The sequence below is a fragment of the Neorhizobium turbinariae genome (assembly GCF_023223505.1).
Taxonomy (GTDB): Bacteria; Pseudomonadota; Alphaproteobacteria; order Rhizobiales; family Rhizobiaceae; genus Neorhizobium; species Neorhizobium turbinariae.
Genome location: NZ_JALPRY010000033.1, coordinates 1 through 42,363, shown reverse-complemented (window position 1 = coordinate 42,363; position 42,363 = coordinate 1). Strand labels below are relative to the sequence as shown.

The 42,363-nt window shown below is 59.0% G+C and carries 34 protein-coding genes and 3 pseudogenes; 21 read left to right on the top strand and 16 right to left on the bottom strand.

Features of this window, described 5'->3' with window-relative positions:
• Positions 1-259, top strand: a 259-nt coding sequence (locus M0654_RS21845; RefSeq protein WP_248684900.1) for an SH3 domain-containing protein, incomplete at its 5' end; no start/stop codon positions are given.
• Between the two features lie 375 nt (positions 260-634).
• On the opposite strand, the gene M0654_RS21840 is transcribed toward M0654_RS21845, so the two are convergent.
• From M0654_RS21840 to M0654_RS21825, 4 genes are all read right to left on the bottom strand, one after another.
• Entirely contained in the window at positions 635-1,051 is a 417-nt protein-coding gene (locus tag M0654_RS21840) for an organic hydroperoxide resistance protein (RefSeq protein WP_248684899.1), read from the bottom strand.
• Between the two features lie 153 nt (positions 1,052-1,204).
• On the bottom strand, positions 1,205-2,524 hold the full coding sequence (locus tag M0654_RS21835) for an ATP-binding protein (protein ID WP_248684898.1): 1,320 nt from the start codon (positions 2,522-2,524) through the stop codon (positions 1,205-1,207).
• Complete coding sequence (locus M0654_RS21830) at positions 2,521-3,261, bottom strand: response regulator (RefSeq protein WP_248684897.1); 741 nt, start codon at positions 3,259-3,261, stop codon at positions 2,521-2,523. The genes M0654_RS21835 and M0654_RS21830 overlap by 4 nt, the downstream gene beginning before the upstream one ends.
• 110 nt (positions 3,262-3,371) lie before the next feature.
• On the bottom strand, positions 3,372-4,418 hold the full coding sequence (locus tag M0654_RS21825; protein WP_248684896.1) for an alpha/beta fold hydrolase: 1,047 nt from the start codon (positions 4,416-4,418) through the stop codon (positions 3,372-3,374).
• A gap of 239 nt (positions 4,419-4,657) precedes the next feature.
• Here M0654_RS21825 and M0654_RS21820 point away from each other — a divergent pair, with 239 nt between their 5' ends.
• A complete protein-coding gene (locus M0654_RS21820; RefSeq protein WP_248684895.1) occupies positions 4,658-6,436 on the top strand; it encodes a cytochrome c biogenesis protein DipZ in 1,779 nt (592 codons plus the stop codon).
• A gap of 221 nt (positions 6,437-6,657) precedes the next feature.
• On the opposite strand, the gene M0654_RS21815 is transcribed toward M0654_RS21820, so the two are convergent.
• A complete protein-coding gene (locus M0654_RS21815; protein ID WP_248684894.1) occupies positions 6,658-7,233 on the bottom strand; it encodes a hypothetical protein in 576 nt (191 codons plus the stop codon).
• A gap of 347 nt (positions 7,234-7,580) precedes the next feature.
• Between M0654_RS21815 and M0654_RS21810 the strand changes: the two genes are divergently transcribed.
• From M0654_RS21810 to M0654_RS21775, 7 genes and pseudogenes are all read left to right on the top strand, one after another.
• Positions 7,581-9,872, top strand: coding sequence for an FdhF/YdeP family oxidoreductase (locus M0654_RS21810; RefSeq protein WP_248684906.1), 2,292 nt, complete (start codon positions 7,581-7,583; stop codon positions 9,870-9,872).
• A gap of 193 nt (positions 9,873-10,065) precedes the next feature.
• Positions 10,066-10,461: a tautomerase family protein gene (locus M0654_RS21805; protein ID WP_248684893.1), complete on the top strand. Its 396-nt coding sequence runs from the start codon at positions 10,066-10,068 to the stop codon at positions 10,459-10,461.
• A 112-nt stretch (positions 10,462-10,573) separates the two neighbouring features.
• A pseudogene (locus tag M0654_RS23005) lies at positions 10,574-11,721 on the top strand (efflux RND transporter periplasmic adaptor subunit).
• Positions 11,718-14,920: pseudogene (locus tag M0654_RS21790) on the top strand (efflux RND transporter permease subunit). The pseudogenes M0654_RS23005 and M0654_RS21790 overlap by 4 nt, the downstream one beginning before the upstream one ends.
• Before the next feature lie 570 nt (positions 14,921-15,490).
• Positions 15,491-15,685 (top strand): annotated as a pseudogene (locus M0654_RS21785) (transposase); the annotation flags it as partial.
• 209 nt (positions 15,686-15,894) lie between these two features.
• Positions 15,895-16,350 carry a hypothetical protein gene (locus tag M0654_RS21780; RefSeq protein WP_248684890.1) on the top strand — a complete coding sequence of 152 codons (456 nt, stop codon included), beginning with the start codon at positions 15,895-15,897 and terminating at the stop codon, positions 16,348-16,350.
• Between the two features lie 612 nt (positions 16,351-16,962).
• Complete coding sequence (locus M0654_RS21775) at positions 16,963-18,003, top strand: alpha/beta fold hydrolase (RefSeq protein ID WP_248684904.1); 1,041 nt, start codon at positions 16,963-16,965, stop codon at positions 18,001-18,003.
• A gap of 63 nt (positions 18,004-18,066) precedes the next feature.
• On the opposite strand, the gene M0654_RS21770 is transcribed toward M0654_RS21775, so the two are convergent.
• Both M0654_RS21770 and M0654_RS21765 read right to left on the bottom strand, forming a co-directional pair.
• A complete protein-coding gene (locus M0654_RS21770; RefSeq protein WP_248684889.1) occupies positions 18,067-18,528 on the bottom strand; it encodes a YybH family protein in 462 nt (153 codons plus the stop codon).
• A gap of 68 nt (positions 18,529-18,596) precedes the next feature.
• Positions 18,597-19,271 (bottom strand): type 1 glutamine amidotransferase domain-containing protein, encoded by a 675-nt coding sequence (locus tag M0654_RS21765; RefSeq protein WP_248684888.1) that lies wholly within the window; start codon positions 19,269-19,271, stop codon positions 18,597-18,599.
• A 344-nt stretch (positions 19,272-19,615) separates the two neighbouring features.
• On the opposite strand from M0654_RS21765, the gene M0654_RS21760 reads away from it, so the two are divergent.
• On the top strand, positions 19,616-20,293 hold the full coding sequence (locus M0654_RS21760) for a response regulator transcription factor (protein WP_248684887.1): 678 nt from the start codon (positions 19,616-19,618) through the stop codon (positions 20,291-20,293).
• Here M0654_RS21760 and M0654_RS21755 read toward each other — a convergent pair whose 3' ends face one another.
• Both M0654_RS21755 and M0654_RS21750 read right to left on the bottom strand, forming a co-directional pair.
• A complete protein-coding gene (locus tag M0654_RS21755; protein ID WP_248684886.1) occupies positions 20,294-21,517 on the bottom strand; it encodes a YbfB/YjiJ family MFS transporter in 1,224 nt (407 codons plus the stop codon).
• 148 nt (positions 21,518-21,665) lie between these two features.
• Positions 21,666-22,760, bottom strand: coding sequence for an NAD(P)H-dependent flavin oxidoreductase (locus M0654_RS21750; protein ID WP_248684885.1), 1,095 nt, complete (start codon positions 22,758-22,760; stop codon positions 21,666-21,668).
• A gap of 278 nt (positions 22,761-23,038) precedes the next feature.
• Here M0654_RS21750 and M0654_RS21745 point away from each other — a divergent pair, with 278 nt between their 5' ends.
• The 9 genes from M0654_RS21745 to M0654_RS21705 all read left to right on the top strand — a co-directional run bounded on the left by M0654_RS21745 (position 23,039) and on the right by M0654_RS21705 (position 33,454).
• Positions 23,039-23,764 carry an SDR family NAD(P)-dependent oxidoreductase gene (locus M0654_RS21745; RefSeq protein ID WP_248684884.1) on the top strand — a complete coding sequence of 242 codons (726 nt, stop codon included), beginning with the start codon at positions 23,039-23,041 and terminating at the stop codon, positions 23,762-23,764.
• Complete coding sequence (locus M0654_RS21740) at positions 23,758-24,228, top strand: RidA family protein (RefSeq protein WP_248684883.1); 471 nt, start codon at positions 23,758-23,760, stop codon at positions 24,226-24,228. Before M0654_RS21745 ends, M0654_RS21740 begins: the two co-directional genes overlap by 7 nt.
• A 32-nt stretch (positions 24,229-24,260) precedes the next feature.
• Positions 24,261-25,229 (top strand): enoyl-CoA hydratase/isomerase family protein, encoded by a 969-nt coding sequence (locus tag M0654_RS21735; protein WP_248684882.1) that lies wholly within the window; start codon positions 24,261-24,263, stop codon positions 25,227-25,229.
• 150 nt (positions 25,230-25,379) lie between these two features.
• Positions 25,380-25,931, top strand: a complete 552-nt coding sequence (locus tag M0654_RS21730) for a hypothetical protein (protein WP_248684903.1) — start codon at positions 25,380-25,382, stop codon at positions 25,929-25,931.
• A 20-nt stretch (positions 25,932-25,951) separates the two neighbouring features.
• Positions 25,952-26,587 carry an isochorismatase family cysteine hydrolase gene (locus M0654_RS21725; RefSeq protein WP_248684881.1) on the top strand — a complete coding sequence of 212 codons (636 nt, stop codon included), beginning with the start codon at positions 25,952-25,954 and terminating at the stop codon, positions 26,585-26,587.
• Between the two features lie 449 nt (positions 26,588-27,036).
• Positions 27,037-28,347 carry an MFS transporter gene (locus M0654_RS21720; protein WP_248684880.1) on the top strand — a complete coding sequence of 437 codons (1,311 nt, stop codon included), beginning with the start codon at positions 27,037-27,039 and terminating at the stop codon, positions 28,345-28,347.
• 141 nt (positions 28,348-28,488) lie between these two features.
• Entirely contained in the window at positions 28,489-30,867 is a 2,379-nt protein-coding gene (locus M0654_RS21715; RefSeq protein ID WP_248684902.1) for a PAS domain-containing protein, read from the top strand.
• A 241-nt stretch (positions 30,868-31,108) separates the two neighbouring features.
• Positions 31,109-33,040, top strand: coding sequence for a PAS domain-containing sensor histidine kinase (locus M0654_RS21710; RefSeq protein ID WP_248684879.1), 1,932 nt, complete (start codon positions 31,109-31,111; stop codon positions 33,038-33,040).
• Positions 33,041-33,064: 24 nt separating this feature from the next.
• On the top strand, positions 33,065-33,454 hold the full coding sequence (locus tag M0654_RS21705; RefSeq protein WP_248684878.1) for a response regulator: 390 nt from the start codon (positions 33,065-33,067) through the stop codon (positions 33,452-33,454).
• Positions 33,455-33,741: 287 nt separating this feature from the next.
• Here M0654_RS21705 and M0654_RS21700 read toward each other — a convergent pair whose 3' ends face one another.
• The 4 genes from M0654_RS21700 to M0654_RS21685 all read right to left on the bottom strand — a co-directional run bounded on the left by M0654_RS21700 (position 33,742) and on the right by M0654_RS21685 (position 37,664).
• The gene (locus M0654_RS21700) at positions 33,742-34,341 is read right to left on the bottom strand and encodes an NADPH-dependent FMN reductase (RefSeq protein ID WP_248684877.1); all 600 of its coding nucleotides are present in this window, start codon (positions 34,339-34,341) and stop codon (positions 33,742-33,744) included.
• A gap of 49 nt (positions 34,342-34,390) precedes the next feature.
• Positions 34,391-35,419, bottom strand: coding sequence for a D-cysteine desulfhydrase family protein (locus M0654_RS21695; RefSeq protein ID WP_248684876.1), 1,029 nt, complete (start codon positions 35,417-35,419; stop codon positions 34,391-34,393).
• Positions 35,420-35,517: 98 nt separating this feature from the next.
• A complete protein-coding gene (locus tag M0654_RS21690) occupies positions 35,518-36,333 on the bottom strand; it encodes an SDR family NAD(P)-dependent oxidoreductase (protein WP_313791101.1) in 816 nt (271 codons plus the stop codon).
• Between the two features lie 44 nt (positions 36,334-36,377).
• Positions 36,378-37,664: an epoxide hydrolase family protein gene (locus M0654_RS21685; RefSeq protein WP_248684875.1), complete on the bottom strand. Its 1,287-nt coding sequence runs from the start codon at positions 37,662-37,664 to the stop codon at positions 36,378-36,380.
• 214 nt (positions 37,665-37,878) lie between these two features.
• Between M0654_RS21685 and M0654_RS21680 the strand changes: the two genes are divergently transcribed.
• Entirely contained in the window at positions 37,879-38,547 is a 669-nt protein-coding gene (locus M0654_RS21680; RefSeq protein WP_248684874.1) for a VOC family protein, read from the top strand.
• 5 nt (positions 38,548-38,552) lie between these two features.
• Here the strand turns inward: M0654_RS21680 and M0654_RS21675 are convergent, their stop codons facing one another.
• The 3 genes from M0654_RS21675 to M0654_RS21665 form a co-directional block, all read right to left on the bottom strand.
• Entirely contained in the window at positions 38,553-38,810 is a 258-nt protein-coding gene (locus tag M0654_RS21675; protein WP_248684873.1) for a tautomerase family protein, read from the bottom strand.
• Between the two features lie 110 nt (positions 38,811-38,920).
• Positions 38,921-39,634 (bottom strand): SDR family NAD(P)-dependent oxidoreductase, encoded by a 714-nt coding sequence (locus M0654_RS21670; RefSeq protein WP_248684872.1) that lies wholly within the window; start codon positions 39,632-39,634, stop codon positions 38,921-38,923.
• A gap of 142 nt (positions 39,635-39,776) precedes the next feature.
• Positions 39,777-40,709 (bottom strand): LysR family transcriptional regulator, encoded by a 933-nt coding sequence (locus M0654_RS21665; protein ID WP_248684871.1) that lies wholly within the window; start codon positions 40,707-40,709, stop codon positions 39,777-39,779.
• Between the two features lie 167 nt (positions 40,710-40,876).
• Here M0654_RS21665 and M0654_RS21660 point away from each other — a divergent pair, with 167 nt between their 5' ends.
• On the top strand, positions 40,877-42,160 hold the full coding sequence (locus M0654_RS21660; RefSeq protein ID WP_248684870.1) for an epoxide hydrolase family protein: 1,284 nt from the start codon (positions 40,877-40,879) through the stop codon (positions 42,158-42,160).
• The last annotated feature ends 203 nt before the right edge of the window (positions 42,161-42,363 follow it).

Sequence of the window (42,363 nt, the reverse complement as noted above, 5' to 3'; positions counted from 1 at the left end):
TAATTTCCCGCAATCCCGGGTCAGCTCTCAGTGCAAATCAACACCAATCGAAAGCGACAACCCAGGACGGGCGGTAGTACGCTACACGCAGACGGCCGTGAATCTGCGCGAGGGGCCTGGGACCAAGCATGCGGTGATCACAGTTATCCAGAAGGGGATCGCCGTCTCGGTCATTGAATCCCACGGAGGCTGGAGCCGCGTTCAAGTGAACGGCAGCACGACTGGATGGATGGCGACTTCGACGCTTGCCGAACAATGATCGGCATTCAGGCAATAAGGATTCACTGAACCGGACCTTTTCCGATGCGAGCGAAGCTGGCGTCAGAAGCGTGACTTGACGCGGCCGCGGCCGATCTGACCGAAGTACTTAACTTGAACAGAACAGGATGGCGACTGTCGGAACGGCGTTCCCTTCGGCAAAAGTTCTCGTAGCAGGATCGGCCTTTCAGAGCCGATCCTGCTACGAGAGATTCCGCTGGGTTACTTCGCGAACAAGACCATTGCAACGAGACCGCCAAGTGGAGACGGCTCTGTGGAGAACGGATCATAGGCACAAGGCGCCGAAAAAACCGCAATCGCCAGCATGCCGGCAATGATAGTGCGCTTCGTCGTCTTCCCGGACGTGGAATGAAGGCTACGCGACATGCAGCGCGACCTGAATGTTGCCGCGCGTCGCCTTCGAATAAGGGCACGTCTGATGGGCTTCCTCGACGAGCGTACGGGCAAGCTCGGGATCGAGGCCCGGAAGGCTGACATTCAGGCGGGCTTGCAGGAAATAGGCACCGTCGGTGGTGCCGAGATCGACTTCCGCATCCACGGCCGTGTCGGCCGGCAGCCTAAGCTTGCGCTTGCCCGCGGCAAGCCCCATCGCGCCGATAAAGCAGGCCGACCAGCCGGCCGCGAAGAGCTGTTCCGGATTGGTGCCCGGCTGAAGGGTGCCTGGAGGAGACAGCTTGACGTCGAGTTCGGCATCGTCGCTGCGCGAAAAGCCGTCGCGTCCCCCGGTCGTGTGGGTCTTGCCTGTATAGAGAACCTTCTGGATCATCGTCATGAGACACTCCTTTGTTCTGTCGCTTAGGGCGACGTCAGTAGACGGGAGCGGTTTGAAGGACGGATGTGTCCGGGATGTTTTCCACAACATCCGAAGTGTATCAGAGCGTAGCTGCAGGGGGCGAGAAACGCTCCCGCACAGAAGCTACTTCAACTAGCCGAAAGTGACTTCCGCCGCGAGGCCTCCGCCAACACGATTGTAGAGCCGGATCGTGCCACCGATGGTGCCCGCAAGCTGCTGAGCTATCGCAAGGCCGAGCCCCGTGCCGCCGGTTTCGCGATTGCGGGATTGCTCCAGCCTGAAAAATGGTTGCGTGACCGCTTCCAGCTTCTCCTCAGGAATGCCCGGCCCGCGATCTAGCACGGTGATAACCGTGCCTCCATCCTGAAGTCGCCCGACCTCAATCTCAGCACTGCCAGCAAATTTGAGAGCATTATCGATAAGATTCGTGAGGATTCGGCGGAGCGCATGCGGCTTGGTCGACGCGATTCCCTGCACGATGCCGACAACCGTTACCGCATTCCCGGTATCTTGGTAATCGTAAGAGATGCTGTCGACAAAGGAGGCCAGATCAATGCGAGAGGTCTTTTCGCCGCTGCCATGCGAACTGCGGGCATAGGAGATGCCGTCCTGCACTAGACGTTCGAGTTCGCGCAGGTCGCTGATCAACTTGTCCTTGTCGGCTGAGTCGTCTGCCATGTCGACGCGCAACCGCATGCGGGTGATCGGCGTCTGGAGGTCGTGTGAGATTGCGGCAAGAATCTGCACACGTTCCTCGAGATAGTGGGCGATGCGCTCGCGCATGGCGTTGAAGGCACGCGCCGCGTTGGCTACTTCGGTGGGCCCCTCTTCGCTGAGAGCAGGTTCCGGTCGATTGGGGTCGAGCGCATCCGCGGCAGCGGCAAGCATCCCCAGCGGCCGGGTCGCCTGCCGGACGGCGAGCCAGGCGAACAGAACGAGCAGCACCATTTGCAAGCAGAAAACATAAGGCAGCCAATGTGCGACTGGCATGACGCCGCGTGGCGTAATATCGATAGTCAGTGGGCTGCCGTCACTAAGCGTCAGATGCGCCTGAAGCCGCATCACGTCACCGGGAATGGACTCGACTCTTATGGGAAAGCGATGGCCGACTGCCTCTTCTACCCGGGCGGCAATTTCGGTGCTTCGATCTGATCTGTCGGGCACACCCTTAATCCCGTGGCCTAGCACAAACCGATAGTTGCTCCGGCTCAGCCAATCGGTGAAATTTGCTCTCTCGTTCTCCGGCAAACGGTCGAGGATGGCGATGGAAGTGGCGACATCGCTTTCAAGCGTACCTAGCATCATGGCTTTCGCAGAAATGTAGCGTTCGCGGTAAAGCACGCTGAATGAGAGACCATAGGCGATTGCCAGCCCAGTGAACAGGATGACGAAGATCCGCGCGCGCAACGTACTTGGCCACGGCAGTGCACGTGCGAGGCCCTTGGCCGTCATGGACGTGGCTCCGATATCTCGACAGGAACGGAAAACACGTATCCTTCGCTGCGAACGGTCTTAATGTAAGTCGGTTCGCGCGCGTCATCGCCGAGCCGCTGGCGCAGCCGGCTGACCAGCAGGTCGATGGAACGATCGAACAGGTCGGCGTCCCGCCCTTGGGTAAGATTAAGAAGCTGGTCCCGGTTGAGGACACGCCGAGGATGATCGATGAAGACGCGGAGCAGGCGGTACTCGGCGCCGCTCAGCGTTACCTCTGTGCCCTGACGGTCGATGAGGTGGCGGCCGACGGTGTCGAGCCGCCAGTCGCCGAATGCCAGCACTTGCCCGGCTTCGCTGATCTGCAGGTTGGGCGGCAACATACGCGTCCGGCGCAGCACGGCCCTTACGCGTGCTAGTAGTTCGCGTGCGGCGAAGGGTTTGGCGAGATAGTCGTCGGCTCCCATCTCAAGGCCGATGATACGGTCCGTCTCGTCACTGCGGGCCGTCAGCATGAGGATTGGGATCGCCTTGTGCTTGCCAGCGCGCAGTTCGCGGCAGAGTACCAGGCCGTCGTCGCCCGGCATCATCAAGTCGAGGACGATCAGATCGACGGCGTTCGCTTCCAGGAAGCTGCGCATCTGGCGGCCATCGGCGGCCACGGAGGCCCGCAAGCCGTTCTTCTTCAAGTAGGACGACAACAGCTCGCGGATCTCGCGGTCGTCATCGACGATAAGGATATGGTCGACGTGCTCCATGGACTGCCTTTCAGATCCTTCCGGTCGATATGGCGGCTCGATCCGCTCTTCTTACCCGTGGAATCGACCTCCGCGAAGCGGAGAATTCTCCTGCGGCAACCGACGGCTTCCTAGAATTTGGCGACGTCGATAACCGCCTGGGCGAACGCTTGGGGCGCTTCCTGCGGTAGGTTGTGACAGATACCGCCGCCGATGTTGCGATGTTCGTACTTCCCGGAAAACTTCTTGGCATACACCGCCGGATCGGGATGCGGGGCGCCATTGGCATCGCCCTCCATCGTGATCGTGGGTAGGGTGATGACTGGTCCCATCGCGAGCTTTTCTTCATAGGCGTCATATTTCGCCTCCCCCTCCGCGAGCCCCAGCCGCCAGCGATAGTTATGGATCGAGATCGCGACATGATCCAGATTCTCAAACGCGGCGGCCGATCGCTCGAAGGTCGCATCGTCGAAATTCCAGGTCGGCGAGGCCGTCCGCCAGATCAGCTTGGCAAACTCGCGCGTGTTCGCTGCATAGCCGAGGCGGCCGCGTTCGGTGGCAAAATAGAACTGATACCACCAGGAAAGCTCCGCCGCCGGCGGCAGCGGCTTCCTGTTCGCCTCCCGGCTTCCGATCAGATAGCCGCTTACCGAGACCATCGCCGTGCAACGCTCCGGCCATAGCGCCGCCATGATATTGACCGTGCGCGCACCCCAGTCATAGCCGGCGACGATCGCCTCTCCGATAGCGAGCGCGTCCATCAGCGCGATCATGTCGGCGGCAAGCGGCGACTGCTGGCCATTGCGCGGCGTATCTTCCGACAGGAAGCGCGTCGTGCCGTAGCCGCGAAGGTAGGGAGTGATGACGCGATAGCCGGCAGATGCGAGGATCGGCGCGACCTCTACGAAACTATAGATGTCGTAAGGCCAGCCGTGCACCAGCAGGACGGCCGGACCGTCCGCCGGGCCCGCCTCCGCATAGCCGACCCTCAGCACGCCCGCGTCGATCTGTTTCAGCACCTCGAATGAGGTGTGTCCGTCGGACTTGGCTGCTCCCAGAGGCAGTCCCGCATTCGGCTGCGCGCTCGCCTTGGAAGTGACGCCGAATTCGACGGCGGCGACGATCATTGCGGCCATGCCGAAGAGACGGCGGCGGTGATGATTGATTTCGTTGCACATGGATTCTATCCGATCCGTGTTGATCACGATCGGTAGAAAGCTAGTGGCATGTATTCCTGATGGGTCCCGCCCTCCCCTCTATCGAAAGCGGATGTAGCATCCAGCCGTCAGGATACGTTTCAATACAATTCCGTCGAAATAGGACACATCCGGGATACGTCAGGTCGACCAGATGGCCCTGCTGTTGGCCGAGCCGCATCGCCGTCCAGAGGCCTAACCCGATTTTAAAGGAAACGATGATGACTCATCTTATCATTGCCTATCTCGGAGGTGCGCTGACGATTCTCAGCCCTTGCATCCTCCCGATCCTTCCTTTCGTCTTCGCCCGCGCCGGGCAGCCCTTTGTCCGCAGCACGCTGCCTATGCTCCTCGGCATAGCCGCCACGTTCGCGCTTGTCGCGACTCTTGCCGCTGTCGGCGGAAGCTGGGCCATTCACGCCAATGAATATGGTCGCCTTGCAGCGCTCCTTCTCCTCGCCATCTTCGGCGCCAGCATGCTTTCGCCCCATGTCGCGGCTATGATTACCCAGCCGATCGTCGACTTTGGCAATAGGTTGCTAACCGCTTCCGGCAGGACAAATGTAGCACCGACCGCGGCGAGTTCGCTTATCCTTGGCATCGCCACCGGCCTGCTCTGGGCGCCCTGCGCGGGGCCAATCCTCGGCCTCGTACTGACGGGAGCGGCCTTACAAGGTGTCAACCTCCAGACCACACTCCTGCTCACGGCCTATGCCTCGGGCGCCGCAACCTCGCTGGCAGTCGCCGTGGTCGTTGGCGGCAGGGTGTTTGCGGGCATGAAGCGATCACTTCGCGTCACCGAACGCATCCGTCAGGCTCTGGGCACGGCCGTCCTCTTTGGAGTCGCGGTCATCGCCCTGGGCCTGGATAGCGGCCTTTTGGCGGGGCTTTCCTATGCTAGCACCACATCCCTCGAACAGGCCGTGCTTGATCGGCTGCATACCGATCAGACAACCTCCGGCGTACCAAGCGAATTCGCCAGCAATGGCACGATGGCTGCTTCCGCCGACACCTCAGGGCCGTTCCGCAGCGATTTGTCGATCGAAGGCCCAGCGCCCTCTCTGAGCGGCGCGGTCGAATGGCTGAACTCGCCGCCGCTCGATATTAATCAGTTGCGAGGCAAAGTCGTGCTCGTCGATTTCTGGACCTATTCCTGCATCAACTGCATCCGCACGCTGCCTTATGTCCGTGCCTGGGCCGAAAAATACGAGGATCAGGGCCTCGTGGTGATCGGCGTACATGCCCCGGAATTCGCCTTCGAGAAGAATCTCGACAACGTCCGGAAAGCCGTTCGCGATTTCCAGATCGACTATCCGGTCGCGGTCGACAACGACTACAGAATCTGGCGCGCCTTCGAGAACAGCTACTGGCCGGCCCATTATCTCATTGATGCCAAGGGTCAGGTTCGCTACCACCACTTCGGCGAAGGCAACTACTACCAGACCGAGCGCGCAATCCAGGACCTGCTGCGCGAAGCCGGCGGCGAGATGGCCGCAAGCTCCACCGTGACGCCGGATGCTAAGGGTGCGGAAGCAGGCCCCGATCTGAAGAATATCCGTTCGGGCGAAACGTATCTCGGTTACAAGCGCGCCACCAACTTCACCTCGCGAGAAACCCTGCGCGCTGATGCGCCCCGCGAATACTCGGTGGAGGAACCTAGCCTCAACGAATGGGGCCTCTCGGGTACCTGGACCATCGGTGCCGAGCAGGCGACCCTCGACCAGCCGGAAGGCGGCATCGCCTATCGCTTCAGCGCCCGCGACCTGCATTTGGTCCTTGGGCCCGGGGCATCCGGGAAGCCCGTCCGCTTCCGCGTGACGATCGACGGCAAAGCGCCCGGAGCCGACCATGGCGCCGATGTCGATGCCGACGGCTACGGCACGGTAGCCGCGACCAGGCTATACCAACTCGTCCGCCAGTCCGGCGACGTGGAAGGAAGGACCTTCAACATCCGATTCATTGATTCCGGCGTCGAAGCTTACGCATTTACTTTCGGCTGAAGTACCCGCTCCACTCGCTGGCGAGAGACTAGTTATCAGATTATCATACTTCCAAGCTTTCTGCGACTGCCAAGCCCTCTGAGCGTGCCTTAACAGTGGGAGTACGACGTAAGGCGACAGTCGCACTCCCACCAAGATCATATCAGTGGTCGCAATGGAGGGTCGAGGTGACCACGGCTATGACCGCTTCTGCGTGATCGACAGGTCGCATCAGGCCCTGATCAGGGCGACAGGAGCGGGTCGTCGTTCCCATCCTGCCGGTTAGTGTTCGCAACGGGGCGGGTTGTTCCCGCTTGGCGATCGCCGGCCTGAGCATCCAACGCACCAGCACCAATGTTCATCCCGGCTTCCTGCCTCTGACCATTGACACCCATGGCTTCAAGAATCGCCTTGCGGATCTCGGCTTCGATCGCTTCGCGATCTTCTGGCGACATTGCCTTCAGGTCGTCTTCAGTCAGGCCGTGTGCATCGAGATACTGTTCCCGGATACGTTCGGCAAAGCTTTTGCTTGCCAGGTCCATGAACTCGTCCTCGGGTGTCGTGGAGGGCGCTTTACCAAGAAAGGCATCGTTGGCACTCTGGTCGATCTCGACACCTTGGCCCTCCATCGACCACAGCATGTCGGCAAGTTTGGCTCCAAACATCGGGTCGCTGCCCGTGAGTCCTCCGGACGACGGATGCCGCATCAGGCTGTTAGGATCGCCGCTCTCACTACCAGCCTTGTTGGTGCTCCTGTTGCCAAAAACGTTAGAAAGGGAAGATGCGTAATAGGTGTTGGTGCTGCCAATCGTCGTCATCGCGACTCTCCTCGTTCGTTGAGGCCTCAACTGACGAGTGGCATAGGTGTCGAAGCATGCATGGAACTTGTGAGAATTTCTCTATCTAGCCCGTCCACCTCAGTCCGGAATCGAAGCAGGCTGGGAGGATGCATGACGGGAGGGTTGAGGGTTTTGGCTTGTTTGTGTGGTGCACGTCAGCCCCTTTAGCTCGCCTGTTGGCCGATCATCGAGAGGCGGTCGGGCAGTCCGGCGTTGCGATGCAATTCCCGACGGCGACTTCTCGACCCGATACCCCAGTACAATGCCGTCAGTGGGATTCTGCTGTTACCATTCCTTAGCTTCGACCGAGGATGGTGTTGAAAAAGATGCTAGACAAGCGTCCAAAAGGTATTCGAGCCGATAAGGAGCCTGCCGGAGGATGGGGCGCACTGAAGGCCGTGGTACGAACCCTGAAGCGCCAGCAGATCGTCGGACAGGGTGCCACGACCCTGCTCAAGGCCAACCAGCCCGAAGGGTTTGACTGCCCCGGCTGCGCGTGGCCGGATCCGAAGCATACTTCGTCCTTCGAATTTTGCGAAAATGGTGCGAAAGCCATCGCATGGGAGTCGACCGCAAAGCGAGCGGACCCCGGCTTCTTTCAAGAAAACTCCGTTGCAGCTCTCTGGACCTGGACTGATCACGACCTCGAAAACCAGGGTCGCCTCACGCACCCGCTGATCTACAATCACGACACGGATCGATACGAGCCGATCGAATGGTCTGAGGCATTCTCAACCGTCGGCGCGGAACTGAACAGGATCCCGGACCCAAACCAAGCCGAGTTCTACACGTCCGGGCGGGCGTCGAACGAAGCCGCTTTCCTCTATCAGCTCTTCGTTCGGGCGTATGGCACGAACAACTTCCCCGACTGCTCCAACATGTGCCACGAGGCAACGAGCGTCGGCCTCCCGAAATCGATCGGCATAGGCAAGGGTACAGTGACCCTAGAGGACTTTGACCGCTGCGACGCTATCTTCAGCTTTGGTCATAATCCCGGGACCAACCATCCGCGGATGATGACGACGCTGCGCAACGCTTCACGACGCGGTGTGCCGATTGTCGTCTTCAATCCGCTCAGGGAGCGGGCGCTCGAGAGGTTCGCCGCCCCGCAGAACCCGATCGAAATGGCGACGTTCTCCTCGACCCCCATCGCTTCCCAATACTACCAGATCAGAATCGGGGGCGACTTTTCCGCTCTGAAGGGGCTGATGAAGCGTGTGTTCGAGCGCGATGCAGAAGATCTCGCGCGCGGCGGGGGCGGCGTCCTTGACCGGCAGTTCATCGCTGAACACACCCTCGGTATAGACGAACTGAGGATTGATCTCGAAAGCACGAGTTGGGAAGACATCGTCCGATGCTCAGGCTTGTCGAAGGAGGCCCTCTTTCGAGCAGCGGAGACCTATGTCCGGGCCAAGAGTGTAATCCTCTGCTATGGCATGGGTGTCACTCAGCAAAGCCGCGGAACACTCAACGTCCAACAGATCGCCAATCTCCTGATGCTTAGAGGCAACATCGGTCGAGAAGGCGCCGGCATCTGCCCTCTCCGTGGGCACTCGAACGTACAGGGAGACCGCACCGTCGGCATCACTGAGGCTCCAGACAAGACGCTGATCGAAGGCTTAGAGCGGGCGTTCGGATTTCGTGCTCCCACTTTGAAGGGACACAACGCTATCCAGGCCATCCAGGCAATCATCTCCGGAAAATCAAGGGCGCTCGTTTGTCTCGGTGGCAATCTCGCGGTCGCGATTTCCGACTTCGAGTTGGTTGCCGATGGGATGAGGAAGCTCGACCTGGCGGTCCACATCGCCACTAAACTGAACCGCTCCCATCTCCTGACCGCAAAGACGTCGATTGTCCTCCCCTGCCTCGGTCGCACCGACTTAGACATTCAGGCATCGGGACCGCAGTCGGTCACCGTCGAGGATTCGATGTCCGTAGTACATGCTTCTCGTGGATTCCTGCCCCCGCCGAGTCCACTTCTGAAGTCGGAGCCAGCCGTCATCGCTGGTATCGCCAAGGCGACGCTAGGTGCCAAGTACGGCATCGACTGGGGCGGAATGGTCGCCAACTATGACCGCATCCGGGACAAGATCGAGGAGGTCTTTCCGATCTTCTCCGACTTTAACAAGCGCGTCCGTTTCAAGGGTGGTTTCCGGCTCGACATTCCTCCATCGAACCGCAAATGGAACACCGCTAGTGGAAAGGCGACCTTCGTGGTTGCTTCTGGCCTTAGGGAGGATCCGCTACTAGACGATCCGGGCACATTGGTACTGACGACCCTACGAAGCCACGATCAGTACAACACCACCGTCTACGGCCTCGACGATCGATATCGTGGCGTATTCGGCCGCCGAGACGTGGTCTTCATGAACAGGGACGATTTAGCCGAACGAGGCTTATCCGACGGCGACAGGGTCGACGTCACCAGCATCAACGAAGATGTAGGGCGAACCCGGTCAGTAAGAGGATTTATCGCAGTCGCCTACGATCTCCCACGGGGATCGGTGGCTGGCTACTATCCTGAGATGAATGCTGTAATTCCCCTCAACCATTTCGATCGGTTGTCAGGAACGCCGGCTTTCAAGGGCATTCCAATCGCAGTCGCAGCAGCAGGCTGATGTCCGCCACATCTGCGGCCCGAAGTGCATCGCCGTTCTAGTCCGCGCACGACCCTCGGGATCGTATCAGGCCCAAAGGGGCGGACAGGCCTCGAACGGAGTGATGGTTTCTAAAAATACGCCGGGCGCCACCGCAGCTACGGTCCTCTGGTAAGAATTGGAGCGCTCGATACGTGTAGAACGGGAGCAAGAGATGCCAATCGTCAGACTAGATGTCGTCAGAGGACGTTCCCCGGAAGAATTGAATGAACTGCTGGACACCGTACATGAAGCGGTCGTGGACAGCCTTGGAGTTCCCATCTCCGACCGCTACGAGATCCTCACGGAGCACCTTCCGTCTCAGATCGTGGCACTGGACACGGGCCTCGGCTTCAAGCGCAGCGAGAGCATCGTCATCGTCCAGATCACGACCCGCCCTCGGTCCCTTGGAGAAAAGAAGAGCCTCTACAATCGACTAGCGGAGTTGCTCGCGGAACGCTGCGGCTTGCCATCGTCAGACCTTGTGGTGGCGCTCGTAGAGAACACTGACGCCGACTGGTCATTCGGCGGGGGCGAAGCGCAGTTTCTGACCGGTGCCCTTCCGACGTAACAACCGTCCGGCGTGGCAGCATAAGTCACAGTAGCTTCCCAACCAGATCGCTTGAGGAAATTCCATGCGTTTTCGCAACACCCCCTTGCACCGCCTCCTGCTCCTTTCCGTCATGTTCTCGGGCTCGCTTGCTCATGGCCAGGATGCGTCATCGACACCCCAAGTGTCAGTGGCACGACCGTTGGTCAGGAAGATCGTCGACAAGGACCATTTCATCGGCCGCTTTCAGGCGTCCGAAAAGGTTTCAGTCCGCTCGCGCGTTGGCGGTTATCTGGAGGCGATCGACTTCAAGGACGGCCAGAGGGTCACGAAGGGTGACCAGCTCTTCGTGATCGACCAGCGACCGTTTATCACCACGCTGAGTGAATCGAGTGCCAAGCTAGCGGTTGCTCAGTCGGTCCTCACCTATGCCCAGACTGAATTCGACCGCGTCCAAGCTCTGGTGAAATCGGGCAGCTCGACGGTCTCCGCCCTCGACGACCGTCGCAAAGAACTCGACTCCGCTCGAGCAGACCTGCAGGGGGCGGAGGCAAACGTCGAGCGCGCGCCAGGCTCGATCTCGCATACAGTAAAATCATGGCGCCTCTGAGCGGTCGGATCGGGCGTCACCTCGTCTCAGTCGGAAATCTCGTGCAACCCGATCAAACCGAACTTACGACCATCGTTGCCACGGATCCTATCCATTTCTACTTTGACATCGACGAGCGACGCCTGCTCGACTACGCGAATGCCGCGCACAAGAACGACACATACCTGCAGGAAGGAGCGGGTGGTCTGAAGGTGGTCGTTCGGCTGGCGGACGAGCGGTCGCCCACCTTTTCCGGGACGCTGGACTTCGCTGAGAACAGCATCGATCCTGAAACCGGCACACTGCGAGCCAGGGCTCGATTTGCCAATCCTTCCCACACGCTCCAACCGGGCCTGTTCGGTCACGTCGAGATCGAAGCCTCGAGCCCCTATGAGGCAATCCTGATACCTGACGAAGCTGTCGCGGCAGATCAGAACGAGCGCATTGTCTATGTGCTCGACGCTGACAGCACGATCAGAAGCGTGCCGGTCCAACTAGGGTCGAAGATCTACGGCTACAGGGTTGTCCAGGCTGGTCTCAAGGGCGATGAACGCGTTGTAGTCGGAGGCGTCGTCCGGGTTCGGCCCGGCGCAAAGGTGAACCCCGTCCACACGGAACTACCACTGGAAATCAGATCAGATGTTCCTGCAAGTTCAGCGGCAGCGACCGTGACAAATAAGGCCGTACGATGAGGTTCCCGCACTTCTTCGTCGACCGACCGATCTTCGCTTCGGTCATCTCCTTGGTCCTACTGATCGTTGGAGCGGTCTCCTATCTCGGCCTTGCGGTCGCGCAATACCCCGAGATCGCACCGCCTACGATCGTGGTAAGGACGTCGTATCCCGGCGCGGATCCGCAGACTATCGCCGACACCGTCGCGGCACCGATAGAGCAGCAGGTAAATGGTGTGGAGGACATGCTCTACATGTCCTCCTACTCGAGCGTCGATGGCAACATGGCGCTGACGGTCTCCTTCAAGCTTGGGACGGACCTCGACACGGCGCAGGTGCTCGTTCAGAACCGAGTGGCTGTCGCCCTGCCCCGTCTGCCTCAAGAGGTCCAGCGGCTCGGGGTCACCACCGCCAAGAGTTCGCCTGACCTAATGATGGTGATCCACATCCTGTCGCCGACTGGACGCTATGACCAGCTCTATGCCTCGAACTACGCCCGAAACCGCATCCGAGACGTGCTCGTACGTATTGACGGAGTCGGCGACGTGCAGATTTTTGGCGAACGCCAATTTTCCATGCGTGTCTGGCTCGATCCCCGGAGGCTGTCTGCTTACGACATGACGGCCGCCGACGCGGTAGGCGCGTTGCGCGATCAGAACGTGCAGGTATCCGGAGGTGCGATCGGAGCACCACCCGCGGGAAACAACAACGCGTTCCAGTATTCGGTTCGCGCCGACGGTCGGTTTTCAGATGAGCGACAATTCCGCTCGGTCATCGTGAAGGCTACCTCAGACGGGCGTCTCGTCAAGCTCGAAGATGTCGCTCGCGTGGAACTTGGTGCACAGGACTATGTGACCAACAGCTACCTGGACAACAACCCGGCGATAGGACTAGGAATCTTCGCCCGGCCGGGTACCAACGCCCTTCAAACTGCTGGGCAAATTAACGACATCATGGCGGACCTCTCGAAGGATTTCCCGCCGGGCCTCGAATATCGTGTCGTCTACGACACGACCCAATTCGTCTCCGAATCCATTTACGAAGTCAACAGGACGATCGCCGAAGCGGTGGTTCTAGTCGCGATAGTCGTCTTCGTTTTCTTACAGTCGTGGCGCACCTCGATCATTCCGATCGTGGCCATTCCGGTATCGCTTGTCGGCACCTCTGCCTTCCTTTCGATCTTCGGCATGTCGCTTAACATGCTCACGCTATTCGGTCTTGTACTAGCGATCGGGATCGTGGTCGACGACGCCATCGTCGTAGTGGAGAACATCGAGCGCCATCTTGCCAACGGCATGAGCCCGCGCAGAGCCGCTCATGCGACCATGAGCGAGGTGGGGATGGCCGTAGTAGCGATTTCGGTGGTCTTGATAGCAGTCTTCGCGCCCACGGCGTTCATACCAGGCATTCCGGGGCAATTTTACAGACAGTTTGCTGTAACCATCTCCGTCGCGACGGCTATTTCTGCGGTCACCTCGTTGACTCTCTCTTCTGCGCTGGCAGCAATCGTGCTGAAGAAGCATGAGAACCATGCTGAACGGGCGAATGTCATTTCAACTTTCGTAAGAGGAGCTGCGAGCGGGTTCAACCGGGGCTTCGACGCCTTAAGCAACGCCTATTCTTCGATCGTCCGCTTCATTGTCCGGAGCCGAATACGAGTCGGCGGCGCCATGTTGGCCTTCGTTGGTCTTCTTGGGGTACATGGTTCATCAGCACCAAGGTACCGAGCGGCTTCATCCCTGTCATGGATCAGGGCTACGCGATCGTCATAGTTCAGCTTCCGGAAGGCTCATCGCTCGAAAGGACCGACTCGGTGATCCGCGATGTCGCGGACGCTGCGAGGAACGTCCCTGGCGTCGGCAACGCCGTAGAATTCGCAGGCTTCAGCGGCGCGACCTTCACCAACGCGTCCAACGCAGGTGTTGTCTTCACGCCTTTCAAGCCATTCGAGGAAAGACTGGAGGCGGGCCATACCGCTGAAAAAATCATTGGAACACTCTATTCAAAACTTCAAAGTTTCGATGAGGCGTTCATCATCGCCATTCCGCCGCCGCCCGTGCAAGGGATTGGAAATTCGGGCGGCTTCAAGATGCAAATCATGGACCAGGAAAACTCCACCATGACCCGTGCGCTTGGCCTTGCGTGGCAGATCGGAGCCGTTGCGAACCAGACGCCGGGGCTCACCGGCGTATTCACGACTTTCTCAGAATCTACTCCAGAGTTCTTCGTCGATATCGATCGTGATAAGGCCGAATACCTCAATGTGACCATACCAAACATCTTCGACACGCTGTCGAGCAACCTGGGCATCTCCTACGTGAACGACTTCAACGCCTTCGGACATGTTTACCAAGTGCGGGCGCAGGCGGGCGAACAGTTCCGTATGGAGAAGGGAGACATCCTCGATCTGAAGGTCAGATCCGCGGCCGGGGCGTTGGTTCCGCTGGGAACGCTCGCCGAGATTCGTGAGACAAGCGGCCCAGCGCTCGTGCAGCGATACAACATGTACGTGTCGGTTCCCCTTCAGGGCAACGCCGCGATGGGCTTCTCGACAGGTGAGGCGATCGAGAAGATTGAAGCGATAGCTTCCAAGGCTCTTCCCCGAGGAACCACCTTCGAGTGGACTGAGCTTGCGTACCAGCAGACGCATACGGGCGGCAGCGCAGTGTGGATTTTCGCCCTTTCGGTCATCTTTGTGTTCCTGGCGCTTTCGGCCCAGTACGAGAGCTGGGTACTGCCTCTGGCGATTATCCTGATCGTACCCCTGGCTGTGCTGGCAGCGCTAATCGGCGTTTACCTCCGTGGACAGGACAATAACATACTAACGCAGATCGGCTTCGTCGTGCTGATAGGACTCGCAGCGAAGAACGCGATCCTGATTGTGGAGTTCGCCCGGCAGGCGCAGGAGCGAGGAAATACCGCAGTCGAATCCGCAGTCGAAGCGTGCCGGCTCCGCCTTCGCCCGATCCTGATGACCGCCTTCGCTTTCATCTTCGGCGTGCTTCCGTTGATGTTCGCGAAGGGAGCAGGCGCGGAGATGCGACAGTCTCTCGGCACTGCTGTCTTCAGTGGCATGCTCGGCGTGACGGTTTTCGGATTATTCTTCACGCCTGTTTTCTACGTGCTCTTAAGGGCCGAATACAAGCACCGGACACCGGAGCAGGAAATCGAAGAAGATGCCCTAACGTTAGAAAGCCAAGACAAAGTCGTTCGGGGTTAGGCGTAATCTGGCGGATCAGAATTTCCCATTTTCAAGCGTGTAGTTCGCGGCGGCGGTAGTGCCGGAAGCCCTAAAACCTGTGTCGCTATCTAGTCTAGTGGGCTTGGCCCAATACGTAGGTCTAGCCGATACTTAGGTGCAATTCCGCAACGAGGGCAATCAGCGTAGTCTCCAAATATCGCCTCTCCTCCTCCCAGGCGATACGCTCTAGTAGCGAAACGCTCCCGCGTCGTTCCCCTCCGCCGGAGCGCGCGGATCCTCCCAAGGTCCGCCAGGCCGCCTCCATCCGCCGGAGGCGGCCTTTTTCTAACATCCTCGCCTAAAGTTTCGGAAGGCGTATTCTTCGTAAGCGACAAGCAGACCCCATCTGGCGAAGCAGCTTAGCGATCGGCTACCTGTAGCGGCCACGATGAAGTGCTGTGAGCTTCTATGTCTGCGCCTAGCTCTGGAACTAGAACCTTCCATATCATTGAGGCTGTTGCGGACCGCTTTGAAGGCGCGCCTCGCAGCTTCGCCGGCGCTGGTCGGAGGACTTCAAAGAGCGGGCGGTAGCAGAGGCTACTCGAGCCTGGCTCGAGCGTTTCAGCAATCGCACGACGGCTCGATATCCACCCGTCACAACTGTTTGGCTGGCGTCGCACCGCCTTGCGCTCTCGCAAGGAGAGCGCAAGACCCGATATCCGCTTTCCGACGTTCGTGGCGAGGCCCTCTATGGCTGAGATGGGGGCGCGAAGCAGCCTCGAACGCCGCAACCCCGGCAGCTAGCACCTGCTGCCGAACTCGACGTTATCGAATTCGGCTTACTGTAGGCACGTTCCCCGAACTGCCACAAGCCATAAGACGCGGAAAATCCGTCCACGTGAAATCCGAGCCGCTGAAAATGCAAGATATTCCCCGCACCGGTTCTAAGCCACGTTTGTTAGATTTTTCAAAAGTATTCAGAGGTAAGCAACTCAGGCACCAAGGAGCGTAACATGGATGCACAATCTGCTCACTGCGCTAGAAGTCACCCTTCCCAGGACGAGATCGCTAGGGCGGCCGGATACCTGAGCGAGGCCAATCAGCTTCTTGCGCAACGTTTCAGCTACTCGTTGATCGCCCACTCAATGGCTCTCACCGCATATGCAACGGCAATCGTAGGACAACGAGAGAGTTTCATAGCCTTCATCGTAGCTGTTTTCGGATTGTATTTTGCGCATGTGCAGTTCGCGATCACCCACACGCTTTCAAAGAAAATCGACGCTCTGCGTGAGCGTTATCTTGAACATGACGCGGTCTACCTCGTCTACAAGAGGGCAAGCGGAGGCTCGCGCCGGCGCGGAATCCAAACCGTGGAAGTTCCTACCATGATCGCGGCCATGTGGACCGTTCTGATCGCCTATACAGTCTGGCCCATTGCTGTTCGGATCATTCAGGAATTGTCAGCCTAAACCTTCACAGAAGCTTGCGAAGGCCCCGAAGGACAGCCGGTGATCGCATCAGGTTTCGCACCATGACTTTGCCACAGCTCCCCTGCGGAAACCCCCTGATCATGGATATGTCGTCAAGTTCAAGCGGCCGGTGCACTCGAATTACTGAACTATTTGCCCCGGGCATCAGACCTGGTCAGGCAAATTGCAGTCGTATCGAACGGCGGAGCGTCCAGCCCTCTGCTTGTTCTCGTCGGGCTCGTAACCGCCCGTGGCCACAGGGAAGCAGACGCGTGTTGGAGCGGCGGGCTGCTCGCTAGCCACCAGCGCCACAAACAGAATTGTCATCCCGAAAAGAATCGCTACGCCGGGAAAAACGGATGGCCTCTCTTTATCGTGCATCGACTTATCTCCAGTCTCGGGGCGCGCTCGACCGTCAAACTCAACACCAGTATGTCGATTGCCTGCGGGAACCGCAGTTGCACATAGGTACCGACGATACCTTCGTGCTGGCGATACCTTGGTCCAGTAGCGGTTCCTCCTGTGTCTATTCACACTCCTCGCGTCCAACACGCGCCGGAGTCTCTTTATGGGAAGGGGATGTTCGAGCGCAGATCTTCGGAGAACGTAGCCATGCGAAACTTCCAACCCGCGAACTTAACCCGCCGCTCCTTCGGCGGCATCGCCCTCGGACTGACAGCGGCCGGAATAATGGGAGAGGCGATAGAAACGGCGCAGGCCCAAGGATCAAGTAGCCCCCAAACTAAGGGTCGGCAGTTGGAGGCGAACCAGCGTATCGACGCAGGCGACCTCAACGTCGCATACGCCTCGCTCGGTCCATCCGACGGGTCGGCAGTACTTCTGCTGCACGGCTGGCCATACGACATCAACAGTTTCGCCGATGTTGCCCCGATGCTGGCAGAGCACGGCTATCGAGTGATCGTTCCCTACCTGCGCGGATATGGCGGCACGACGTTTCTGTCCGCGACGTCAATGCGGAACGGTCAGCAATCGGCTCTTGCCGTCGATGCGGTGAAGCTGATGGATGCCTTGAAAATTGGCAAGGCTACGGTTGCCGGTTTCGACTGGGGGGCGAGGACGGCGGACATCGTTGCCGCTCTCTGGCCCGAGCGATGCAAAGCGTTGGTCTCGGTTAGTGGCTATCTCGTGGGAAGCCAGAGCGCTGGGAAGAAACCCTTACCGCCCTCTGCCGAGCTCCAGTGGTGGTATCAGTATTACTTCGCAACCGAGCGTGGCCGCGAAGGATATGCGAAATACACAAATGAATTCGCCAAACTTATCTGGAGGCTTGCGTCACCGCGCTGGGAGTTCGACGACCTGACATTCGAGCGTAGCGCACCGGCTTTTGCCAATCCCGACCACGTGGAGATTGTCATTCACAATTATCGCTGGCGTTTGGGTCTTGCCCCTGGCGAGCGTCGATACGACGAGCTCGAGACGAAATTGGCGGAAGCTCCGGATATCCACGTCCCCACAATCACGTTGGAAGGCGACGCGAACGGCGCTCCTCATCCAGATCCGAAAGCCTATGCCGGAAAATTCAAGGTAAAATACGAGCACCGCCTGATTTCTGGAGGTATCGGCCACAATCTTCCTCAGGAGGCGCCTGAAGCGTTCGCTCGGGCTGTGATAGACGCAGACAAATGGGCATAGTGGGGCCTTTGACGTATCGCGTCAGCCTTCAAGGCGCCGGCCAAATGCCAGCGCCTTTTTATCCTATCCAAAGATCAGACGCTGGTAGGCCGCCAGCATGTTCGGATCTTCGGCTGATCCATGATGATGAAGCTGCCGCCAGGAGCCATTCTTCCGCACGAACCATCGTGTCGTACGGAAACGAACGTGGAGCGTCTTTTCGGGAGTGGTGCACACTCCTCGCTCCCGACCAACAAAGAGATGCCAATCCTCACCCTCCTGACTCGTAAAGTCGTGAAAGGCCACCTGGACTTTCGCCGGACCATCGAAGAGCTTGGAATAGCCCTCCGCGATCGAACTCCAGCCCCGGCGGATGCCACCGATAGGATTGTTCATGCTCGGCGCCTCGCCTTCGGACCAGACCGCCTCGAGCGCCTCGAGGTTTGCCGCATTGAAGGCTCTGTAAAATTCGATCAATGCGTCAGTCGCGCTGCCGTCGACCGGTCCCGTTTCCGATCCCGTAATTTCGCTCAAGTCGACTGTCATGATGATGCCTCCAATAAGAAAGAGGCCCAGCCGGTTGGAACCAGCCGGACCACAAATGGGTCCTTACTTCACAGCAACGTCAACAGTGCCTGGGCGGCCGCCGTCGATGACGACGGATTTTGACCGGTGATGAGTCTTCCGTCCGTGATTGAGAAACTTTCCCAGTCCCCGGCCTTTTCGTAGTGCCCTCCAAGTCGCTTGAGCTCGTCTTCTACGAGAAACGGAACGACGGTAGTTAGATCGACGGCCTCCTCCTCCGAATTCGCGAAACCGGTGACACGTTTGCCCTTCACGATGGGCTGCCCCTGGTACGTGACATGACGGAAAACTGCAGGGGCATGGCACACCGCGGCGACCGGCTTGCCGGCATTATAGAAGTCTTCAATCAGCGTGATGGACTTGCGGTCTTCCACCAGATCCCACATTGGGCCGTGGCCGCCAGGATAGAACACCGTGTCGAAGTCCTTGGCATCGACGGTGGCGAGCCGCACGGTATTCGCCAAGACGGACTGGGCGTCCTTGTCGGACTTGAAGCGGGTCATCGCGGACGTTTGGTTTTCAGGTTCGTCGCTCTTGGGATCGATTGGCGGCTGGCCGCCACGCGGAGATGCAACCGTGATCTGCGCGCTTGCGTCCTTGAACACGTAGTAAGGAGCCGCGAATTCTTCTAGCCAGAAACCGGTCTTACGGCCGGTATCTCCAAGGCGGTCATGAGATGTCAGTACCATGAGAATCTTGCTCATCGCGTTCTCCATCGAAGCTGGGCAGGACGTACGGCGTCTCTCCGGTCGCGCGGGCGAAAGCATCTGAAACCTACGGTCTCGGCCGGCGCTATTGATCCGCTTGACGCTGCCAACATGCGCAATGCCGGTGACGGGTTCCATTGTACGATGGTGTCGACGCACGCCTCTCCAGCATGGTCGAACCGTCGATACCAATGTACAATGGATTTCCCGGCAGCAGGATGCATTCTCTCGGGGCGGCTCGCCAGAGAGATTTGTTGACCGAAGCGTTAAGGCGGGAACTGCATTGCATACGGTTTCCGATTCTTCGGCGAAGACCTGGTGCCCTCTTCGAGGAGGAAGCAATGTACCGGATGATCTCGGCAAAGACTGACAAGGCTCCTGCATCTGAAAACTCCATCGAACCGCTCACCGTCTTCGTGGTGGACGACGACGTTTCTGTAAGGGAATCTCTTGAACTCCTGATTACGTCGGCCGGCTGGCAGCCGCTCCTGTTCGCTTCAGCCCAATCTTTTCTCGAAGCTCCTCCGGCCCAGACGCCGAGCTGCCTCGTTCTGGACGTCAACATGCCTGACCTGAATGGCCTGGATCTCCAGAACATGATCACAGTTAGCGGCAACAGAATGCCGATCATATTCATTTCCGGCTTCGGAGACGTTCCTATGACGGTCAAGGCGTTGAAAGGGGGCGCCTTGGACTTCCTGACAAAACCTCTCGACACCGCGATCTTGCTAGACGCTATTCGGGCTGCGCTCTTAAGAAGCGAGGCACTTCTTCGCGAGGAAGGGGAATTGCTGCGGCTGCAACGCTCCTATGACGCGCTCACGAGACGAGAGCGAGAAGTCATGGTTCGTGTCGTCAAAGGTCTTTTGAACAAGCAGGTGGCATACGAACTCGATATCAGCGAGATCACGGTCAAGGCGCACCGTGGTCAGGTCATGCGGAAGATGGGCGCCCGCTCTCTCCCGGAGCTCGTCAATATGGCCGCTAGACTCCCGCTAGAAGACAGCGGCGAGATTTGATTAGCCGGACACGTGTTTCGCGGTCCCGGCGGGCCGTCGCTTCCCTGGAAACATCACGATCATAGCCACGAATATAGCTGCACCGACGACGAGGGTAAGGCTGGCGATACCAAGTGCCAGAGCGAAACCCACGTCCACGTTGGCCTCGTTCCTCAGAATAACACCCACCGCCGGCGGCCCCATGATCTGACCAATTGCAAACATAGCCGTCAACAAGCCCATGTGCCGGGCGTGATGAGTCGACCGGATCCTCCTAACTTCGTTCATCGCAAAGAAGCTTATGGCCGTGAAGGGAATTCCGACGAGAATGCTGCTCACGGCGAGCCCGAGAGCATCCTGCCAAACAACCGACAGAGCCACGCCGGCAGCCTGTACCAGGTAGGAGCCAATGAGGTAGAGCCGAGCATCCGCGTTCTTCTTCACCTTGGCCGCTAGCAGCGATCCCACAACTGCCGAAATGCCGAACAGCGGCCAAAAGACGGTTAGAAGGGACGAACCCGGGATAGCGTTCTTCGCTATGACTGGCAGATACGTCGCGGTGATGATGTAGCCGAATCCCGCCAAGCCATAGGCCATCGCGAACAACGGCATTTCAGCGCCTGGTACTTTGCCGGACGCAGCCCGCGCGGTTCCCACGTAGAAAGCCTCTACCGATTTGGTTCGCCTTCCAAATACCCCCCAGATCAAGGCGCTCATGATTGCGGACATTGCCGCAAAGGTCACCCATCCCAACTGCCCAGTAAGGCCGGCGGCACTCATGAAGCTCGCAGCGACGCCGGACAGCGCGATTCCCGCGCCGGGTCCCGTGTAGATCGCGCTCCCAATAGAGCCGGAAGTCCCGGACAGTTCGGCCAGACACCAGCCGGACGTGAATACGAAGCCGACGGCCGACACAACGCCTGCCAAGAACCTGAGTGAGATCCACATGGACGGTACGGGCAAGGCCATCAGAGCCGTGAGGATGACCGTCGTGGCGAGGGCCAGCCTTATAACCGTGGTATGGTCCCACTTCTTCGGCACCAGCATAGAGGCGAGTGCTCCGACCAGATAACCGATGTAGTTTGCGGTCGCGAGGTTGCCCGCAACATGCAGGTCGAGAACACCGTCGTGAAGCATCATCGGTAGGATCGGCGTGAAGGCAAACCTGCCAACCCCCATCGCGATTGCGAGCGACGCCGCCCCGGCCAGTACGACCGTAAGCTGTCTCCGAGCGTGCTGGGACATGGTTCGACCTCCTGCGTGAAAAACGAGATTTGTAGCTGGAGCGAGAGGGCTGCTGCCGCGAAGCGAGGCTGCCGCTATGCGATCTCAGATAGGTATTGGAGCATACGGTGCATATCCCGCCTAAGCGGAGATCTGCTGCCGCGAAACGTTACAATCCGTCCACGTTTGCGCGCGCGTCCAGGACGGCCAGTGCCTCTTCGAATAGCGATTTTGTCAGCACCCCCGCTGGCAAGTGTTTCGCCAACCTGGCGGCCTGTCCCGACCACAAGTTGGTAAAGTCATCTTTCGAAGCCTCTTCCGCCTTGGCCCGGATCGGAGCCAGCGCGGCGCCTGCGGTCGGGAAGGCCGGCACGCTCGTCGAAAGCGGCCCAAGCTCGCGCATGACACGGTTCAATACCCCTCGCGCCGGCCTGCCCGTGAAGACGTTCGTGATGGCGGTGCTGTCGTCGCCGGCCGAGGCGAGCGCTCGCGCATGAACTGCTGGTAGTTTTGCCTCAGGACAGAAAAGGTAGGCCGTTCCGACCTGAACGGCAGAGGCACCCAACATCAAGGCAGCGGCCACGCCCCGTCCATCAGAAATGCCTCCGGCCGCGATTACGGGAACCCTCACCGCGTCGACGACCTGGGGGACGAGCGCCATCGTACCCACCTGCGTAGACATGTCATCGGTGAGAAAGTTGCCGCGATGCCCGCCCGCCTCGAACCCCATGGCGACCACTGCATCGACACCCTTTGCCTCAAGCCAGACCGCCTCGTCGACGGTCGTGGCGGAGGAAATGACTCTCGCTCCGGCGGCCTTCACGCGTTCGACCAGGTGATCAGCCGGAAGCCCGAAATGGAAGCTGACTACTTCAGGGCGGAACTCTTCGACCACGCTGCAGAACGCATTGTCGAACGGCGCGCGGCCCGCGCCCTTGACCGGTGCCGAAGGATCGAGGCCGTGTTCTACGTAATAGGCCGCTAGGGCCGAGTGCCACCGCATCTGTGCCACCGGATCGTCGGCCGGCGTCACATGACTGAAAAAATTGACGTTGATGGGAGCAGCCGTCTCGCTCCTGATCCGGAGAAGCGCTTCGCGCAATTGCTCGACGGAATACTGCGCGCTCGGAAGTGAACCCAGCCCGCCTGCGCCAGAAGCCGCTATTACCATTTCGACAGTGGTCGCACCCGCCATCGGCGCCTGGATTACAGGCAGTTGAATTCCGAACAGGTCAAGAATTCGGCGGTCGTTCCAACTTGTCATAGGCGCCTCCAAAACATCCGACGTGAATGAGGTGATACCCGCCGCCGTTAGCATGGTCTATTGCACCTTGGTGTCCGTGGTCGAATGACCCAAAGGTATCGGGTACACTTTCGTACAATAGCGTCGTCCTCCCACTCGGCGCGAAGTTATCGGAAGAGCGGCTGGCATCGTTCCCACCGCTCCCGCCCTTTGCCGGGCTATTGATCCCAGACTTTTCGGCGCCGCCTTTGCGTGGACAAGCCGAGCTCTGCGATGTGTCGCCAAACGGAGGCAGCAGGATGAGCGTAAAAAAGACCGTTGTGATTACCGGCGCCTCCCAGGGAATAGGAGCCGGTCTCGTGAGGACCTTCCTGGAAAAGAGCTGGAACGTCGTTGGGACGTCGAGGCGCATCAGCCAGACGAGCGGTTTCGAGCGCTCGGCCAGGCTGGAGCTGGTCGACGGCGACGTCGGGAATCCCGACACGGCAGAGCGGGTAACGCAGAGGGCGGTCGAGCGGTTCGGATCGGTAGACGCGCTCGTCAACAACGCCGGACTGTTCTTCACGAAACCGTTCCTCGAATACACGTTGGACGATTTCCGACGCCTGTCGGCAACGAATGTCGAAGGATTCATTCACTTCACAAAGCATGCCATCAAACAGATGCTTCGTCAGACGTCGGGTGGAAGCGTCGTCAGCATCACCTCCTCCCTGACAGACCACCCAATCGCCGGTGTGACCGCCTCCCTGGCGATGATTACCAAGGGTGGCCTGAATGCGGCCACCAGAAGCCTCGCGATGGAATTCTCGAAGGAGAACATCCGGGTGAACGCCGTCTCTCCCGGCATCGTCGACACGCCAATGCACGAGAACGATCCAGAGGACTTCCTGAAGTCCCTTTCCCCGATGGGCACGATCACGGCCATCCAGCAGATCGTCGATGGCGTCGTGTATCTCACCGAGTCTGCAAATATCACCGGGGAGGTGCTGCACGTCGACAACGGCGCACATCTTGGAAAATGGTAGCCGTGGACGCAGAGGCGCGCCTGAAGGAGCTGGCTCTCGTACTCCCACCTCCCCCCACGCCATTCGGCGCGTACGTGGAGGCGGTGCAGTGCGGTTCGTTCCTCTTCCTCAGCGGAATGCTACCCGTCGTCGGGCATGAGCCGATCTACCTGGGTCTGGTCGGTCAGGAACTTTCGACAACTGAGGGCTACGACGCCACGCGTGCGGCGTGCCTTAGCGGGCTGGCGGCCGCTCGCGCCCACCTTGGTTCGCTCAACAGAGTACGATCGATCGCCAAACTTGGGGTCTACGTCGCTACACCCGCTCATTTCCGCGAACATCCAAAGGTCGCGGACGGAGCGTCCGAACTGCTCCTGACAGTCTTCGGGGAAGAACGAGTCCCTCCGCGCATCGTCCTCGGCGTCGCCAGTATCCCGCTTGGAATGCCGGTCGAAGTCGAACTCGTCCTCGAAATCGAGCCTTGATGAAATCCGCTTTAATCCCAATGGAGGCTTTCATGATCAGACAGCTCAAGTCCACGGGCGCCGTTGCCACCGCTGCGGCCCTTCTTCTGCTCCCGGCAATTGCGTACGCCGGACCAACGGTAGTCGCCGAAAAGACAGATCGGGCCGAGGATGGTACAACCCAGCCCGCAAGCGAACGACCCCAGATCAGGGTGGAAAAGCGCACCCCGGCATACTGGCGGGTTACGTTTGACAACCCTCCCTTCAACATCTTCGGTCCGGAAACCATTCCGCAAATGGAGAGGGTCGTTGCGGACATCGAGAGCGATCCGAAGCTCAGGGTCGTCGTCTTCGACAGCGCGGTGCCGGGTTTTTTTCTAACCCATTATAACTTCACCCCGCCCCTCTCTGAGTCCACCAGCCTTCCTGCAGGTCGCACCGGGCTGCACCCCCTGCCCGACATGCTGGTTCGCATCAGCAAGGCGCCCGTAGTGTCCATCGCCTTGATCCGCGGTCGAGCGACGGGCGTCGGCAGCGAACTCGCACTCGCCAGCGATATGCGGTTCGCGAGCCGGGAGAAGGCCATACTTTCGCAATGGGAGGTCGGCGCCGGTTTCGTTCCGGGTGGCGGACCGATGGCGAGGCTTCCGCGGATCATGGGCCGCGGTCGCGCACTCGAAGTCCTACTCGGCTCCGACGACGTGAACGGTGATTTGGCGGAGCGATACGGCTACGTCAACCGATCATTCGACGACGACAAACTCGATGCGTTTGTTGACGCTCTCGCCACCAGAATCTCAGGGTTCGACCGCCAGGCGATCGCCGACACGAAGCGACTGGTCGACTTTGCAAGCCTTCCGTCCGACCCCGAGATCGGAGCCGGCTGGGATGCATTCATCTCGTCGGTGCAGCGCCCCGTGGCCCAGAAGAACATCGGCCGGCTGATGGAAATGGGGTTGCAAACAGATCCCGAGATCGAGGCCCGTCTTGGACACTACACGCAGACTTTGGCCCAGGAATAGGCTTGTACGCCGCCGGCGCGACCGTCGCTAGTCGGACCGGCATCTGTGTAAAACCGCCGGTACACCCGCACCACTTTCAGGCGGCCGCTTTCACCGATATTTCATCGGGTTCGGCCGCGTCCCAGACTCAACCAAGCCATGGAGACGAACATGCACAGTATCGAAAACCAGATCGTTGACTCTAGCTTCTCCGCTATCATCAACGCGCCGATCGAGAAAGTCGACATCCCCAAATGGTGCTTCACCTTGCCTGAGAAGGAATATCAGGGCTGCTCACCGGCGCACATCGCGGCCGGCTTCACGACCGCCCCGGACGGTACAAGGATGTCGATCAATGTCGAAACGATCGGCGGAAGCCTGATGGTGCAGCACTACATCGAGACGCTGGGGAAAAAGGACCATCTTATCCTCGACTCGGACTCTGATGTGTTCACTCCAACCGGCCGGACGACCATTCACGTCACCTGGGAACTCAGCGTGAAGAAAATTGATGAGGTCCGCTGCGAGTTCACCAACCGTGTCCGGTCCTACGCGACAGCCGAAATGCTTGCCTTCCTGGACCGTCAGGGAATCCCCTTCGACATCTTCCGTACACAGCGCCAGCCGATGTCGATCGCGCACAACAAGGGCGAGACGCCCCTCTTCGCTGCAAGTATCGAACGGGCCGCACTTCAGAACGCTTCATCCACGAAGGCCGCATGACTGCGAGAAAGGAGAGAGTCATGTCACAACTGTCCTTTGACCGAGACAACACTGGTCTGCTGGTCGTCGATCCGTACAACGACTTCATTTCCGAGGGCGGGAAGATCTGGCCGAGGATCAAGGAAGTGGCCGAGGCGAACAACTGCGTTCCGCACATGCTGGAGGTTCTGCACGCGGCGCGGGCCTCCAGACTTCGCGTGTTCTTCGCCATGCATCACCGCTACCGTGCCGGGGACTACGAGAACTGGAAGTACGTGGCGCCTATCCAACGGGCGGCCTGGCATCGCAAGAGCTTCGAATATGGCACCTGGGGCGGCGAGTTCCGCGCCGAGTTCGTTCCCGTTGCCGGCGAGGTGGTCGCTTCGGAGCACTGGTGCTCGAGCGGCTTCGCCAACACCGACCTCGATCTGGAGCTGAAGAGGCACGGAATCCAAAGACTCATCGTGATCGGACTTGTCGCTCACACCTGCATCGAGGCTACTGTCCGGTATGCCGCCGAGCTTGGTTATGATGTCACTGTCGTTAAAGACGCGGTGGCCGACTATTCCCAGGAAATGATGCACGCGGCTCTGGAGATCAACATGCCGAGCTACGCAAGCGCGATCGTAGAAACCACGGAGATCGTCACAGCGCTCTCAGCGCTTGAAACCGCTTGAGCAATATCGCACCGAAGCCCCCTGCGAGCCGCGTGTTCGGCGGGGGAAATCTGGCTTCGGAGAATTCGGACCTATCGTCGCTTCGCCGACGTGTATGCCTGGGACCACGGATAGCTTCGATGCGTCATGTACCTATGATTCATGCTGAATATCCCACGGTGGAGACAGACGCGGCGACAACAAAGGTCATGGTGAAATGCCCGGAGTGCATCGATCCCGTCACGGTCGGCGAGAGGGTGCCGGCGTTGTCTCCCACGGAATTTTGTAGACCGATCTGCTTGGCCGACCGACCCGTCGCCATCGGGACGATCGACTGTGACGAGCCTCCCCAGATAGTCACCCGCAATGGCAGCAATACCTTTGTATAGTGTGCTTCCCGTCAGGTTCCGAATAAAGTCAAACCGCGGCAAGCGGCTCTTACTGCTACGAAAGCCCTCGGGCGCGACCGCATGTCTTGGGCCGCTTACAATAAATGGCTTTCAACTAATTCGACGAAACGGATGAACCTGCTCAGAGTTGACAAGCAATACGACATGCATTGCGGCGGTTCACATCGTAGCAACTCTGTGCGCTGGGCATTGTCGTACGGATTGTTCGGTGCGCCTCGTGCAGGCGCACCCATAGCATTTGCTTTGGCGGCTATGACGATCACTGGCAACCCTAGCAGTGGGGCGCTCGTACTTGCTGCGATGACGGCGGCGCAACTTCTTGGGGCGGTCCCCATTGCCAGGCTTGGACGTCATGCAAACACCATTTCATTCTTCAGGACACTGATAGCGATCAGAACGGCGGCGATGTTAGTGTGCGCAGTAGCGTGCGTCCTAGGTGCGCCAGTTGGAGTTCTAATCGGTGCAGCAGCCGTAGCCGGTCTCGTCCAGGGAGCCGCGTTCGGTCACCTGCGCAACGCGGTCAATTACCTGGTCAATCCGTCGCAGATGGTGAAGGCGCTCGGGTTTGGAGCAATAGCTGACGACATCACGTTCCTCGTCGCACCAATATTTGCAGCAGCCGTCGGCACAGTTTCTGCTCCCCTTGCAATTGTTGCGATCGCAGCCGTTGGAGCTACACCAGCTTTTATTCTTCCGAAAATGCCGCACGTACCTGTGTTGAGTGCCCCCGAGCGCGGCGGCAAGTTGATCGAGCGCGGCGTGTCGCTCTGGCTTGCATGCGCCTGTGTCATCGCCGCGGCAATCACTGCGATAGAAATCGGCGCTGTCTCGATTGCCCTTGGTTTCGATTTGAGGCCGGAATATGGTGCGGTCTTTACCGGCACCCTCTGTATGGCGTCGCTTGTGGGTTCCGCGTGGATAAGCATCCGGAACCGAATACCTTCTACTCGGCAGGTCGTCGTGATGCTTTGCTTGATGACTGCGGGGACAACGCTGATTTCAACACAGCATTCGATCGTAACGACTTTCGTTGGCTGCGCCTTCGTTGGATTAGTTGCGGCACCGCTGAAAGCCCACTGTTCGATTCAGATTAACAGTCTGGTTACCTCTAAGATGAGGGCAGAAGTGTTCTCTCTCCTGAAAACATCAACTTCGGTAGGAGCAATAGTTACCTCACTGGCAATCGGCTGGACATCTATCTTGACTACGTTGAAAATCGAAATTGCTTTGCTTGCATTCGTGCTGTCTTTGTTGATATTAAGTAGCCTGGTCGTTCATTATCGAACGTCAGCCGCGTCGAAACTCGGCATCCAAGGTTATCCGACCCCTGCGCGGATGGGTACGACCGTGGAATCCAGCCATGAAAATTAAACGACTGAGCGCAATTCGCTATGCCCTCCGCGGCTGGCTCGTATTCATCATCCTGGTATGGGGCTTAAATCCTCGGAGATCACTCATTGGAGTGGCGCTGTAAGACCGCGCTTATATTCTTGAACTTGATGGGGGCCGTGTCTGTCTAAACCAAGTGCAGCAAGTGTCCTAGAGCACTTACCCGGCCTCGTCTGGACCACGGACGAAACGGGCGCGGCTACTTACGCCAATCGCCACTTTGAAGCGTATACTGGTCTTGAATGGGAACCGAGCGGCCGAATCCAGTGGCTGACTGCGTTGCATCCCGATGACACGAGTTCAATAGTCGAGAGGCTGGAGAATGCCCAGCGGACAGGCTCCCACCTAATGACTGATGTGCGACTGCGGCGCTCAGATGGCGAGTACCGCTGGTTTGCTGTTTCGGCTTCTCCGCTGAGCGATAGCCTGAATCAAGGATATTGCTGGCTAGCAATTGGAAGCGATGAGTCATCCGCCGATGGCCATTTCCCAAATTCCGACGGCCGCATGCAAAGGTTCCTAGATGCGCTGCCAACGCAAGCGCTTTTGGTAAGCCCTACAATAGAACTGGAGTTCGCGAACCAGGAGGTTTTGCGGTGGCATGGGCTTGCGCGCGGTCCTCACCCGCTGCGCCGGATGGACAATCTTGATTCCGATGAACTCATCGGCATCACCGGACCACTGAAACACCTTTTGGAGAACGGGGAGCCATATGCAGGTTCCTACCAGGCTGTTCACGGCAGCGGCAACTTGCATTGGATCGACGTCCGGATGGTTCCCATTCGCGACGCCGGTGGAAGAGTCGCTCGTTATTTTGTGCTTCAAAACGACGCGCAAGACCTCCGGCATGCCAGCTACCTCCTCGCCAACGAGGTAAAAATACTCGAAATGGTGGCTCGGGGCGCGCCAACTGCAGATGTCCTCCATAAGCTTTGTCGTCTTGTTGAAGATTTGAGCACAGATTGCTCTTGCTGCGTTCTCGAGCTGTCTCTGGACCGCAAGTATTTTCGGGTCGGCGCGGCACCTAGCCTTCCGGACGAGTTCAAGGAAATTTTTGACGGAAAGGCTGTGGACGTTGGACTTGGACCCTGTGCCTCGGCTGCCATCAGCCGGAAGAAAGCTGAGGTCCTCGATTGTGCCAGTGATGGCCTCCGAGAGAGTGCGATTGGACAGCTAATGCTGGTCAACGACTTCAATGCTTGCTTGGCCATTCCGATACTTTCTCCTTACGGCAACACCGCTGGGATTTTCGCTATCTATCGTCATCGACACGTTGCGTTCACACCTCATGAACGACAGGTGATTGACCGAGCACTGCTCATCGCTGGCATATCGATCGACAGGACGCGTCATGAAGAAGCTCTGCTGAAGCGCGAGGCACAGCTCCGGCGAAGCCAAGCTCAGCTTGTCGCCGCTCAGCGCATTAGCTCGACGGGGAGCTTCACGTTCGATATTCAGCGAGACGAGAACATCTGGTCCGAGGAATTCTACCGGATTTTAGATCTCGACCCTACCCTGAAGCCAAGCATCGACGCCGTCCGGGAACGCGTCCATCCCGAAGACCTCGAACTATTCAATACAGAAATTCAGCGAGGGTTGTCAGGCGACGGCGCGGATTTCATATTCCGGATTGTCACAACGGACGCTTCGGTCAAGTTCATACGAGGATTGGCAAGGGTAACCCACGAAATAGAGGACTATCCAGTCTTCATGGGGACGGTTCAAGACATTACGAACTCGAAGCGCGCGGAAGATGCCCTCCGCCGCGGAGAGGAAGCTCTCACGAAAGCTAGAGAAGACCTGGCCTATGTCTCTCGCGCTATGACGATCAGCGCGCTCACGACCTCGATCGCGCATGAAGTCAGCCAGCCGCTGTCAGGCATTCTCGCCAACGCGAATACTTGCTTACGTTTGCTCGCGAGAGATCCGCCGAATGTCGCCGCCGCGTCCGAGACGGCCCGGAGGACCATTCGTGATACCATGCGCGCGACCGAGGTGATTAAACGTCTCCGCGTAATGTTCAATCGCCAGATTCCGGTTATGGAGGAAACCAACCTTAACGAAATCACCAGAGAGGTGATCGCACTGTCGTCGAAGGACATGCGGGACAGATCGATTGCCGTGACCGTCCAACTCGACCCAGAAGTGCCAACGATCACGGGGGACCGCATTCAATTACAACAGGTGATCCTGAACATGCTGCTGAACGCGGCGGAAGCCATGGCCGACATTGAGGGACCCCGGAGCATGGTTGTACGAACGCACTCGGATGCCGTAGGTAGTACGGTCTTGTCGATCGCGGACGTAGGGATAGGAATCCCCGCTGAAAATGCAGATAAACTTTTCGAGGCGTTTTTTACTACTAAGCGAAATGGCATGGGAATCGGGCTCTCAATCAGCCGCTCTATCATTGAAAACCATGGTGGAGTTATGTGGGCCGAAATGAACAATGGACCTGGCGCAACCGTCGCCTTTTCCATTCCTCGACAAGCTCGTCCGTGAGCGCTACGCAATCCCGTGCCCCGGACACACCTACGACCAATGCTCCTAGGTGCAGAGGCAAAGACCGCAGACCCTTCTTCGTAATCGGAAGTGTGCTCGGGTCAGCCTAGCTGGATCTTCGCTTCGGCGACACCAAAGTATCATTGACGATGTTGGACCATGAGAGCCAAGCTCGGTTGCTAATGTAGCTGCTAGCAGGCGTGAGCACAGATAACCCCTGCCCCGATCTTAGGATCAAAGGATGGTTCACCATAGAGTGGGACGATCCCACATCGATTATCTCGGGCTCATTCAGACGATCCCGAGTCTGATTGTTGTCGCAGACAGGGAGGATGTGATCTGGTTCTCCAATCGAGAATGGGACGTTTTCACAGGACTTGACGCCTCGACGATCGACGGGACGTCATGGATAAATGCCATACATCCATTGGACATTCACAAGATCGGCAATGCGCGCGCGCGGGCATTGGCGGGCGACGGAGGGACGGACCTTGCAGCCCGCCTGCAGGCGCGGGACGGCAACTTTCGCAACCTCCATTTCCATGTCGCCCCGTTTGACCTCGCAAGTGGCGATCGTGGCTGGTACCTCATGGGCATGCACGGATGCCCGTTCAAAGCAGCCGAAACCGAGCTTGACTCGAAAAGCAACATGTCTGCTTCGGAGACCAAAAGACACGGGGAACTTGCAGAGCTGCGGCGTATAACTGCACAGTTTCGGGAAGGACAGCGTCTGAGTTCAACCGGAAGCTTTACGTCCGATCTACAACGCGACGAGAATAGGTGGTCGGAGGAGTTTTATCGCATCTTCGAAATAGATGCGGACGCACCTCCCACCGTCGACAGAGTTCGCGAGCGTGTACATCCGGACGACCTCGCTCTCTTCGAAAGTGAAATCGAGCGTGGTCGGACCGGACACAACGGCGACTTCGAGTTCAGAGTGATCACACCCAAGGGAGGTTTGCGATACATACGTGGCATCGCTCGGATGATCTACAATCTCGACGGACGACCGATCTTCATGGGGATCGTGCAGGACGTTACGGAAAGCAGATTGTCGGAGATGACTCTGCGGAAGCGGGAATGCGAACTGCGGCAGGCGAACTATCACCTGACGATTGCCCAGGAGCTGAGCAAGACCGGCATATTCGTCTGGAACTTGTCGAGTGACGAAAGCCGTTGGTCCGACGAAATGTACCGCATCTTCGACGCCACTCCGAGTTCGACGCCTTGGGCTGAGGCGCTAGAGCTTGTACACCCAATGGACCGTCCTTCTGTCGGCAGTATGATCTCGCGTGCCAGGAGCGGCGAAGATTTCCAGGGCGAGTTCCGGCTGATAATGAGAGATGGGACCACCAAGAACATCAAGACGGTCGGGCGCCTTCTCGCAGACGAGGCGGGGAAAACCTTCGTAGGAGCCGTGCAAGACATCACTGAAGCCAGGCAACAAGAGGAAGCCTTGAACAGGGTTCGGGCGGATCTTGCCCACGTTGCCAGGGTATCTGCCCTCGGGACACTGAGCGCATCAATCGCTCACGAGGTAAGCCAGCCGCTTGCAGGCATCCTGAACAATGCAAACGCTTGCCTGCGCATGCTGTCGGCGGATAGTCCGGACTTGGAAAAGGCGCTTGAAACCGTCCGCCGATCCTTGCGCGATGCCACTCGGGCAGCCGAGGTCGTCAAACGCCTGAGGGCCCTATTCATGAGAGAAGCTCTCACTGTAGAGGCAGTGGATCTAAACGAAGCCGCACGCGAAGTGGGCGCGATCCTCCGTAGCGAGTTTTGGCGTGGGCTTGTGCTGCTGGACCTGCGGCTCGACGAAACAATTCCGAAGGTGCGCGGAGACAGAATCCAGCTTCAGCAGGTGATCCTCAACCTGTTTCTGAACGCATTAGAGGCGGTTTCGTCGGGCGGGGGGGACGACCGTCGGGTTCGAGCAGAAACAAAGTTCAACGGCGGCTGCGTCACGCTTTCTGTCTCGGACACAGGTATAGGCTTGGGACCAGATACTGAGAAGCTTTTCGACGCCTTTCATACGACCAAGGACAACAGAATGGGCATAGGCCTCTCAGTCAGCCGCGCGATCGTTGAAAGTCTGGATGGAAAGATCGGAGCCAAGCAGAACAAAGAGCGAGGCGCCACATTTTATTTTTCGATACCTAGATACGCAAACTAGCATCCAGGTGGGAGCCAACGAGTCATGCGACAAAAGCCCCGCCTAGCCGTGGTGGATGACGACGAATCAGTCAGAGAATCCTTGCCAGATCTACTGCGCGAATTCGGCTACCACGTCGAAGCCTTCGACTCGGCGAAAGACTACCTGGAGTCGCCCTACCTGGACATTACGGATCTCCTCCTACTCGACATCGCCATGCCGGGAATGACGGGGCCTGAACTTGCGAGGGAACTGACCCGTCTGGGTAAATCCATAGCCACGATCTTCATAACCGCAAACCGGGACATACCCTCTGTGGATAGCCTTCTTGGGGCCGTGCCCGTGCTGATGAAGCCTTTCGGGGACGATGAGCTTCGAGACGCCATCGAGAGTTCACTCAGCACATCCAGCCGACCGGGAAGCGATCGATCGTAGGCCTTAGATATCGAGCAGCTTACGACCGGTCTCGACATCAACGGGGTTGTGGGAACGATAATTGTACCATCTAGCGGCAAGCACTCCCCTGTCGGGGAATCCCCATATGTCATGATACTAAGGTGAATGACTTGATATTGAGGCAAGGCGTCGGCAGCTCTGGATGCCGGGCGACTGGTCCTATGCCTCCGGAGCGCGAACAGCATCCTCCGGAGACTTGGAAAGCAGGAATTTTTCTATCTCGTTGGACGAGCCAGGGAAGTGCGAAAGCGGTCCTCGGCCTAGGTTCACGGGTAGGTTTCTGAGGCTTTGGCAGCCATGGTTGCTTTTGCCCACCAAACCAATTCGTCGAGCGCCATTTTGGACGACGGCAGAAGATTTGCCTCGATCTCCTCGATCGGCTTGTTGCCGCCCATCGGCGCTACCGAAAAGAAATCCACGCCGCCGATATGGACCGCCGCGTGCGTCGATACCATCTGCAGCTCCACCGCGATCCCGCGCAAGTGTTCCAGCGCGCGAGAGCCGCCCATGCTGCCGTATGCGATGGCGGTGAACGGCTTTCGGATCCATTCCTTGTAGGCTTGGTCGAGCGCGTTCTTCAGCACCCCGGTAAGGGAGTGGTTGTATTCTGCGACTACGAAGATGTAGCCATCGTAGCGGCCGACTGTTTCTTGCCACCGGACAGCTTCGGGGTTTTGGCTTGGCACCCAAGCGTTCGACGCGACCTCGTCGAAGAGGGGCATTGGGTGGTCGCGGAGGTCGATCAGTTCGACCTCAATGTCCTCGCGGGCCTGCGCCTGTTTCAATATCCACTGTGCTGGCTTGTCGGCGAAGCGGGTGAGACGGGTCGATCCGATTATGATTGCGATCTTTGGCTTCAAAGGCATGACGTCCTCAATTATGTTGGTTGATCTTGATGAACACTCGTTTCGAGTATCAGTTGCTTTCGAGGGCGTCCGCATATGCGTAGAGCCCAGGAGAACCTCCAGTCATTACGAACAGGATCTTGGATCCAGGGGCGATGACGCCTTCTTCGATGTCAGAAAGCAGACCGGCGAATGCCTTCCCTCCGTAGACTGGGTCGAGAAGCAGTCCTTCCGATTGACCAACGGTTCTAACTGCTTCGACCATCGCCGGCGTGGGAATGCCGTAGCCGCCGCCGAGCTGGCCGCCGCTGATTGTTAGATCCGCCGCGTCCACTCGCGCCTCCTTTGAAAGGAGCGCGAGAACGGCATTGACCTTGTCTACTGTTGCGGAAACGGCTGCTTCTTTTGGCGACAGGACCGTGTACGCCCTTATCCGCGAGGGATCGCCACCGGCAATGACCATTCCCGCCGCGAGGCCGGCGTGCATGCCGCCACTGCCGTTTGGTATGACAATCTCGTCGAATTTGACAGCCATGCGGGACGACTGCATTGCAACCTCGAAGGCGCAATCGACGTAGCCGAGACATCCCACCGGCATTGACCCTCCGAGGGCGGCCGTGAATGCCTTCCGTCCGGCCGCACTGATCTCGGCCGACCGGTCATTCACGAAAGCAACCGGGTCCTCGCCTTTGGCGAGAATATGTACGGCTGCCCCGAACAGCCGATCCAGCAGCACGTTGCCGTTGTCCTGGTAGATCGTACTGTCTCGGGGAACCATCTGCGCAAGCACCAGTTCGCAGGCAAGCCCTGTTCTCGCGCAGGCCGCGGCGGCCAGTCGCGCAAAGTTCGACTGAACTCCGCCCACGGCAACAATCGTGTCGCAGCCTTCGTCCTTCGCCTGTCCTATCAGGAACTCGAGCTTGCGGAGCTTGTTGCCCCCGCCACCCAGCTCCATGAGATCGTCCCTCTTCGCCCAGACGGAGACGCCTCGTAGCCGGTCGCCAAGTACCTGCTCAAGACGATACAGGCGCTGGATCGGCGTCAGACCCTGCATCAGACGTACTCGCGGGAAAGGATCCAGCAGACCGAGGTCGTGCATTGTCGTTCCTCTCAGATCTACGGCGATTGTTGTCCACGACCGGGATGCCGCACGCCGAATAGGTGAGGCCTGCGGCGAGCCGGCAGCGGCGCCGGTTGCTAACGGGTCTGCGCTGGTTCCGGCGTCCGATACCGGGCAGCCGGGACATTGCGCGAAAGGTTCGGCATCAGTTTCTGCCGGGCTGCCTCGTAGGCGTTCCAGTCGTCAGCATCCGGCACAGAGGGGAGAGTGATCAGCTCGCCAATGTCGAGCCCGGCAAGTGCGGCGTCGACCGCGTCGTCGGCCTTCATGATAATCTGTTCGGGAAGACTCTCGAGCGAACCTCCCGAGGCTGCCCAGAACGGGGTTTCGACTGCGCCCGGAAGAACTGCCTGGATGCGGACGTTCTTTTCAGACAGCTCCTTCTGAAGGGAGAACGTCAAGGCGATGACATAGGCTTTCGTCGCTCCATACACGCCGTTGAGGATCTCGGGTGCTATCCCCAACGCGGAGGCCATGTTGACTATCGTTCCGCCCCCGCGGGAAACGAATGAGGGGGCGGCTGCATAGACGAGACGGGTGAGCGCCGTGACGTTTACCGTGATCATCCGCTCCATGTCGTCGACGTTCGACGTGAGGAGCGGTTCGACCGCCCCGACGCCGGCGTTGTTGACGAGCATCGTTATCGAGGGATCGGTCCGAAGGACTTCTTCGACCTTGTAGAGGTCACCCTTCTGGCCGAGATCCGCCCGGATGGTGGTCACCTCCCTCCCCGTCGCATCGGAGATGTCCTTGGCCACACTCGTGAGTGCATCCTGGCTGCGTGCGACCAATATAAGGTCGTATCCCCGTCGCGCGAGCCTGTCGGCATAGATCGCGCCGATGCCCGAGGACGCGCCGGTGATGAGAGCCGTGCCGTTGGCTGATTCAGTCATCTTGGTTCTCCTTAGATGTGTCTGCTGAAGATCGACCCGAGCCGCTAGCGCAGCGACTTGAACGCGGCTCTCAATTCGGAGGTGAAGAGATCGGGCTCCTCCCAGGCTGCGAAGTGGCCGCCCCGATCGACTTTGTTGTAGTAGATGAGGTTGTGATAGGCCTGTTCGGCCCAGCTTCTCGGAGCCTGATAGATCTCGCCTGGAAACACTGTAATCGCCGCGGGAATCGAGACGTCCACCGCATTGAAGTTGTTGGCGTTGTTTTCCCAGTAGAGCCGCGCGCCGGAAGTCGCGGTTCCGGTGAACCAGTAGAGTGAGATGTCGTCCAGCATCTCGTCCATCGTGAGGGACTTCTCAGGATTGCCTCCGCTGTAGGTCCAGTCGGCAAACTTGTCGTAGTACCAGGCGGCAAGCCCAACAGGGGAATCCGTCAGCGCGTAGCCCAGCGTCTGGGGGCGGGTGACCATCATCAGCGCATAGCCCGAGCCCTTCGTGTAGAGCGCGTTCATCTGCTCGTAGGCGGCCTTTTCGTCCGCGGAAAGACCCGCCGGGGCCGGTTCCCCGTTCGTGAGCGCCTTCGCGATGTCCGGCGGCACGGTCGCGGGCATGTTGACGTGGATACCCAGCAGCCCTTCCGGCGCCTGGCGGGCCATCACGTCGGAAATCACCGCCCCCCAGTCGCCGCCCTGAGAGACGTAGCTGTCATAACCGAGCCTTTTCATGAGCACGTGCCAGGCGCGCCCGATACGATCGGGGCCCCATCCAGTTTCGGCCGGAACGCCGGAGAAGCCGTAGCCTGGCATGGAGGGCAGTACGACGTGGAAGGCGTCCTCGGCGCGACCGCCGTGTGCGGTCGGGTCCGTGAGCGGCCCGATCGTTTTGAGAAGCTCGAAAACCGACCCCGGCCACCCGTGTGTCATGATCAGAGGAAGCGCGTTCTCATGCTTCGATTTCACGTGGATGAAATGGATGAGAAGGCTGTCGATTTCCGTCGTGAATTGCGGGTGCGAATTCAACTTCTTCTCGCCCTTCCGCCAGTCGTATTCGGTGCCCCAATATTCGATGAGCGGCTTCAACTTGTGAAGCTGAACTCCTTGGGACCGGTCGGCCACCGTTTCTTTTCCGGGCCAGCGGGTGGCGCGTATACGCCGACGAAGTTCATCGACCTCCTTCTGGTCGATGACCGCCTTGAAGGGGCGGACTGCATCGCCGCCTCCGCTAGCACGAACCGGCCGCGGCAAAATACTGAGGGCTGCCGTTGCCGCGGTGGTGGCGACGAGCTCGCGCCTGGTCGGCGACGCGACTGCTTGCACTTTAACTTCTTCTGACATGACATCCTCCATTGGGGATCAGATTGAACTGGATGCGTCATAGGGATCGTCCTGCGCCGGCTCGGAAGCCATTGCACGATGGTATCGTCGATACCTAAGGATCAGTGGAAAGTGCCCCTCGGGGGACCGACACCATCGCATAATGGACAGCGGACTGGGGCCGGCCCATCGTCGGCGGACAACGCAGACGATTGTTCACGCGAGGGAGATCGAGATGACGATCCAGGAAACGAAACATATGACAGACATGGCCCTGCGTAAGATCGACATGAAGCTCGAGGTCGTGGTCATCCCCGTGTCCGACGTCGATCGCGCGAAAACGTTCTATACGAAGCTTGGCTGGCGGCTCGACGCCGACGTCTCGGGCCAGGATGGCTTCCGGGTCGTCCAAGTGACGCCGCCCGGCTCGCCCTGCTCCGTGATATTCGGAACAAAGATCACGACGGCGGCTCCCGGCTCGTTGCAGGGGCTTCATCTCGTGGTTCCGGACGTCGAAGTAGCCCACGCCGCGCTTTCTTCCTGCGGCGCGAAGATAAGCGAAGTGTTCCACGACGCCGGCGGTATTTTCCATCGCCAGGGTGCCGAAGGACGGCTCCCCGGCCCGCACCCCGAACGAGCCAGCTATGGTTCGTTCGCTTCCTTCAGCGATCCGGACGGAAACGGTTGGGTCTTTCAGGAGGTGACGACGAGACTGCCCGGCCGGGTCGATGAAAACCGCGCGGCTTTCACCTCCGTGAGCGACTTGGCCGGTGCTCTGCGGCGGGCCGCCGCCGCGCACGGTGAACATGAGAAGCGGACGGGTGGCAGGCATGACGAAACCTGGCCCGACTGGTATGCGGCATTTATGATTGCGGAGCAGTCGGGCGATCCGCTGCCGACGTAACCGGATCATTTCCCGACTTTGTCGCGCTCGCCAGATTTCTTTGACAGGAGCTTCCGATATTCTGCTGTCGGAACACCACCCCATCCCCAGTTCTCAAGGTCGACTTCCTCGATAACGACATAGGTGGATTCCAGCGGCTTGTTGAGAACTTCCAGCATGACCTGACTGACGCCCGCTATGATAGCGGCCTTTTCCTCGGCCGTTACCGACGAGCGGTCGGGCGTCGTTCCTTCGCGCGTTACCTGTACGGTGACAATTGGCATGATCTACCCTTTCGATACTTTCCAGCTCAGCTCGGGAAGTTTGGTGGTGAGTTTCAGTGCGTCGCCTGCGGGTCGGCGGGAGCGCCGACCTGAACCGGAGCTCCCGTCCTCTACCAGCGACCGGCGTTCTGCCCGCCATCCACATGAAGGATCTCGCCGGTGACAAAGCTCGCATTTTCGAGATAGATCACCGCGTCGACGATGTCGCGAATCTCGCCCATGTGGCCCACCGGGTGGAGCGCCGACATCGCCTCATGGGTCTCGGGAGCGTGCATCGGCGTCTTGATGATCCCAGGAGAGACGGCGTTTACGCGCACGCCGGTCTTCGCGAACTCGATGGCGAGCTCCTTAGTGACGGCGTTCAAGCCACCCTTCGTGAGCGACGCAAGCGCTGCGGGAACGCCAGCGATAGGTTGATTCACAAGGCTGGTGGTGATGTTGACGATATGTCCCGCGCCGCGCTGCAACATCGATCTCGCCGCACGCTGCGTGATGTGGAAAAAGCCGGAGACATTGACGCCGAAGTTCTGGTCGTAGTCCTCTTGCGTGAAGTCGATGAAGGGTTTCGCTACGAACACGCCCGCGTTGTTGACGAGGGTATCTATGCGGCCGAAGCGCTCCAGCGCCGCGCCGACGACCCGCTCCGCCGTCGCGGGTTTTGCAATGTCCCCTGCCACGGCGATCACGCCGGGGTCGGAACCTTCCTTGACTGACCGCGCAGTGGCCACGACTTTGTAGTCACGGTCACGGTATGCTTTGACGAGGCCTTCACCGATGCCTTGGGAGGCCCCCGTAATGATGGCCACCTTCTGTTGACTGCTCATGATATGCATCCTTTCAAGTGCGCCGACCTTCGTGTCCAGGCCGGGCCACGCGACCTCCGCGTTGGTGCTCTTGATTTAGATGTTATCACTCGGCGCGTGAATTGCCGTCAACAGGAGGTCACTCAACCGATTTTCGGGATAATCATGTCAGAGCGTCGGCTTCTGAGGCGATACGCGCCAGTTCGCTCCGGAGCCTCGGGGCGGCGAAATCCAGGAAGGCTCTCACCTTCGGCACGGCGGTCCTACCCTGCGGCGCAAGCAAATGAACCGGCAGAGCGGGCGGTTCGTAGCCCGCAAGAATGATCTGCAAGCGGCCCTCTCGAACGAAGTCCGTCACATGATAGGAGTACAGCCTCGTCACACCCATCCCCTCCGCCGCGGATGCGGCGGCCGCCCGTACGCTGTTCACAACGTAGCGCGGAGAGAAGTGCACCGTTCTCGGAGCCGGAGATGCGCTGGAGGACGAGAAGCTCCAGGACTCCAATCCGAAATTGGAAAAGGCGATGATCTGATGTTTGGAGAGGTCGGAAGGCTCGTCGATGACCGGACTTTTCGAAAGATACTGCGAAGAGGCGACCACGACACGCCTTACATCACCGCCGATGCGCATCGAGATGTGGGTCGAATCGGCCAAATTGCCGATGCGCAATGCGACATCGATTCCCTCGTCCACCAGGTTGACGAACCTGTCCAGCATCAGGAGCCGAACCGAGACGCTCGGATGCTGCCGGAGGAAATCGTCGAGGATCGGCCGCAGAACTTCCTCGCCTAGGATCGGCGGCGCAGAAATGGTGAGTACGCCCCGAGGGGATGAGCGCTCCGCTCCGGCGATCAGGTCCGCCTCCTCCAAATCAAGCAGCACCCTGCGGCACGCTTCCACGTATCGCTGCCCAGCCTCGCTCAGCTTCAGGCTCCTCGTAGTCCGGTGCAGCAGCTCCACGCCGACGTGCTGTTCTAGCAGGCCGAGCGCTCGGCTGATTGCCGTCGGGGACCGCTTGAGCTGCCGCGCGGCGCCAGCGAGGCTGCCCTCTTCCACGGCGGTGACGAACACCTTCATTGCGTCGATGCGATCCATCCTCTGCTCCGCACGCTCGTTTCCCCACACACTCATCCAAGGGTTTGACCGCCAAGTAAATATCCGAGAACTGATCCGATGGTATCGGTGACACTTTGGTGCAATAGCTCGCCGGACAATCCGGTGGGAGGCTTTGGCGCGTCCAATCCCAGCAAAAGGAGAGCGCAATGTCATCCATCCCATCGGTCTCCCGTCGGAGCCTTCTTGCCAGTGTCGCGGTCGCGGGAGCAATAAGCGTGCTGCCGGTACAGGCAGCGATGGCAAAGGAAAGCGGGAAAGAAATTCATCTGTTCAAGTACAAGGCCACGGAAGCGCAGCTCGAAGAGCTCCGCCGTCGTATAAAGGCAACACGCTTCCCGGAGCGAGAGATCGTCGATGACAGCTCGCAGGGCGTCCAATCGGCTACAATTGAAAAGCTCGCGAAGTATTGGGCCGAAGACTACGACTGGAGAAAAGTCGAGGCCAGGCTCAATGCGCTGCCTCAGTTCACCACGAACATCGACGGAGTGGAAATTCACTTCATCCATGTCAGATCGAAGCACGAGGGCGCCCTGCCGATTATCGTAACGCACGGGTGGCCCGGATCGGTCATCGAGCAGATGAAGATCGTTGAGCCGCTCACCGATCCGACCGCGCATGGCGGCTTGGCTTCCGACGCCTTCGACGTCGTGATCCCTTCTATCCCCGGCTACGGCTTCTCAGGAAAGCCTACCGAAAGAGGGTGGGATCCTGTTCGGGTCGCCCATGCGTGGATCGAGCTGATGAAACGTCTGGGTTATGCGCGATATGTAGCGCAGGGCGGCGATTGGGGCGACGCCGTGACGGAGCAGATGGCGTTGATCGCGCCGCCGGAGCTTCTCGGCATCCATGTCAACATGCCGGCGACCGTGCCAGACGACATCGCTGCCGCGCTCCGTCCCGGCGGCACGAAACCAGCGGGTCTGTCACCAGACGAAGAGCGTGCCTACGATCAGCTTGACGACTTCTATAAGCACGGCCTCGGTTATGCGATCGAGATGGCCAACCGGCCCCAGACGCTCGTCGGCATCGCGGATTCTCCGGTCGGACTCGCGGCATGGATGATAGACCATGACATTCGGAGCTACGAGCTCATAGCGCGCGTATTCGACGGCAAGACCGAGGGCCTTACGCGGGATGACGTCCTCGACAACGTGACGCTCTATTGGCTCACGAACACGGCCGTGTCATCGGCCCGTCTCTACTGGGAAAACAAGCTCGAATTTTTTGCCGTGAAGAACGTCAGGATCCCGGTCGCCGTGAGCGTCTTTCCGGACGAGATCTACGCGGCGCCGAAAAGCTGGACCGAGCGGGCATACCCTAACCTGATCCACTTCAACACGCTCGCGAAGGGCGGCCACTTCGCTGCCTGGGAGCAGACCAAGGTATTTTGTGAAGAGCTCAGAGCCGCATTCCGTAGCCTTCGGACCTGAGTTGCCATACCCTCTCTCGATGCCATGTGCAGACGGCCAAAGTCGACGGCATACGCGCACTTTGGCCGTCTGCACATGGCATCGACACCATCGCACAATAGAACCTCGATCAACAAGCGGGTATCATCCAGAGACTCCACGCCTAGTTTGGAAAGGCTGTATGCCTTCGGCGAAGGCCGTCTGTCTTGAGTTGGTGATTAGCT

Excerpts from the sequence above, each read along its gene's own strand:
- M0654_RS21840 (WP_248684899.1), bottom strand. The coding sequence starts at position 1,051 with ATGACGATGATCCAGAAGGTTCTCTATACAGGCAAGACCCACACGACC.
- M0654_RS21835 (WP_248684898.1), bottom strand. The coding sequence starts at position 2,524 with ATGACGGCCAAGGGCCTCGCACGTGCACTGCCGTGGCCAAGTACGTTG.
- M0654_RS21830 (WP_248684897.1), bottom strand. The coding sequence starts at position 3,261 with ATGGAGCACGTCGACCATATCCTTATCGTCGATGACGACCGCGAGATC.
- M0654_RS21825 (WP_248684896.1), bottom strand. The coding sequence starts at position 4,418 with ATGTGCAACGAAATCAATCATCACCGCCGCCGTCTCTTCGGCATGGCC.
- M0654_RS21820 (WP_248684895.1), top strand. The coding sequence starts at position 4,658 with ATGACTCATCTTATCATTGCCTATCTCGGAGGTGCGCTGACGATTCTC.
- M0654_RS21815 (WP_248684894.1), bottom strand. The coding sequence starts at position 7,233 with ATGACGACGATTGGCAGCACCAACACCTATTACGCATCTTCCCTTTCT.
- M0654_RS21810 (WP_248684906.1), top strand. The coding sequence starts at position 7,581 with ATGCTAGACAAGCGTCCAAAAGGTATTCGAGCCGATAAGGAGCCTGCC.
- M0654_RS21805 (WP_248684893.1), top strand. The coding sequence starts at position 10,066 with ATGCCAATCGTCAGACTAGATGTCGTCAGAGGACGTTCCCCGGAAGAA.
- M0654_RS21780 (WP_248684890.1), top strand. The coding sequence starts at position 15,895 with ATGGATGCACAATCTGCTCACTGCGCTAGAAGTCACCCTTCCCAGGAC.
- M0654_RS21775 (WP_248684904.1), top strand. The coding sequence starts at position 16,963 with ATGCGAAACTTCCAACCCGCGAACTTAACCCGCCGCTCCTTCGGCGGC.
- M0654_RS21770 (WP_248684889.1), bottom strand. The coding sequence starts at position 18,528 with ATGACAGTCGACTTGAGCGAAATTACGGGATCGGAAACGGGACCGGTC.
- M0654_RS21765 (WP_248684888.1), bottom strand. The coding sequence starts at position 19,271 with ATGAGCAAGATTCTCATGGTACTGACATCTCATGACCGCCTTGGAGAT.
- M0654_RS21760 (WP_248684887.1), top strand. The coding sequence starts at position 19,616 with ATGTACCGGATGATCTCGGCAAAGACTGACAAGGCTCCTGCATCTGAA.
- M0654_RS21755 (WP_248684886.1), bottom strand. The coding sequence starts at position 21,517 with ATGTCCCAGCACGCTCGGAGACAGCTTACGGTCGTACTGGCCGGGGCG.
- M0654_RS21750 (WP_248684885.1), bottom strand. The coding sequence starts at position 22,760 with ATGACAAGTTGGAACGACCGCCGAATTCTTGACCTGTTCGGAATTCAA.
- M0654_RS21745 (WP_248684884.1), top strand. The coding sequence starts at position 23,039 with ATGAGCGTAAAAAAGACCGTTGTGATTACCGGCGCCTCCCAGGGAATA.
- M0654_RS21740 (WP_248684883.1), top strand. The coding sequence starts at position 23,758 with ATGGTAGCCGTGGACGCAGAGGCGCGCCTGAAGGAGCTGGCTCTCGTA.
- M0654_RS21735 (WP_248684882.1), top strand. The coding sequence starts at position 24,261 with ATGATCAGACAGCTCAAGTCCACGGGCGCCGTTGCCACCGCTGCGGCC.
- M0654_RS21730 (WP_248684903.1), top strand. The coding sequence starts at position 25,380 with ATGCACAGTATCGAAAACCAGATCGTTGACTCTAGCTTCTCCGCTATC.
- M0654_RS21725 (WP_248684881.1), top strand. The coding sequence starts at position 25,952 with ATGTCACAACTGTCCTTTGACCGAGACAACACTGGTCTGCTGGTCGTC.
- M0654_RS21720 (WP_248684880.1), top strand. The coding sequence starts at position 27,037 with ATGTCTTGGGCCGCTTACAATAAATGGCTTTCAACTAATTCGACGAAA.
- M0654_RS21710 (WP_248684879.1), top strand. The coding sequence starts at position 31,109 with ATGGTTCACCATAGAGTGGGACGATCCCACATCGATTATCTCGGGCTC.
- M0654_RS21705 (WP_248684878.1), top strand. The coding sequence starts at position 33,065 with ATGCGACAAAAGCCCCGCCTAGCCGTGGTGGATGACGACGAATCAGTC.
- M0654_RS21700 (WP_248684877.1), bottom strand. The coding sequence starts at position 34,341 with ATGCCTTTGAAGCCAAAGATCGCAATCATAATCGGATCGACCCGTCTC.
- M0654_RS21695 (WP_248684876.1), bottom strand. The coding sequence starts at position 35,419 with ATGCACGACCTCGGTCTGCTGGATCCTTTCCCGCGAGTACGTCTGATG.
- M0654_RS21690 (WP_313791101.1), bottom strand. The coding sequence starts at position 36,333 with ATGACTGAATCAGCCAACGGCACGGCTCTCATCACCGGCGCGTCCTCG.
- M0654_RS21685 (WP_248684875.1), bottom strand. The coding sequence starts at position 37,664 with ATGTCAGAAGAAGTTAAAGTGCAAGCAGTCGCGTCGCCGACCAGGCGC.
- M0654_RS21680 (WP_248684874.1), top strand. The coding sequence starts at position 37,879 with ATGACGATCCAGGAAACGAAACATATGACAGACATGGCCCTGCGTAAG.
- M0654_RS21675 (WP_248684873.1), bottom strand. The coding sequence starts at position 38,810 with ATGCCAATTGTCACCGTACAGGTAACGCGCGAAGGAACGACGCCCGAC.
- M0654_RS21670 (WP_248684872.1), bottom strand. The coding sequence starts at position 39,634 with ATGAGCAGTCAACAGAAGGTGGCCATCATTACGGGGGCCTCCCAAGGC.
- M0654_RS21665 (WP_248684871.1), bottom strand. The coding sequence starts at position 40,709 with ATGGATCGCATCGACGCAATGAAGGTGTTCGTCACCGCCGTGGAAGAG.
- M0654_RS21660 (WP_248684870.1), top strand. The coding sequence starts at position 40,877 with ATGTCATCCATCCCATCGGTCTCCCGTCGGAGCCTTCTTGCCAGTGTC.